This window comes from Akkermansia sp. 54_46 (genome assembly GCF_001917295.1).
Taxonomy (GTDB): Bacteria; Verrucomicrobiota; Verrucomicrobiia; order Verrucomicrobiales; family Akkermansiaceae; genus Akkermansia; species Akkermansia muciniphila.
Genome location: NZ_MNUD01000029.1, coordinates 57,672 through 113,917, shown reverse-complemented (window position 1 = coordinate 113,917; position 56,246 = coordinate 57,672). Strand labels below are relative to the sequence as shown.

Annotated in this window: 42 protein-coding genes, 2 tRNA genes and 1 pseudogene (1 of these 45 only partly in view); 12 read left to right on the top strand and 33 right to left on the bottom strand. The window is 56.9% G+C overall.

Features of this window, described 5'->3' with window-relative positions:
- Positions 1 to 144: 144 nt before the first annotated feature.
- Positions 145 to 1,383, top strand: coding sequence for a glycoside hydrolase family 97 catalytic domain-containing protein (locus BHW66_RS05665; protein WP_102758971.1), 1,239 nt, complete (start codon positions 145 to 147; stop codon positions 1,381 to 1,383).
- Between the two features lie 149 nt (positions 1,384 to 1,532).
- Here BHW66_RS05665 and BHW66_RS05660 read toward each other — a convergent pair whose 3' ends face one another.
- The 10 genes from BHW66_RS05660 to BHW66_RS05615 all read right to left on the bottom strand — a co-directional run bounded on the left by BHW66_RS05660 (position 1,533) and on the right by BHW66_RS05615 (position 12,080).
- Positions 1,533 to 2,501 (bottom strand): hypothetical protein, encoded by a 969-nt coding sequence (locus tag BHW66_RS05660; RefSeq protein ID WP_128484592.1) that lies wholly within the window; start codon positions 2,499 to 2,501, stop codon positions 1,533 to 1,535.
- Between the two features lie 241 nt (positions 2,502 to 2,742).
- On the bottom strand, positions 2,743 to 3,954 hold the full coding sequence (locus BHW66_RS05655) for a phosphoglycerate kinase (RefSeq protein WP_102733577.1): 1,212 nt from the start codon (positions 3,952 to 3,954) through the stop codon (positions 2,743 to 2,745).
- Between the two features lie 166 nt (positions 3,955 to 4,120).
- Positions 4,121 to 5,146 (bottom strand): type I glyceraldehyde-3-phosphate dehydrogenase, encoded by a 1,026-nt coding sequence (gene gap / locus BHW66_RS05650; RefSeq protein WP_012420455.1) that lies wholly within the window; start codon positions 5,144 to 5,146, stop codon positions 4,121 to 4,123.
- A 227-nt stretch (positions 5,147 to 5,373) separates the two neighbouring features.
- On the bottom strand, positions 5,374 to 5,967 hold the full coding sequence (gene ruvA / locus BHW66_RS05645; RefSeq protein WP_042449043.1) for a Holliday junction branch migration protein RuvA: 594 nt from the start codon (positions 5,965 to 5,967) through the stop codon (positions 5,374 to 5,376).
- A gap of 65 nt (positions 5,968 to 6,032) precedes the next feature.
- Complete coding sequence (locus tag BHW66_RS05640; RefSeq protein ID WP_012420453.1) at positions 6,033 to 6,566, bottom strand: hypothetical protein; 534 nt, start codon at positions 6,564 to 6,566, stop codon at positions 6,033 to 6,035.
- A gap of 585 nt (positions 6,567 to 7,151) precedes the next feature.
- Positions 7,152 to 7,757 carry a hypothetical protein gene (locus BHW66_RS05635; RefSeq protein ID WP_102732270.1) on the bottom strand — a complete coding sequence of 202 codons (606 nt, stop codon included), beginning with the start codon at positions 7,755 to 7,757 and terminating at the stop codon, positions 7,152 to 7,154.
- 11 nt (positions 7,758 to 7,768) lie between these two features.
- The gene (locus BHW66_RS05630) at positions 7,769 to 9,976 is read right to left on the bottom strand and encodes a polysaccharide biosynthesis tyrosine autokinase (protein WP_102738745.1); all 2,208 of its coding nucleotides are present in this window, start codon (positions 9,974 to 9,976) and stop codon (positions 7,769 to 7,771) included.
- A gap of 92 nt (positions 9,977 to 10,068) precedes the next feature.
- Positions 10,069 to 11,283, bottom strand: a complete 1,215-nt coding sequence (locus BHW66_RS05625; RefSeq protein WP_102737824.1) for a hypothetical protein — start codon at positions 11,281 to 11,283, stop codon at positions 10,069 to 10,071.
- Positions 11,284 to 11,307: 24 nt separating this feature from the next.
- Positions 11,308 to 11,970 (bottom strand): hypothetical protein, encoded by a 663-nt coding sequence (locus BHW66_RS05620; protein WP_046436996.1) that lies wholly within the window; start codon positions 11,968 to 11,970, stop codon positions 11,308 to 11,310.
- 36 nt (positions 11,971 to 12,006) lie between these two features.
- Positions 12,007 to 12,080, bottom strand: a tRNA-Gly gene (locus BHW66_RS05615).
- A 142-nt stretch (positions 12,081 to 12,222) separates the two neighbouring features.
- Between BHW66_RS05615 and BHW66_RS05610 the strand changes: the two genes are divergently transcribed.
- Positions 12,223 to 12,296, top strand: a tRNA-Gly gene (locus tag BHW66_RS05610).
- Between the two features lie 255 nt (positions 12,297 to 12,551).
- On the opposite strand, the gene BHW66_RS05605 is transcribed toward BHW66_RS05610, so the two are convergent.
- From BHW66_RS05605 to BHW66_RS05580, 6 genes are all read right to left on the bottom strand, one after another.
- Positions 12,552 to 14,783, bottom strand: coding sequence for an inorganic phosphate transporter (locus BHW66_RS05605; RefSeq protein ID WP_286688944.1), 2,232 nt, complete (start codon positions 14,781 to 14,783; stop codon positions 12,552 to 12,554).
- 171 nt (positions 14,784 to 14,954) lie between these two features.
- The gene (locus BHW66_RS05600) at positions 14,955 to 15,407 is read right to left on the bottom strand and encodes a PepSY-like domain-containing protein (protein WP_022198272.1); all 453 of its coding nucleotides are present in this window, start codon (positions 15,405 to 15,407) and stop codon (positions 14,955 to 14,957) included.
- 175 nt (positions 15,408 to 15,582) lie between these two features.
- Positions 15,583 to 17,238 (bottom strand): chaperonin GroEL, encoded by a 1,656-nt coding sequence (groL, locus tag BHW66_RS05595; RefSeq protein WP_035196530.1) that lies wholly within the window; start codon positions 17,236 to 17,238, stop codon positions 15,583 to 15,585.
- A 42-nt stretch (positions 17,239 to 17,280) separates the two neighbouring features.
- The gene (gene groES, locus BHW66_RS05590; protein WP_012420445.1) at positions 17,281 to 17,571 is read right to left on the bottom strand and encodes a co-chaperone GroES; all 291 of its coding nucleotides are present in this window, start codon (positions 17,569 to 17,571) and stop codon (positions 17,281 to 17,283) included.
- Between the two features lie 95 nt (positions 17,572 to 17,666).
- On the bottom strand, positions 17,667 to 19,595 hold the full coding sequence (gene dnaK / locus BHW66_RS05585; protein WP_094139853.1) for a molecular chaperone DnaK: 1,929 nt from the start codon (positions 19,593 to 19,595) through the stop codon (positions 17,667 to 17,669).
- Between the two features lie 304 nt (positions 19,596 to 19,899).
- Positions 19,900 to 21,867, bottom strand: coding sequence for a glycosyltransferase (locus BHW66_RS05580; RefSeq protein ID WP_218823129.1), 1,968 nt, complete (start codon positions 21,865 to 21,867; stop codon positions 19,900 to 19,902).
- Between the two features lie 38 nt (positions 21,868 to 21,905).
- Between BHW66_RS05580 and BHW66_RS05575 the strand changes: the two genes are divergently transcribed.
- A complete protein-coding gene (locus BHW66_RS05575; RefSeq protein ID WP_286688943.1) occupies positions 21,906 to 22,256 on the top strand; it encodes a hypothetical protein in 351 nt (116 codons plus the stop codon).
- Between the two features lie 510 nt (positions 22,257 to 22,766).
- A pseudogene (locus tag BHW66_RS12795) lies at positions 22,767 to 23,810 on the top strand (tetratricopeptide repeat protein); the annotation flags it as partial.
- A 197-nt stretch (positions 23,811 to 24,007) separates the two neighbouring features.
- Here the strand turns inward: BHW66_RS12795 and hypE are convergent.
- From hypE to hypB, 5 genes are read right to left on the bottom strand one after another with little or no spacing between them, the layout of a single operon-like run.
- Entirely contained in the window at positions 24,008 to 25,042 is a 1,035-nt protein-coding gene (gene hypE / locus BHW66_RS05565; RefSeq protein WP_022198277.1) for a hydrogenase expression/formation protein HypE, read from the bottom strand.
- Between the two features lie 4 nt (positions 25,043 to 25,046).
- Positions 25,047 to 26,114: a hydrogenase formation protein HypD gene (gene hypD, locus BHW66_RS05560; protein WP_215834140.1), complete on the bottom strand. Its 1,068-nt coding sequence runs from the start codon at positions 26,112 to 26,114 to the stop codon at positions 25,047 to 25,049.
- Between the two features lie 30 nt (positions 26,115 to 26,144).
- Positions 26,145 to 26,387: a HypC/HybG/HupF family hydrogenase formation chaperone gene (locus tag BHW66_RS05555; protein ID WP_102738740.1), complete on the bottom strand. Its 243-nt coding sequence runs from the start codon at positions 26,385 to 26,387 to the stop codon at positions 26,145 to 26,147.
- Between the two features lie 3 nt (positions 26,388 to 26,390).
- Positions 26,391 to 28,718, bottom strand: coding sequence for a carbamoyltransferase HypF (gene hypF / locus BHW66_RS05550; protein WP_286688942.1), 2,328 nt, complete (start codon positions 28,716 to 28,718; stop codon positions 26,391 to 26,393).
- The gene (gene hypB / locus BHW66_RS05545; protein ID WP_232051397.1) at positions 28,699 to 29,382 is read right to left on the bottom strand and encodes a hydrogenase nickel incorporation protein HypB; all 684 of its coding nucleotides are present in this window, start codon (positions 29,380 to 29,382) and stop codon (positions 28,699 to 28,701) included. Before hypB ends, hypF begins: the two co-directional genes overlap by 20 nt.
- Positions 29,383 to 29,926: 544 nt before the next feature.
- Here hypB and hisS point away from each other — a divergent pair.
- Positions 29,927 to 31,201 carry a histidine--tRNA ligase gene (gene hisS, locus BHW66_RS05540; RefSeq protein ID WP_102734486.1) on the top strand — a complete coding sequence of 425 codons (1,275 nt, stop codon included), beginning with the start codon at positions 29,927 to 29,929 and terminating at the stop codon, positions 31,199 to 31,201.
- Positions 31,202 to 31,236: 35 nt separating this feature from the next.
- Positions 31,237 to 33,030, top strand: a complete 1,794-nt coding sequence (gene aspS, locus BHW66_RS05535) for an aspartate--tRNA ligase (protein WP_022198282.1) — start codon at positions 31,237 to 31,239, stop codon at positions 33,028 to 33,030.
- A 280-nt stretch (positions 33,031 to 33,310) separates the two neighbouring features.
- On the opposite strand, the gene BHW66_RS05530 is transcribed toward aspS, so the two are convergent.
- The 5 genes from BHW66_RS05530 to BHW66_RS05510 all read right to left on the bottom strand — a co-directional run bounded on the left by BHW66_RS05530 (position 33,311) and on the right by BHW66_RS05510 (position 37,889).
- Positions 33,311 to 33,862: a hypothetical protein gene (locus BHW66_RS05530; protein ID WP_143247052.1), complete on the bottom strand. Its 552-nt coding sequence runs from the start codon at positions 33,860 to 33,862 to the stop codon at positions 33,311 to 33,313.
- A 511-nt stretch (positions 33,863 to 34,373) separates the two neighbouring features.
- Positions 34,374 to 34,706 carry a DUF2752 domain-containing protein gene (locus tag BHW66_RS05525; protein ID WP_179219218.1) on the bottom strand — a complete coding sequence of 111 codons (333 nt, stop codon included), beginning with the start codon at positions 34,704 to 34,706 and terminating at the stop codon, positions 34,374 to 34,376.
- 73 nt (positions 34,707 to 34,779) lie between these two features.
- A complete protein-coding gene (locus tag BHW66_RS05520; RefSeq protein WP_046436968.1) occupies positions 34,780 to 35,235 on the bottom strand; it encodes a hypothetical protein in 456 nt (151 codons plus the stop codon).
- 252 nt (positions 35,236 to 35,487) lie between these two features.
- Entirely contained in the window at positions 35,488 to 36,651 is a 1,164-nt protein-coding gene (locus BHW66_RS05515; RefSeq protein WP_046436966.1) for an 8-amino-7-oxononanoate synthase, read from the bottom strand.
- A 23-nt stretch (positions 36,652 to 36,674) separates the two neighbouring features.
- Entirely contained in the window at positions 36,675 to 37,889 is a 1,215-nt protein-coding gene (locus BHW66_RS05510; RefSeq protein WP_046436964.1) for a beta-ketoacyl synthase N-terminal-like domain-containing protein, read from the bottom strand.
- A gap of 82 nt (positions 37,890 to 37,971) precedes the next feature.
- On the opposite strand from BHW66_RS05510, the gene BHW66_RS05505 reads away from it, so the two are divergent.
- On the top strand, positions 37,972 to 39,255 hold the full coding sequence (locus BHW66_RS05505) for an alpha/beta hydrolase family protein (RefSeq protein ID WP_046437201.1): 1,284 nt from the start codon (positions 37,972 to 37,974) through the stop codon (positions 39,253 to 39,255).
- Between the two features lie 55 nt (positions 39,256 to 39,310).
- On the opposite strand, the gene BHW66_RS05500 is transcribed toward BHW66_RS05505, so the two are convergent.
- From BHW66_RS05500 to folP, 5 genes are all read right to left on the bottom strand, one after another.
- Positions 39,311 to 40,498, bottom strand: a complete 1,188-nt coding sequence (locus BHW66_RS05500; protein ID WP_046436962.1) for an acyltransferase — start codon at positions 40,496 to 40,498, stop codon at positions 39,311 to 39,313.
- A 300-nt stretch (positions 40,499 to 40,798) separates the two neighbouring features.
- The gene (locus tag BHW66_RS05495; RefSeq protein WP_022198291.1) at positions 40,799 to 41,449 is read right to left on the bottom strand and encodes an SDR family oxidoreductase; all 651 of its coding nucleotides are present in this window, start codon (positions 41,447 to 41,449) and stop codon (positions 40,799 to 40,801) included.
- A 27-nt stretch (positions 41,450 to 41,476) separates the two neighbouring features.
- Complete coding sequence (gene ispG / locus BHW66_RS05490) at positions 41,477 to 43,234, bottom strand: (E)-4-hydroxy-3-methylbut-2-enyl-diphosphate synthase (RefSeq protein WP_046436957.1); 1,758 nt, start codon at positions 43,232 to 43,234, stop codon at positions 41,477 to 41,479.
- Between the two features lie 176 nt (positions 43,235 to 43,410).
- Positions 43,411 to 46,002: a YfhO family protein gene (locus BHW66_RS05485; protein ID WP_046436955.1), complete on the bottom strand. Its 2,592-nt coding sequence runs from the start codon at positions 46,000 to 46,002 to the stop codon at positions 43,411 to 43,413.
- 7 nt (positions 46,003 to 46,009) lie between these two features.
- Entirely contained in the window at positions 46,010 to 46,849 is an 840-nt protein-coding gene (gene folP, locus BHW66_RS05480; protein ID WP_046436953.1) for a dihydropteroate synthase, read from the bottom strand.
- Between the two features lie 64 nt (positions 46,850 to 46,913).
- Here folP and BHW66_RS05475 point away from each other — a divergent pair, with 64 nt between their 5' ends.
- Positions 46,914 to 47,429: a hypothetical protein gene (locus tag BHW66_RS05475; RefSeq protein ID WP_012420424.1), complete on the top strand. Its 516-nt coding sequence runs from the start codon at positions 46,914 to 46,916 to the stop codon at positions 47,427 to 47,429.
- Positions 47,430 to 47,586: 157 nt separating this feature from the next.
- On the opposite strand, the gene pssA is transcribed toward BHW66_RS05475, so the two are convergent.
- Together pssA and alaS are read right to left on the bottom strand one after the other, a co-directional pair.
- The gene (gene pssA / locus BHW66_RS05470) at positions 47,587 to 48,411 is read right to left on the bottom strand and encodes a CDP-diacylglycerol--serine O-phosphatidyltransferase (protein WP_022198296.1); all 825 of its coding nucleotides are present in this window, start codon (positions 48,409 to 48,411) and stop codon (positions 47,587 to 47,589) included.
- Positions 48,412 to 48,443: 32 nt separating this feature from the next.
- Positions 48,444 to 51,272: an alanine--tRNA ligase gene (gene alaS, locus BHW66_RS05465; protein WP_046436951.1), complete on the bottom strand. Its 2,829-nt coding sequence runs from the start codon at positions 51,270 to 51,272 to the stop codon at positions 48,444 to 48,446.
- Positions 51,273 to 51,405: 133 nt separating this feature from the next.
- On the opposite strand from alaS, the gene BHW66_RS05460 reads away from it, so the two are divergent.
- The 4 genes in view from BHW66_RS05460 to BHW66_RS05445 are tightly spaced (at most 4 nt apart) and all read left to right on the top strand, a layout consistent with a single transcriptional unit that may run on beyond the window.
- Entirely contained in the window at positions 51,406 to 52,428 is a 1,023-nt protein-coding gene (locus BHW66_RS05460) for an efflux RND transporter periplasmic adaptor subunit (protein WP_022198298.1), read from the top strand.
- Positions 52,425 to 54,185, top strand: coding sequence for an ATP-binding cassette domain-containing protein (locus tag BHW66_RS05455; RefSeq protein ID WP_094139863.1), 1,761 nt, complete (start codon positions 52,425 to 52,427; stop codon positions 54,183 to 54,185). Before BHW66_RS05460 ends, BHW66_RS05455 begins: the two co-directional genes overlap by 4 nt.
- Positions 54,182 to 55,288, top strand: coding sequence for an ABC transporter permease (locus tag BHW66_RS05450; RefSeq protein ID WP_102758950.1), 1,107 nt, complete (start codon positions 54,182 to 54,184; stop codon positions 55,286 to 55,288). Before BHW66_RS05455 ends, BHW66_RS05450 begins: the two co-directional genes overlap by 4 nt.
- 4 nt (positions 55,289 to 55,292) lie before the next feature.
- Positions 55,293 to 56,246 carry the 5' portion of an ABC transporter permease gene (locus BHW66_RS05445; protein WP_102735278.1) on the top strand. Its footprint extends 159 nt past the window's final position, so the window shows 954 of its 1,113 coding nt (coding positions 1-954); the start codon lies at positions 55,293 to 55,295; its stop codon lies beyond the right edge, outside the window.

Genomic DNA, 56,246 nt, shown 5'->3' with positions numbered 1-56,246 from the left:
ATTCTTTTTCAATCTCTTTGACGGTACCCAGCTGGACAGGTTCCCCCATCCTTAGGGCGTACGTCCGTTCGTCGATTTTGATTTTCCGGACGGGAGCATACCAGCGTCCGCTGTCCGGGTAGGAAATAGGAAGGATGAGTTGCTTTGCTTTGGTCATGGTTAATAGACGCGGTCGAGAATTCCGGGGCATACAGGTTCAAAGTAAAACCCGGTCATAAAGAGGGGTTCCCCCGTTTCCTGGTCCGGGACGACGTCATCCCTTCCCTGGCTCCGGAACCGGACAGGAATCTTTTTCCGGAAGGTTCCAAAGCCCCCTGGATCAAGCCGGGCCGTTCCACCTGGACCTGGTGGGACCGCGGGAATGTCCTGGAAAACGACCAATATGCCTTTGTCGATATGACTGCCGAATTCGGATGGGAATATCACCTCGTTGACGAAGGGTGGAAAAAATGGGGCCGATCACTTCCGGAAAGCATGGACAAGCTGGCCAAACTGGCCAGCTACGCCGCCGGCAAAAACGTAGGCATCTGGGTATGGGTGCGATGGTCAGACGTCAACAACCCCGCCAATGACTGGGAAAATATGCGCCGCTTTTTCAGCTCACTCTCCAAAACGGGAATCAGGGGAATCAAGATAGACTTCATGGACTCCGCCTCTCAGGAACGCCTGGACTTCTACGACGCCGTAGCGGAAAACCTGGCGAAAAACAAGCTTATGGTCAACTTCCACGGAGCCAATACCCCCACGGGGGAGGAACGTTCCTGGCCGCACGAAATGAGCCGGGAAGGCATTTACGGCGGAGAACAGAACATCTGGGCCGCCATTGGCGGGCAGCACTACTGCGCGCTGCCCTTTACCCGCCTAGTCTCCGGCCACGCCGATTTCACGGGAGGCTACTTTGGCCACGGCCCCAAGCTGCGCGGTTCTTCCTGGACCCTCCAAATGGCGGCCAATATCATTTACACGTCCCCCATGCTTCACTGGGTCTCCAACCCCGCGGACATGGAAGCTGCTTTCCCGAAGGATTCCCCTGAACGGGAAGTTGTCCGGAACATCCCTTCCGTATGGGAGGAAACCATCGTCCTTCCGCCGTCTGCCATTGGGGAATGCGCTGCCTTCGCCCGGCGGTCAGGAAACCAGTGGTACATTGCTCTGATGAACGGAGACGGCAGGGAACGCACCGTTTCCATTCCTTTGAATTTCCTGGACAAAAACACGGCATACCAGGCCTCCATTCTCCGGGATCTGGCGGAAAAAAATGACGGATGGAGCGTGGAAACCCGGAAAGTCACTTCCGGAAATACCCTTTCCTTCACCATGCGTATCAAAGGCGGAGGTATCGTCCGCATGGTTCCCTCCGGAACGCGGCATCCTGCCCCCTAAAGAACGGCATCCTGCCCCAGGCAGGGAAAAAGCCCCCCCTCTTCTTCCCTCTTCAAAGGCGGAGCGGCGGAAAACCATGTTCATCCGCCGCTACACCGCCCGTCCTGGAAAAACCGGGGAAAAAGTAACAAAACTCAACCCTCCCCGCGCTACCCGTCCGCACCCTGCTCCCTGGTGCTCCACGCCGGAAGCCAGCGCACCTCCCGAAGACGGTAGCCGCGTTCCAAAAGAGCGCCGTGCAGGCCGGGAAGATGCGCCGCTCCGTAAAAGACGCCTATCCTGCGCACGCCCTTGCCGCTCCAACGGTCAAACACTTCCATGCACTTGGCGTTCCGGCCTTCCAGAATCACGGTATTCTCCAAACCATTAGGAGCATTGGCCATCATGCCCATCAGCTTATTCTTCAACCCCGTTTTATTGCCGGCCAGGAAATCCGCCATCAATCCAAATTCACCGGCCCGGTTCGTCCCGGTTTTCTCAACCAGGGAGGACAAGACGGATTTAAGCATCAGGCCGGCAATGCTTTCACCCTTTCTGGCCTGCGCCTCGCGGAATTCATCCAGCGTCATGTCCGCATGGACGAAATGGGCTGCGGAATAATCAATGCCCTGATGCTGGGTCTGGAGTCCCAGCATATTGCTCAACTCCTTGTAGGCGCCCCCCAGCAGCCCCATTAAAAAAGACTTTTCCTCCTGCCCGCATTTCTTCCTCCATTCCACTATCCGGTTCCATTCCCGCGCCTCTTCCAGAGTCAGCCCCCCCAGCGGCTTGCTGCGGTCTATCTTGCGGCGCAATTCCTCTTCCCGCCGGAGGCCCTCTCCGCCAATCATTTCAAAAAGCAGTACATCGTACCTGCGGAACAGCTTATTCAGCCGGTCGTAATATTCCGGTTCCGCCACATGAATAGCACCAATGAGAGCTACTTCCATCCCATTGTCATGGACATAGGCAGCTACGGGAGTGGACAGGCTCTGCCGGTCGGGTTGAGGAGAATCAAGAAGGATGTACCGTCCGGGATACCCGCCATATTCCGCCTTCTCCGCATCGGGAATATCCGCAGCCGGTACAGGAGAACACCACCAAAGGACAGCCAGAAAACAATGCAGCAGTTTCATCATGCTCAGACTACCGGGGAGCATATTAAGAGCAAGCCCAAAAAAAAGACTGCCTTCCTTTCCGGAATGGAAAGACGGCATGAGCATGAATTCCCACCTTATTCAAAAAGCCGGAATCGCAAAACTCCCGCGCTTTTTCAACGGAAGCCGGAAAATCAAAAATCCCGCACCCGAAAACGGATGCGGGGAATGAAAAAGCCCATTCTAAACGCCAGGCGAAAACAATCCGCCCGGCCATGAACGGTTACTTGCCGCAGCAGCACTTGTCGGTCAAGGCCCCTACACCGGGAAGAACCTTGCCTTCCAGCAGTTCCAGGGAAGCGCCGCCGCCCGTGGAACAGAAGGAAAGCTTATCCTGCACCTTGAATTTCTTGGCTGCCGTCACGGAATCGCCGCCGCCTACAATGGAAATGGCGGAGGAATCCGCCAAGGCTTCCGCGACTTCCTTGGTTCCCTTGGCGAAGCAGTCCATTTCAAATACGCCCATCGGGCCGTTCCACAGAACGGTCTTGGCATCCTTGATGATGGCGGAGAACTCTTCAATGGCTTTGTCGCCGATGTCGATGGCCATGCCGCCTTCCGGCACCTTGCCGCCTTCAGCGAAAGGAGCCGTGCAGAAGGTTTCGGCACCGTCTTCAAATTTCATGGCTACGCGCACATCTGCAGGAAGCAGGAATTTCACGCCCTTGGCCTTGGCCGCCGCCAGAATTTCCCGGGCCAGATCCAGCTTGTCCCCTTCAATCTTGGAAGCGCCCAGGTCATACCCTTCAGCCGCCAGAAACGTATTGGCCATGGCGCCGCCAATCAGGAACGTATCAGCCTTCTCCATCAGTTTGGAAAGCACTTCAATCTTGTCGGACACCTTGGCGCCGCCCATAATCACCACAAAGGGTTTTTCCGGGTTTTCCAGCTTGCCTTCCAGGTATTCCAGTTCACGTTCAATCAGGAAGCCCATGGCGCTCTTTTCCGCAAAATGCGTCACGCCTTCCGTGGAAGCGTGAGCACGGTGGGCCGTGCCGAATGCGTCGTTCACGAACAGCGTGGCATTGCCCAGCAGGGACTTGGCGAACTCCGGCTCGTTCTTCTTTTCACCAGGATAAAAACGGACATTTTCCAGCAGAACCACATCACCGTCCTTCATGGCGGCGCGGGCGGCTTCCGCTTCCGGGCCAATGGCGGCGGAAACGAATTTCACGTCCTTGCCGAGCAATTCGGAAAGGCGGGCGGCAACGGGTTTCAGGGAAAAAGCGGGATCGGGTTCGTTTTTGGGACGGCCCAAATGAGAGGTAAGGACAAGGCGTGCGCCCTGGTCCAGCAGGAACTTGATGGTGGGGAGAGCAGCCACAATGCGGGCGTCATTGGTAATTTCCCCATCCTTGAGAGGGACGTTGAAATCCACGCGCATGAGGACTTCCTTTCCCTTGGCGTCAAGGTCGCGAACAGTAAGTTTAGCCATATCGGTTTATATTGTTTGGTTCAATGAATAAAAAGGGAGGGCATTTCTGCCCTCCCGGATAAATCCCCGCCCGCCCGGCAAAACCGGCCAGGAAAGCCGGAAAATTGAAACAGGCGGACGGCAAGACTTGTCGTGCAACTGAAGAGCAAGCGTTGTCCGAAAGAACTTACTTGCCGCAGGAGCATCCGCAGCCCAGGCTGTCGCCCAGCTTCTTCATGGCCTGGGCGGCGCGGTTGGAGTAACCCCATTCGTTGTCGTACCAGCCGCAGACCTTCACCAGGTTGCCGCCGACCACATACGTGAAGCCGGAGTCAAAGATGCAGGAGTGGGGGTCGGAAACGATGTCCTGAAGAACGAGCGCTTCTTCGGAGTAAGCCAGAATGCCCTTCAGCGGGCCTTCAGCGGCTTCCTTCATGGCGGCGTTTACTTCTTCCACGGTCACATCCTTCTTGAGCACGGCCACAAAGTCGGTTAGGGAACCGGTCGGAGTCGGAACGCGGAAGGAAGCGCCGTTCAGGGAACCCTTCAGGTTCGGCATTACTTCACCAATGGCCTTGGCGGCGCCGGTGGTCGTCGGAATGATGTTGATCGCGGCGGCGCGGGCACGGCGGGGATCCTTGTGCGGAAGGTCCAGAATGCGCTGATCGTTCGTGTAGGAGTGAATCGTGCTCATCATGCCCTTTTCAACGCCGAACTTGTCGTCCAGCACCTTCACCATCGGAGCAAGGCAGTTGGTGGTGCAGGAAGCGTTGGAAACGATATCGTGCTTGGCAGGATCGTATTCGCTGTCGTTGATGCCCAGAACGAAAGTCAGGTCCGGATCCGGGGAGGGAGCGGAAATAAGAACCTTCTTGGCGCCGGCGTCAAGGTGCTTCTTGGCGGCGTCGCGCTTGGTGAACAGGCCGGTGGATTCCAGAACGACGTCCACGCCCAGATCCTTCCAGGGAAGGTTGGCGGGATCACGTTCCACGGTGATGAGGATCTTGTGACCGTCAACGACCAGATAATCACCCTCGATGGAAATTTCACCGTCAAACTTGCCCTGCGTGGAGTCATACTTGAGCAGGTGGGCGATCGTTTCGATAGGAGTCAGGTCATTGATGGCAACAACCTTGTTGCGTTCTTCCTTGGACATGGCGCGCAGTACGTTGCGACCAATGCGTCCAAAACCGTTAATAGCGTATTTGGCCATAAGATTGAGGGCTTCAGATTTGATTAATTACTAGTCCCGGACTTATTCAAGTACCATGGACGCTGCAAGTTTAAAAACGTTTCAACCAGCCGTCAACACTATTGTTCCCCCATCATGGCAGTATGTTCCCCCAGCTTCCGCAAACAGGGAACACTCCGCCAAGCGGACATGTTCCCTCATGAAAATCAAAAACTTGCAAAAACACCTTCCTTCCTCCGGAAGCTCCTTCAATTCATGGAACGCAAAGCGGCGCGTATCAGCTCGTCCACGTCTGCATCCGGATGGTCCTTCAGATGGGCGGCTATCGCCTTGCGGGATTCCACCTGCTTGAACCCGAGCGCAATCAGCGCCAATTCCGCGTCCCCGGCGGCCTGGGAAGTAGCGCCCTGGGCCTGGGCTTCCCACGTGGCGGCCAGGCCCACTTTATCCTTCAGTTCCAGGACGATGCGTTCCGCCGTCTTCTTGCCCACCCCCTTGGCCCGAGCAATGCCGGAAACATCTCCGCCCACAACCGCCTGCTTGAACTGCTCCACGGACAGGGAACCCAAAATGGCAATCGCCGTTGCCGGGCCGATTCCGGAAACACGTTCAATCAGCAGCAGGAAAATATCCCTTTCCGCATCCGTGGCAAAACCGTACAGCACCTGCATGTTCTCCCGGACATGCAGGTAGGTTTTCAGCGTCAGCTCTCTGCCGGGAAGGGGATTCAGCCTGTCAAACGTGGACAGGGGCACAATCACTTCATACCCCACCCCATGAACATCCAGGATCAACCGCTGGGGATATGATTCCGCCACCGTGCCGCGCAGAAAAGCTATCATACCCTTAACGTGACACAATCCGGCCCGCGCGCAAGCCAAAAACGCATCCTCCGGAACCGCTTCCGTCATCTTTTCTGGAGCACGTGCAGCCTGACATGTTCCAGATCCTCCCGGTGGTAAAAGCAGCGCACGCGCAGTCCACGGGCTGTTTTCATCCTGCACCTGTATTCACGCAGCAGCCCTTTTTTCACCAGCCTGTAAACATAGCTGCGCACTACTCCCAGCATGCTGACAGCCCCGGCCATATCCATATAACACGGAGGCACGCGGCGGCGCACGGGCTCCCTTCCAGCAAGAACCCGCTCCACATCCAGCCGCCGCCAGTACAGGGCCAGGGGGCCCGTACCCTTGCGGACCACCCGGAAACGGACACCGTGGCGGTGCAGATACTGGCGCGCGGCGGAAGCACTGCAGCAGAGCCGTGCCGCGACGGCGGATGTCTCCACAAATGCGCTACCCGCCTCCGTGTAAGGCTGGCCGGACCTGGGATTCGTTCCGCGGCGGCGGATTTTGACATGTTCAGGGAAACTCAATTTGGGGTTGCTGATATATTCACGCCCTCCCACGCCGATGAATGTTTTCTTAAAACGGTATATCATGATTAACGGGTTTTCACATTGGATTTACGAAGCCTCATGCAGCCGTTCCGCACGAAACTCTAACATATTTTGGAGATTCCAAAAATGCATTGAGTTTAAGAATGTTCAACATTTTTCTTTGTTTTTCTGTTTTTTACATTCATACTAAACTCATTTCTCCGCAATATATGCCCGGAGACCATGCCGGCCAATCATGTGAAAAGGGCCTACGCGCCCATCGGGAAACTTATCCCCCTTAATCTTTTCCGGATCTCAAGCCTTCCATTCCCATAAACAAGAGGGGCTGGAAACAAATTTCCCCCCTTTTTCCAGGCGTTCCTTTCCGATGCCGCAAACTTTCAAAAGACAACTTCTTTCCCTGCGCGATTCCACCATACGGCTTCCCCGAAAACATTCATTTCCGGCAAGAAGCCTGAAGAAGGGATCATGAGAAGCCCCCCGGTTTCACCAACCGCTGACGACACGCCCCTTCACTCCGCCCCCCGTTTCCCCATCCGCGTTTTTTCCGATATTTCCCCCATCATGAAAACCGGCCCAATAAAAAACCCGGCTTCCTTGCGGAAAGCCGGGTATGGGAAAAATGCCTCAGGGAAGAAGTTTTGGCGGGCGCCCTTCAAAAATCCCGCGCTGAGGAACGAAAATGCGGTCATTGGGCTGGATGGGAATCGCCCTGTCTTTAATGGAAAAATAATCATACGTCACGGTTTTTCCACCGCGCGTCACCTGCACGTAGCGGGATCCCCAGTCCGTGATGTCGCCGGCGCCCACAATCGCCTCCAGAAGCGTCATGCCGCGCCGCCACAAAACATTCTTCTTCATAGCTACACCGCCGCTTACCAGAACGATGTGTTCCGTCAGCCGCGCATCCGAACTCTGCACCTTCACCAGAAACGTAGGGGCCGTGTACAGCTCCGCCTTCTTGTAGGCGGCCATCAGCATGTCTTCAATCTGGCGGGCCGTTTTGCCTACCACGCGCAGTACATCCTGCCCCGGAGGGAGCTGGGGCATGCGTATCGTACCGTTCCCGTCCAACAGATACTGCCCGGAAATAGCGGTAGCGTCGTCGGAGGGAATGCCGCGCACCTGGATTTCAATGGTGCCCTGGGGCGGCACGGCATCCGGAGACTGGGCGGAGCCCAGCCCCGCCGGGCCCAGCATAAGACAAAGGATGGAACAAATATATTTTTTCATGGAGCCATGGGTTAATACAAATCTTCACTATCATGGGACTGGGTGGCTGCCAGCTCCTTGGCCTTTCCAGAACGTTCCACCTTCTTCATGGAGGAGGCATCCGCATTCTCGCCGGAGGAAGAGCCATCCGCAGAATAGTAGGAATAGTAAGTTGTGTAATACTGATACTGGTGATCGGACGTAATGTCCACATTATTCATCACCACACCGGCCAGATTACCGCCCACGGACTCAATTACCTGCTTCTGCCTCAACAGGGCTTTCAGCGGCAGCTTGCGGGGCTGGACAACCATAAGAGTCATATCCACCTCGCTTACAATGACGGCGGAGTCACTGACCCCCAGAATGGGCGGGGAATCCACCAGCACAATGTCAAAACGTTGCTTCACTTCCTGCAGCAATTCATTAAACTTGCGGGAATTCAAGGCGCCTGAAGGGTCAAAGGGAGTAGGCCCCGCGGGCATGACGTACAGGTTTTCAATGGGCGTCTGAAAAATGACTTCCTCCAGAGGATAATCTTCCAGCAGGTAGGAAGTCAGCCCTACCTCATTATCCAGCTCATAATACCGGTGAAGCCTGGAACGGCGCAGGTCGGCGTCAATCATCAGGGTGGCATACCCCCCCTGGGCGCAAATATAGGCCAGGTTGCACAGAGTGGTGGTCTTCCCTTCCCCGGCGCTGCCGGAAACAAAGGTCAGCGAAATTTCCTCCAGGCCTTTCTTGTTGAATTCTATGTTCGTCCGCAAAATGCGGTAGGCTTCCGCATCCGGCCCCATGGCATCGGATGAATGCAGAATCGGCACATTCTTGGGAATAATGCCCAGTACGGGAACCTGAAGAGCCCGTTCCACGTCTTCCATGGTTTTCACGGAGGTATCCATGAATTCCAGAAGCAGGGCCAACCCGATGCCCAGCAACAGACCGGCGCCCGCTCCCACCGCCAGGTTAATAGTCACATTCGGCTTGTAGGGCGCAACAGGGTAGGTCGGCAGCTGATACATTTCAATCGCCTCACGGGGCACGCGCAAACGGGCAATCTCATCCTTGTATCGGGAGTCCAGTTCCTTAAGCTGGTCCAGCGCAGCGTCATAATCACGGCTGGCCTGTTCATACATGGGAACCTGCAGGACGTGCTTCTGAAGATCTTCCTCTTTTTGGGCGACGGTAGCCTCCCAGTGCTTCCGGCTCGCGGCAACCATTTCCAGCTTGCTCTTCAGGGAAGAACGCAGGCCTATCAATTCCTTGTTCAGCTTATCCCCCAGAATTCTTTCCGTTTCCAGCAATGCCAGCATTTTGGGATGCCTGGCGCCGATGTTCTGGGATTTCAGATTTTCCTTTTCCTTGAGCTTGTCGGAAAATTCAGCATAGGTCTTACGGAGAGCGTCCGCACCCACAGTCTCCGCATTCAGCAGGTCGGAACTGATCACGTAATCCAGCAACTTGTCGTCGGGCAGACGCTGCAATTCCTGCACATAGGAAGCCAGTTCCTTTTCCCTCCTTTCAAAATCCATGGCCTGCGCCTTGGCATTCCGGAATTCCTCTTCTTCCATACCGGCCGTCAGGGTGCTGCGGTGTTCACCGTTCCTCCAGGACGTGGGCAGGTAGGAACTCTCCGCAATCAGCTTTTTGAGAGCCATCATTTTTTCATTGACGGCATCCTCCTGTTCCCGAAGGACATCCTTCAGGCTCTTGATGGCGGTTTCCACCAGACGGTTTTCGCGCATTTCACGGTCCTGCTTGTACGCCTCAGGCACCGCCTTGGCGATATTCTGCACCAGTTTGGGGTCCGGACCGGAAACAATGACGTCCACAAGGTCCGTGGCGCGCACGGGGGCCACCTTGATCATGTCGGCCAGATTAGTCGCCGCCATTTCATCCGTCATCCCCCATTCCGCGGCAAGGTTCAGTTTTCTGGATACCACTTTAAGCACTTCGGCGGAAGTCAGCACGGAATACTGCATGGGAATGTAGTTGGCCGTCACGTTGGAAGTGGCAACCACGTCCCCTCCCCTGCCGATATCCATCACAGGCTTGGGCAGTTTAATCTGAAACTGGCTGGTCGCCCGGTAGGAGGGCGGCATCAGGAAAGTCACTACCACGGAAATGACCAGCACCAGAAGGAAAACAAGAAAGACTTCCTTCCAGCGATTTTTTAAAACCTGCAAATAGTCAATATTGCGTACGATGCGATCACTGTTCTGCTGATCCTGGGCATTCATGAAATATAGTAAGGCAGTAAGATAAAAACTCCTCTAATTGTGAATGAAAATTCGCAATTAGAGGAGTAAAGGCATTAATGGTCAGTCAAGACTTAGAAGCTGTAATTCACGCCGAAGGAGAACACGTTGCGGTTGTAGGAGGGCATCGGGTAGTTATAGCCGCTGTAGGAACCGTTCGTGTAAGAATATTGGGCCGTAAGGGCCAGGGCATTCGTCAGCAGAAGCTTGATACCGGCGGTAGCATTGAAAGTCAGGTTGGACGTGTCACTGTTGCTGATGGAACTCGGACGCGTATAATCGCTGGCAACCAGGTTTACTCCGCAATTCAGACTGACGCGGTGCGTCAGCTTCAGCGTGCTGTGTACCCCGAAACGCCATGTTTCATTGGAATAATAGCTGGCGCCGTTGTAAGGAATGTAGGTATTCACCGCTTCGTTGGAATAACGGACGAACGTTCCGAGCATGAACCGGTCGCTCAAGCGGTGGTTTAAGCCGAATTCCGCGGAAGGATAGGTTTTTGTTCCGTAATTCTCGACATACTTGAACTGCGGACCTACGCGCAGCGTGGCGGAGGTATTTTCGCTCACCGCGTATTCAGCGCCGGCCATGACGAAGTTGGAAAATTCGTTATTGCCGTATTCGCGATTACAGTAGGATCCCGTCCAGCCCAGGGAAACAGCCAGACGTTCCGTCCATTTGTACCGGTTGGTGAAATTCATGCCAACATAATCGCGGTTATCCGTCTTGGCGGAATCCTCCTGATAGTCGATCATGGAGAAATTGGCGCCCAGCGTCGTGGAATAGCGGGAAGTCCACGCCTTGCTCACGGAACTGGAAACATACACGTAAATGTAGTCGCCGTCCCGGCGGGCATTGGCAATACCGTTGGAATAGTTGGGTTCCGGCTGCCATGCGAAGGAGACGCTGCCGTTATAACGCAACGTCTGGTCAAAACTATGGGAAAGTTTGGCGGACAGCGTGGAATTGGAAAGGGCTTCATTCGTTCCGCCATCAAGGTCTTTCAGGTAAAAAATACCCCCCAGCTTGGCGGAGAAAGAATACTGGGTCACGGCATCGTAGTTGGCCAGGGAGCACCCTATGTCCGTACTGATGAACGCGGATTCCTGCTTGTTATAATTGGAGGCGTTGACATTGTCGTCATACCCTCCCGCCAGGTTGAAGAACCACTTGAGAGGAAGGGACTCTTCCAGACCCACCGGACCCGCCAGCGTGTACAGAGACTGCCCGTTGGCATGGACGGCAAACATGCCGGCGGCCACCAGGGAGAGATAAAAAAGACTCTTCATGCTATTTATTAAATAAGAATCAGGTTAATTGCCAGCAGGATTGGACACGGGAGCAGGGCTGGTGGGCGTGCCGCCCACAGGAAGACCGCCCGGCAGAACCAAACTCCCCTCAGAAATACCTTCGTCAGGACTTGCCAGACCAGAACCTTGAACAGTTTCCCCGGAGAGAGGATTGTCAGGGGTCTGAGCTGCCACATCCACAGCAATGGAAGAAACAGCAGCGGCTACCGGAGAATTACCCAGAACCTTTTCAACCGCTTCCGAAATGGGAGCCACGGACGCATACGGGTTAGACTGGGAAGAAACAGCGGAAGCGATCACATTGCGCACATGCCCCTCCCTTATATTGGATCCGTAACTCCGAACAGCGGCGGAAGCAACGGCAGGAGCGCTGGAAGGGAAAGCCCCCGCAGCCATGGACACCATCGCCCCCATCACACGGTCAGAAACGTCAGCCTTAACCGCCTCATTCAAAACTCCGGACACTGCTTTCACATCCAGAGCACCGGCCTTCAATCCGGCCTGAACAATATCCGCCATTTTCACAATAAAAACCTTTTCAACAGCGGAGGCTTTAACCGAATCAACAGCCGGAGCAGCAGTTTGCTGAGCCACACCGGGAAGGGTACCCGCAAACGCAAGTGCCAGCGCACTAAGCGCCGCCTTTGTCACGAACCTGGCTTTCATAAAGGAAGTATTTAGCAAGTGAATTTAATAAAAAAATGGAGCGGGTAACGGGAATCGAACCCGTATAATCAGCTTGGAAGGCTGGAGCTTTACCATTAAGCTATACCCGCGCAACGAACGCATTATGTTCAAATCACGGAATAAGACAAGTTTTTTTTCATTACTGCGTCAAAATAACAAAAAAGAGGATACGTTTTTTCTGTGGTCTTGACATCCGGGTCTTCTGCCGCTAAATAGGCATCCGCATTTCATGCGGGCGTCGTTCAATGGTAGGACGCGAGCTTCCCAAGCTTGAGACGTGGGTTCGATTCCCATCGCCCGTACCAGTTTGTTCCGCAAGTTATTGTTTATCAAAGCTTGCGTTTTTTGTTTTCTTGAGACGGCAACATACATGGCAACGCCTGGAAACGGCCTTTCAAGACATTGTCCCACAGGCAGCAGACATGGTTTATCCGCAAAGAAGCCTTGTTCCGTGTGAATAAAAAAGACCTGGCAGCCTCTCCCAATACGGGAACAGTCCGGGCAATACGTCCGTGCCGGCGGCGAATGCTTCCGGCACGGACGTGAATTACAGGGAGAGGCTACCAGCCAAGAACAAATTTCCTCTGGATTTTAGCAAGAAGAAGCACTTTGCGGATCATCGCCCGGGTTTCATTAAGGAGGTTGAGATAGAGAAGCGCCCGTCGCATATCGGAGGCGTCTTCCGGACGCAGAATAATCTGCTGTTTGACGGCTTCCGCAAATTCCTCATCCAGGGCGTCCATGCCTGCCAGGCATTCGTCCAGCCCGGTATAGTCATTGCTTTCCATCATTTCCCGGAAACGGGGGTAGAGGGAGGAAACACGGCTGTTCATTCCCCGCAGAAGCTCTATCCTTTCCAAATCCAGCCCTTCATGGTTGTTGTCTATATAGGCATGGCTGGCCGTAGTAATGTTGGAGAGGGATTCAAAGACGGAGGTAGCGTATTCCACCATCTGCACATAGCGCTTGCCTCGGTCGGCCTCTTTGTCCGGGAGTTCACGGACGACGGGCATGACTTCCATCGCCATTTTATCGCTCAGGGAACGGCGGATGCCGCGCGCTTCTTTCCGGAGTTTTTTCAGACGCTTCCGGTCCTCCACGTTCAGGGCTTCCAGATTCATTTCATAGATTTCCGCCATGCGCTTCATCAGTTCAATAATTTCCTCATTGTAGCGTGCGGCGGCAGCCGGGTCCCGGTAATTGGCGGCCTGCGCCTGAGCTGCAGCCTGGGTTCTTTTGCGATGGAGCCTGGAACTTTTCAGAAGCAGGAAAGCCGCCAGAGAACACATGGAGATGATGCCGAAGAGACCGCCATAAAGGATGCAGGCCGCCACAATGAAGCACATGGAAAACGCGGCAAAGGCCGTAAAGAACCACCCTGAAATCACCGTAATCACTCCGGTGATGCGATACACGGCGCTGTCCCGCCCCCAGGCCTTGTCCGCCAGGGAGGAACCCATCGCCACCATGAACGTCACATACGTGGTGGAAAGGGGAAGCCGAAGGGACGTGGCCAAAGAAATCAGCAGGGCAGCCACCGTCAAATTCACGGAAGCGCGAATGAGGTCGAAAGATGCACCGTTATCCGGCCCTTCCGGCACAGGCCGGAAGCGTTTTTCAATAAATCTCCCGACGCAGGAGGGCATGATTTTTTCCACTGCGCGGGAAGCATTCAGGGCATAGCGCACCGCCATGCGGGCCGGGGGGACGGAGCCGAACCGCTCTACTCCCCCGCCCTGCCTCGCCAGATTGACTTCCGTATCCGTAACGGTTTGCGCCTTTTTGGAGAACATGAGGGCCAGCACCATGATGACGCCCGCCCCCAGCAGGTAACGCCAATCCGCCGTGACGGGGGCCATCAGACCGCCCATGGACAGAGTGGTAAGGTCCGCCCCCTGCGCTGCTGCGGCGGCCGCAATTTCCATAGAAGACTGCCCCGCCATGAAAACGCCGATGAAGTTGACCAGGTCATTCCCGGCAAAGGAAAGGGCCAGGGCCATGGTGCCCGCGAGAACGGATACTTTCAGGATATTGACTTTGCAAAGATTCTGGAGCACGGCCATCAGAACGGTCCAGAATGCCAGGCTGCAGCAAACGTACAGCCAGATATGGTCGTCCAGATGGCGGATCATATCCTTGGTGACCAGCGTGCTTCCCTTCAGCCCCTTGAAAATGGCGAAGTAGGTGATAGCCGTCAGGGCCACGCCGCACCAGACGGCTCCCAGATAGTTGAAGGATTTTTGATAGTTGAAGGAGAAGATGAGGCGGGAAATCCACATAACCGTTATCCCGCAAATGAAAGCGATAAAAACGGAGGAAAAAATGCCGGAGATGATCGCCAGAGCTTTGGAGGAATTGATGTAGCTGGACAATTCCTGGGCGACTCCCGGTTCCCCGGACCAAATTTTAAAGAGAGCTGCGGCCACGGCTCCGCCCAGCAGTTCAAAAACAATGGAAACCGTGGTGGAAGTGGGAAGGCCGAACGTGTTGAAAACGTCCAGCAGTATAACATCCGTCAACATGACCGCCAGAAAGATCAACATGATGTCATGGAAGGAAAACCGGGCCGGCATGAATACGCCGCTTCTGGCGATTTCCATCATGCCGCTGGAGAACAGCGAGCCGATGATGATACCCAAAGCGGCCACCAGCACAATCGTCCTGCGCGGAGCGGCCTTGGAACCGACGGCGGAGTTCAAAAAGTTGGCGGCGTCATTGGAAACTCCGACAACGAGGTCGAAGCAGGATAACACCAGTATCAGTCCTATGATAAAGTAATAGATCGGGTCCATATGCGTAATAAACGGCCCTCTATTACAGGAGACCGCTCCTGCACGCCCGTTTTAAAACGTGAACATTCCGTCACATTTTCCCATACGCCCCTGCTTCCGGTCCTCAAAAAAGGAGGAGAGCGGATTCATCCGCCCTCCTCCCGCTTTCATTAAATGTAAAAAACAAAAAGCCTAACGGTCCACATGAAGGATATTTCCGTCAGGGGCAATCAGCACATCATAATCGTCACGGCTGTCCGCAACTTCCACCTTGTAACGGACAAGTTCTCCTTCAGTAATTTTTTCCGCTTCCTTAATCCGGCATCCCGGATAACGCTTCAAAACGGACGCACGGACGGCTTCCGGAAGAGAGGAAGCAGCTATTTCTTCCTTAATCCTCACAATTTTCCCATCAGGAGCAATCTTCACGTCAAACTGGAATCCGTTAATTCTAAATTCAGCTTCGTAGATCCTTTCCATGCCATGCATTTCAGAGTCCCATTCAATGGGACCGGCGTTCGGATAAGCACCCTTGACACTGGAAACGGCGGCAGCCGGAACGGAAGACTCCGGGATATCGGCCAGGGCAGAAGGCATGACCAGTACTGCCGCCGCAAACAATATGTTCTTATGCAGCTTTTTCATGTTATGATTAGACAAATATGTTCTATAATCATTCAATATTTTTCTAAATTCTGAACATCCTGTGCAGCTTTTTTTCCCGAAACCGGCTCTTGATGAAGCATATTAAAAAAGGCTCCCCGGAAAAACCGGGGAGCCTTGAAGCCGATTGCCTTGGTCTCGAAGAAACGGACGGGGCTTACATCATGCCCATGCCGCCCATTCCTCCCATGCCGCCCATGTCGGAAGCTCCGGAGCCGCAGCTGCAGCTCTTCTTCTCGGGCTTGTCGGCAATGACGCATTCCGTGGTAAGCAGCAGACCGGCGATGGAGGCCGCATTCTGCAGAGCGGAACGGGTCACCTTGGTCGGATCCACCACGCCGGCGGAAAGCAGGTCTTCATACTTGTCCGTGGCCACATTGTAACCTTCGGCAGTATTCTTCATGCCTTTCACGTTGGCGACGATGAGGGCCCCTTCGCGGCCGGCATTGCAGGCCAGCTGGCGGAGCGGGGCTTCCACAGCGCGATAAACGATCTGGGCGCCAGTTGCTTCATCACCTTCCAGTTTGAGGGTGTCAATGGCTTTCTGGGCGCGAATCAGCGCCACGCCGCCGCCGGGAACGATGCCTTCTTCCACCGCAGCGCGGGTAGCGTGCAGGGCGTCGTCCACACGGGCCTTCTTTTCCTTCATTTCCGTTTCCGTAGCGGCACCCACGTGGATGACGGCCACGCCGCCGGCCAGCTTGGCCAGGCGTTCCTGGAGTTTTTCGCGGTCGTAATCGGACGTGGTGTCCTTGATCTGGCGGCGAATCTGGGAAATGCGGGCTTCAATATCGGAAGATTTGCCGGAACCCTCCACGATAACGGTTTCATCCTTGGAAACAACCACGCGCTTGGCCTGGCCGAGGTCTTCAATGCCCACGTTTTCCAGCTTGATGCCCAGGTCTTCCGTGATGCACTTGCCGCCGGTAAGGATGGCGATGTCTTCCATCATGGCCTTGCGGCGGTCGCCGAAGCCGGGAGCCTTGACCGCGCAGATGTTCAGCACGCCGCGCAGACGGTTGACTACCAGGGTGGCGAGGGCTTCGCCTTCAATGTCTTCCGCGATTACCAGGAAGGGACGGCCGCTCTTGGCCACTTTTTCAAGCAGCGGAAGGAAGTCCTTCAGGTTGTTGATTTTCTTTTCGTGGATGAGGATGTAGGGGTTTTCCAGCACCGCTTCCATCGTTTCCGCGTTCGTCACGAAGTAGGGGGACAGGTATCCCTTGTCAAACTGCATGCCTTCCACCACGTCCAGCGTAGTTTCAATGCCCTTGGCTTCTTCCACGGTGATGGTGCCGTCCTTGCCCACCTTGTCCATGGCTTCCGCGATGATGTTGCCGATTTCAGCGTCCCAGTTGGCGGAGACGGTAGCGACCTGGGCCACTTCCTTGCTGGAGTCGACAGGCTTGCTGATCTTCTTGAGTTCTTCCACAACGGAATCCGCAGCCTTCATGATGCCCCTCTGGAGGGAGATGGGGTTGGCCCCGGCAGTAACGTTGCGCAGGCCTTCGCGGTAAATGCTTTCAGCCAGCACGGTAGCGGTAGTGGTGCCGTCGCCGGCCACGTCATTGGTTTTGGAAGATACTTCCCGGACAAGCTGGGCGCCCATGTTTTCAAACGGGTCTTCCAGTTCAATTTCTTTGGCCACGGTTACGCCGTCCTTGGTGATGAGGGGGGAACCGAATTTTTTGTCAATCACTACGTTGCGGCCGGCAGGGCCCAGCGTGCTCTTGACAGCCTTGGCAATCTGTTCCACGCCGCGGAGCAGAGCCTGGCGGGCGGTTTCGTCAAATTGGATTTGTTTAGCCATAATGTTAAATATTTAAAATGATGTTGAATGTGTGTGTAGTGCCATTTAGCCGATGATGGCCAGAATATCGTTTTCAGACAGGATAAGGTAGTCTTCCCCGTCCAGTTTGATTTCCGTGCCGCCGTACTTGGAAATAAGCACGCGGTCTCCGGGCTTCACGGTAAATTCAATCAGGGCGCCTTTTTCATCGCGTCCGCCGGTGCCTACGGAGATCACTTCGGCTTCCTGGGGTTTTTCCTTGGCGGTGTCCGGCAGGAACAGGCCGCCGGCCGTCTTGGTTTCAGCTTCAATGCGCTTGACCAGCACACGTTGTCCTAGGGGTTTGATGTTTGCCATAGTATGTTTTTTGATGTTGTTGTAGATGAGTAATACGGGATGTAATGTTCCGCCGGAGGGGGAATTGCTTCCCCCTCCGGCGGGAAGGGGGTTGCTTATTTATCGTCGTCCACGATTTCAGCGTCCACCACGCGGCCTTTCGCCTTGCGGGGACCGTCGGAAGGCTCTTCTTCGGCAGGGGCGCCCGGCATGGGGCCGGCTGCCCCGGCGGACTGCTGGGCGGCTTCCGCCGCCTTGTACAGGGCTTCCAGACGGGATTCCAGGTCTTCCTTGCCAGCCTTGATTGCCTTGACGTCCTTCTTGGAGACGGCTTCCTTGAGACGCGTTACCTTGTCTTCTATTTCACGCTTGAGGTCTGCGGGCAGCTTGTCCCCCATATCCTTAAGCTGGCGCTCCACGGAGAAGCAGAGGGAGTCAGCCTGGTTAATGATGTCAATTTCCTCAGCGCGTTTCTTGTCTTCTTCCGCGTGGGCTTCCGCATCGCGCTTGGCACGCTCAATTTCATCCTTGGAAAGGCCGCTGGAGCCCTGGATGGAAATTTTCTGCTCCTTGCCGGTGCCCTTGTCCTTAGCGGATACATGCAGAATGCCGTTGGCGTCAATGTCAAAGGTCACTTCAATCTGCGGCACGCCGCGCGGAGCGGGGGAAATGCCGTCCAGCTTGAAGTTGCCGAGGAGCTTGTTATCCTCAAACATCTTGCGTTCGCCCTGGCAAATGCGGATATCCACGGCGGGCTGGTTATCAGCGGCGGTGGAGAACACCTGGCTCTTGCGCACCGGAATGGTCGTGTTGCGTTCGATCATCGGAGTGGCGATGCCGCCCATCGTTTCAATGGACAAGGTCAGAGGAGTCACGTCCAGCAGAAGCACGTCATTCACGTCCCCCTGAAGCACGCCGCCCTGAATAGCGGCGCCCAGGGCCACCACTTCATCCGGGTTCACGCCCTTGTGGGGTTCCTTGCCGGCCAGCGTATGGGCCATTTCCTGCACGGCGGGCATGCGGGTCATGCCACCCACCAGCACCAGCTCGTCAATGTCCCCGGTTTTCAACCCGGACGCAGCAATGCAGTCCAGCACAGGCTTGCGGGTGCGGTCCAGAAGGTCTTCCGTGAGCTGTTCCAGCTTGGGGCGGCTCAGCGTCAGTTGGATATGCTTGGGACCGGAAGCGTCCGCCGTGATGAACGGCAGGCTGATGTCATAGCTCTGGGTGGAGGAAAGGGCGATCTTGGCCTTTTCCGCTTCTTCCTTGATGCGCTGAATGGCATCAGGCTGGTTGGAAAGATCCATGCCGGAGTCTTTCTTGAACTCGCCTATAATCCAGTTGATGATTGCGTTGTCCCAGTCATCGCCGCCTAAGTGGGTGTCACCGTCGGAAGCCTTCACCTCAAACACTCCGTCGCCGATTTCCAGCACGGAAATATCAAAGGTGCCGCCGCCGAGGTCATATACGGCAATGTTTTCATTGGACTTTTTGTCCAAGCCGTAGGCCAGGGCCGCCGCCGTCGGTTCATTGATAATGCGGCGCACTTTAAGGCCTGCGATTTCACCGGCGGCCTTGGTCGCGTTGCGCTGGGCGTCATTGAAATAGGCGGGGACGGTAATCACGGCCTCCGTAATCGTTTCGCCAAGTTTGGATTCCGCATCGGCTTTCAGCTTGGCCAGCACCATGGAAGCGATTTCCTGGGGGGAAAAGGTCTTCTTTTCACCGCCCACATCCACGCGGATGTAGGCATCTCCGTTGGGAGCTTCCACAATTTCGTACGGCACCTTTTTATCTTCTTCCGTCAGTTCACTGTACTTACGGCCGATGAGGCGCTTGGAGGAAAACACGGTGTTTTTCGGGTTGGTTACCGCCTGACGTTTGGCGGCCTGCCCCACGAGGCGTTCACCGCTTTTGGTGAAAGCAACAATGGAGGGAGTGGTGCGCGCACCTTCGCTGTTTTCAAGTACGGTACCCTGACCGCCTTCCATCACAGCCATGCACGAGTTGGTCGTGCCAAGGTCGATTCCTAATATTTTAGCCATATCGTTATTTTAGATTGTTTTGAATGGATTTCGTTGAGATTTGATTTCCTCATGACCTGAAGCATCATGCAGGCAAACTCATATTCTTGCCTCTTTTGTTGCAAATGGCATGCCAATCTGGCAAGGCATACTGAAAAATAAACGCAAATGTCATATTATAATCATATTACGCTGTTTTTCCTTTCATTCCTCTATTTTCCCGACAAAGGAAAACGGGACATAATGTCACACCAGAAAAGAGACAAAATGTCACACAAAGTCATTTTGTCCCACTTCCGGGGGAAACCGGATAAAGGCCGTTCCGTCATGAATCCCCCGTGCCGGGAGAAGTTTCCGCGTCCTCCATGGTTCCGCATTTGCCATATGCCAGGCGCTTCATAAAATCCTTGTAAAGCACCGTTTCCATACGGCCGTCGCCGTATTCCAGCACTGCGCTCATGGTTTCCACCCAGTCCCCGCAATTCAGATATCTCACCTTTCCCACCATGGTATCCGCCGGATGATGCACATGCCCGGCGATGATGCCGTCACACTGCCTCTTTACCGCCAGGCGTTGAAGCTGTTCCTCATATTTTCCGATAAAATTGACGGCGGATTTCACGCGGCCCTTGATGGCGCGGGAAACGGAATAATATTCCCTGCCCCGCCAGGCGCGGTATTTGTTGTAAAACCTGTTGACCATCAGCAAAACGTCATAACCCAGAGAGCCGAGCATCGCCAGCCACCGGTGATTGGTGGAAATGGCGTCAAAACCGTCTCCATGCACGCACAGGTAGCGTCTTCCATCCACAGCCTGGTGCACGTACTCCCTGGCAATTTTCAAACCGCCCAGATGAAAAGGCAGGAATTTTTCCAGAATATCATCGTGGTTTCCGCGCAGGTACAGGACTTCCACATCCTCCTGTTCCATCTTTTTCAACAAGGTGCGGACAAAGCGCGTATGCCTCCGCCGCCAGCGGCTGCCGCGGGACAAAGCCCAGGCATCCACAATATCCCCCACCAGCACAATTTTTCCAGCCCGGACATGTTTCAGAAACTTCCGGCATTCGTCCGCCTTGCAGTCTTTCGTTCCCAGATGAAGGTCCGACAAAAAAACCGTGCGGCATTCCAGCACGGCATCCCGCGGGGGGCGGGCGCAGCCGGTCCCGTTTTCCTCCCGGGCCACGGAAGCCAGCAGTTCTTCAAACCTGTCATGGATGGAATCCCAAGTTCTGGAATTCACCGTCCTGCGGGCCTGTTTCCCAAGCCTCCGGATCATCTCCCCGTCTTCCAGCAGACGGCGCATGGCGGAATAAAACCCCTCTTCATCCCCTTTCTCCGCCTGAAGGCCGTTGATGCCGTCCAGCACCACATCCGCGGAAGCGGCATACCGGTAGCTGACCGTAGCCAAACCACTGGCCATGCCTTCCAGCAAAACGTTCCCGAAAGTTTCCGTCTCACTGGCGAACAGCAAAACGTCCATGGCGGCATAATGGCGCGCCAGGTCTTCCCCACGGCGCATTCCGCAAAAAACGGCATCAGGAAACTCACTGCGCAGGCTGTTCATCATGGGGCCGTCCCCTACCACCACCATTTTCATGCCGCAATCCGGAAACTCCCTCTGCAAGCGCGTGTACAGCCCCAGGGCCGCCACCAGGTTCTTTTCCCGCGCCAGACGCCCCACGACGCCAAATACCACTTCATCCCGCCAGACGCCCCATGACTGGCGCAGGGAAGCATCCCTCCTGGCGGGATCAAACAGGACGGCATCCACTCCGCGCCCCATGACGGAAAGGCGTTCAAACCCCAGCCCTTCCAGCGTACGGCGCATTTCCTCCGTGGGAACCACTGTCATCCCTGCCCTGTTGTGGAGTTTGCGCAGGTAATTCACGGCGGCTGTTTCCAGTCTGGAGAAATGGTAATCCTTCATATACTGGTGGAAATTGGTATGGAATCCCATCACCACGGGAACCTCCAGCGTACGGGCGGCCTTCACGGCAGACGCTCCCATGGGGCTTTCCGTAGCCACGTATACCACATCCGGCCTTTTTTTCATCCATCTGGCGCGGAACCTGTCTGCAGAAGGCAGCCCTATCTTCACCTCATGGTACATGGGGAGGGGAAGGGACGGCATAGCCGTCTCCCCAGGGTTGAAAGAGCCGTTCCGTTCAGAAGCCCTCATCACATGCACCAGATGCCCGCGCATCCGGAGGCCGCCGACCAGACGCCCCAGCGTCAGGGCCACTCCATTTACATCAGGTTCATACGTGTCCGTTACCACATCAATTCTCATGTACCGGTACCATGAGCGGAATGGCTTCCTCAAACAAGATGCAGCCGGAAACGAAACCGTCACAAACATCCGGTTATGCCCGCAGCCCCGGCAGAATCAACAGCCGCTCCGGAGCAATTCCGCCACGGCCTTCCCGTTTTTCCCGTACGGGTACGTATCATGAGCCCTCTTTTTTCTATCAGGCCATCTTCCAAAACTGCGTATTGCTGCAAAAAAGAAACAGCCCGTTGAATATCAAACGCTCTCAATCCATGCGCGTTCATCTGCGCATTTCAAATCCGCAGTCAATCAAATTTTTTGAGAAAAAAGGACTCTCATCGTATAGAGAAAGAAAAAAATCACAACGCATCCTGAAAGAAACAATCCCCAATATTGATTTTATCCATTGATAATAAAATCAATAAGGAAGCACCAATTCCTTTTTTCGCTGACATGCGGATTTGAAATCCGCCACAATGCATGCATATGGGATACACAAAACGGAAATGAATGAATATTCAGAAAGACTTTTAATAAAAATAATAACGATTCCCATGTAAAAAAAACGGAAGAATGAGGCGGGACAACAGACGCGCCTTTCCGCCTTTTTCACTTCAGAAAAACAGGATGCATATTTTTAATATGCTGATAACAAAAAGATTAACCAACATTTTTCAACCTATTTTAAACACTGCGGATTAGGAATCCGAATGAAGTGTTCAAAGATGTTTCTGTGAAAAGCAAGTATATTACAATCAATAATTTATATTTTGTTCTAACAAATTTATTCTGTTGAGGGTTGTATCCGGGGAAATGATGGATGATTTTGGAGAAATGCATTTGGTATGAAAAACTGATATTGACGTCGGATTCCTAATCCGCTATTGAAGCACCACTTCCATCCCTGCCCTATCTATCCCATGAAATTGACCAATTGCTATCGCTACATGGCTGTGCTTTATACAGCTTCCTGCGGCGCCGCCTCGCCTCTTTACGGACCCTTGGAAACAGGTTTGCAGGAATCCCAGCTTCTGAATTCCCTGAAAACCTGCAAATCCCTGGAAGGGCCGGAAACAGACGCCTACCTGAGCCGTACAGGGCTGAACGGAGCCTACAAGACGAAAAAACCTATTGGAGGCCTTTTCTTCTCCCTGCATTTCGAGTACGGAAAGGATGGAGGTCTGAAAGCCGTTTCCTTTTACTCCACCACCAAAGCGGGTAAAGAGGAATACGATACGCGCCTGAAATCCCTGTACAAGCGCATGCTGAACGGCCTGACGGGACTTTACGGCCCCCCCATGAACCTGCCGGACTGGATTGAGAAGGAATCTCTGCCAGCAGAGCGCGTTTTGTACATGCACATGTGGCGCCTCCAGCCGGGCTGCTTTCTGATGGCCGGGCTGGCCAATATGGGCGCTTCCGGCTACATTCCCGTTTTCCGAATATCCCCTCCTTCCGGCATGCCTCCCAAATCCAGGAAAGACAGGAACAAACTTAAATCCGAATGGGCGGCGATTCCCGAATTTTACGAATTCATCAAAGCGGAACGCTTCCTGGCCAATGCGGTATTCGCCATGTCCCATAAAAAATACCCGGACGCGCTGCAGCTCTTCCAAAAAGCGGCGGATCTGGGCAGCCCCAACGGATACTGGGGACTGGCCCACCTGTACAGGCTGGGACCCGACGGAGTGGAAAAAAACATGCGCCTGGCGGATGAATACACCAGAAAATCCGCCCTGTCGGGATTTGCGAGGGCTGCCATGAAATTCGGAAAAACGTGGGACCAATTCTGCAAGAGCCAGGACTTCACGGAAGCGGAAGCCAGGGAATGGCAAAACAGGAATCTTCGCGCCGCCAGAGCCGGCTACGCCTCCGAGCAATACAACATGGGAATCATCTGCCTGTACGGATTCGGCGTGGAAAAAAACCTGGAAACTGCCCGGGAATGGCTGGAAAAGGCAGCCTCCCAGGACCATGCACAGGCCAAAGCGGCATTAAAAGCGTTGCCCGATGCCGGGACAGGTAAAGACACTCCCTCCTGGAACCATCCCCCCGGAGCCCCACGGCCCCGCCCCGGCACCCCCTATGAACCCCCGGCCGGGCGGGGAGGCGGGTCCCCCCGCTCCCCTGCCACAAAACGCCAATCATGCAGCACCAGGAATCAGCAGATGCGGGGAAGCTGCATTCCTGAAGGCATCGTCAACACCCGCTCCACTCCAAGAAGTCCCGTCATCAGCAGGGGCGCCGTCCCCAATTCCTCCACCCGGCCTATGACGCAGGCTCCGGCAGATACGCCGCAGCCGCGCATCAGGGTCAGGGCCTCTTCCTCATGCTCCCGTGGGAGAACAGCCAGATAACGTCCCTCACAGGCCACTTGAAGAGGGTCCAGCCCCAACAGCCCGCACGCCGCCCTGACATCCTCACGCACGGGAATGGACATTTCATTCAGCTTCACTGTCAGGCCGGCAGATTCCGCAATCTCCGAAAGAGTGGCGGTCAATCCGCCGCGGGTCACGTCACGCAGGCAATGCACGGGAATGCCGGCACGAATGACGGCGGCCACGGATTCATGCAACGGAGCGGAATCACTTTCCAGGCCGTCTCCGAAAGACAGCCCAGCGCGCAGGCTCATAATCGTCATGCCGTGCCTCCCCAAATCCCCGCTGAGCAGCACGGAATCCCCCGGACGAACGGAAGAAGGGCTGATCTCCAACCCATGGCGCACGATGCCAACCCCGGCAGTATTAATGTAAATGCCGTCCCCCTTTCCGCGCTCCACCACTTTTGTATCCCCCGTCACAATACGGACGCCCGCCGCACGGGCCGCGGCAGCCATATCTTGTGCCACGCGGGCCAGAACTTCCAGCGGAAGCCCTTCTTCCAGAATAAAGCCCGCCGTCAAATACAACGGCTCCGCGCCGCTCATGGCGAGATCATTCACCGTTCCGTGCACCGCCAGTGAACCGATGGAACCGCCGGGAAACTCCAAAGGCTGCACCACAAAGCTGTCCGTCGTCATCGCCAGCCTCCCCGGAGGAATCTCCAATACGGCGGCGTCATTCTGCACGCCTCCGGAAGGGCACCCGAAGGCGCTCAGAAACACGGAACGGATCAGCTCATTCATCAAACGGCCTCCGCCGCCATGAGCCATCTGGATACGGTCGGAAACAGGCTCCGGAACAGGACACTCAAACATGGCATCAACTTCTTTTATAATGATAATAAGCGGCGCAAGCCCCTTCCCCGGACACCATGGGAGCCCCCAGCGGGGCCAGCGGCGTACAGGACGATCCGAAAAAAGGGCACTCTCCAGGACGAATCAGCCCCCTCAGCACCTGCCCGGCCAGGCATCCGGAAGCTTCATCTGCTCCCTGCCTCCCCTTTCCGCATTCAAAACGCAGAACGGCATCCATGTCATTCCACTCACGGCGCAGCCTCATGCCGCCGCCGGGAATCAGCCCCAGACCGCGCCAATGGCGGTCTTCCGGCTCAAAAACTTCATTCATTCTTTCCTGTGCCGCCCTGTTCCCACCGGGCTTCACATAACGTCCGTACGCATTCCGCACTGCATATTCCCCGGCTTCCAGCTGACGGACGCACATCAGAATGCCGCGGAGCAGGTCCGGAGCCTCAAACCCCGTCACCACCATGGGCGTCCGGTAACGGGTGGCCAAACGCCCGTAATCCATTTCCCCCGTGACGGCGCAGACATGGCCAGGGGCCAGGAAGGCGTCCGGCCTGCCCTCATCCTGCTCCATCAGCCATTCCAGAGCCGGGGGAACCTGCACATGGGCGCAGAGAACGGAAAAATTGGCATACCCCAGCGCGCGGGCCTGCTGCAGGGCAAGCGCCGTAGCCGGGGCCGTCGTCTCAAACCCTACGGCAAAAAACACCACTTCCGTATCAGGATGGGTTCCGGCATAAGCGACCGCTTCCAGCGGAGAATACATCAAAAGCACGTCTCCCCCCCTGGCCTTGGCGGAAAACAAATCCCCGCGGGATCCCGGCACCCGCATCATATCCCCGTAGCTGCACAAAACCACGCCGGGCCTCAGGCTCAATTCCACGGCCTGGTCAATCAACTCCACCGCCGTCACGCAGACCGGACAGCCGGGGCCGTGAATCAGGCGCAGGCCGGGAGGCAACAGCTCCTCCAGCCCCAGAGAGGCAATCGCATGCGTCTGGCCTCCGCATACCTCCATGACCGCCCACGGACGCGTCACAGCATGGCGCAATTCTTCAATCAGCTGCCGGACTTCCTCCTGCATAAATATTCATTAAATTCGGGAAACGCCCCCTTACAGCGGATCCGTTTTTTCCACAATTTCCCTCATTTCCCTGCGGGTTTGAAGAGCGGTTTCCTCGTCCAGCACGCTCAGGGCCATGCCCACGTGAACGATGACGTAATCCCCCGGCACGGCTTCCGGCACACAGGCCAGATTCACTTCACGGGTCACGCCGCCAAAATCCACCACCCCCAATCTGAACAAAGGGTCCGTCTCATTGACGCTCACAATCTTTCCGGGAACGGCCAAACACATATCCTATCCTTTCCATTGGCGTACGACCGCCGCAACCTGCCCCAGGGAAATTCCCCCGTCATTGCACGGCACCCGCTGGGGCAGAGCCAACTGGCACCTTCTAGACTGGGCCATTCCCGCCAGTCCTTCAAGCAAAAAGGCATTCTGAAAACATCCGCCGCCCAGCACCAGCCTATCCAGGCAGAAACGCTCCGCCACGTCAAAGACCAGATTCACCAGGCTCTCATGAAACTTGCGGGCGATGCAGCCGCGGGAAACGCCTTCCAACAAATCTTCATCCACAGACTTCATCAGCGGCCGCCAATCCAGTTCCAGCAATCCCTCTTCTTCATGCATGACCCATTCATACGCGTCCCCCGGCATTTTTTCCCCGGAAGCTTCCGCGGCCCATGATTCCAGCATCATGGCGGCATGGCCCTCACACCCCGCCGCACCGTCAAAACCGCACCAGAAAGCCACGGCATCAAACAACCGCCCCATGGACGAGGAGGACGGACAATGGATATTCCGGGCCATCATCGCCTCCAGAACCTCGCGTTTCCGCACAGGCATCCCCCTCTCCAGACGCTTATCAAGCCCGTCCGTACGCCACGGCCCCATCTGACGGGCCAGGGAACAGGCGCACCGGGAAGGTTCCCGAACCGCTTCGCCCCCACCGGGAAGAAGAAACGGCCTGAGGCGGGCCACCCTGCGCGGCTCACCCTCTTCCTCCAACACAAAAAATTCCCCTCCCCATACCGTTCCGTCCGTACCGAACCCCGTCCCGTCCCAAGCTATGCCCAAAGCGGGAAACGGCGTTTCATTTTCCACGGCGCAGGCCAGCACATGAGCCTGATGATGCTGCACAGGGACAACCGTTGCATTCCACTTCCGCGCCAGACGCCGGCCAAGGGCAAAAGTGGGGCCGTCCGGATGGGCGTCCACGGCAATTACCTGCGGAACGGCATCCAGGGTTCTGCCCAGCGCCTCCACCGTCCGCTCAAAAGCGTTCAGAGAAGCCGCACTGCTCAGGTCACCGAGATGCTGGCTCATGACAGCCACGCCCCTTTTCAGCCAGCAGATGGTATTCTTCAGTCCGGCCCCCAGGGCGAGCACGTCGGGAGCCGCCGCAGATGTGCGCCACACAGGCCGCGGGGCATATCCGCGAGCGCGGCGAACCATCATGGCCCTGCCGTCCGTAACGCGGACCACGGAATCGTCCACGGGCCGCACTACCGGACGGTCATGCACCAAAAACACATCCGCCACATGGCCCAGTTTCTCCAGCCCCTCCTCCACGGAGATGCACAGGGGCTCGCCGCTCAGGTTCCCGCTGGTCACCACCAGAGGCCTTCCCCACACATCCATCAGCAGCGCATGAAGAGGGGAAGACGGAAGCATTATCCCCACAAAACGGCTGAACATGCACACGGAAGGAGCCAGATCCACATCCTTCCTCCCCCGGGCCAGCACAATGGGGGCGGCCGGAGAAGCCAGCAGGCGCCTTTCCTCCTCCGACAGGCGGCACAGCCTCTCCGCCGCAGCCACATCCGGCACCATCACGGCAAAAGGCTTGGCGTCACGCTCCTTCAACCGCCGGAGACGCCTGACGGCAGCTTCCGAAGAAGCATCCGCCAGCAATTGAAAACCTCCTACGCCCAGCAGGGCCACGATCAAACCGTCCGCCAGCACCCATGCCGCCTGTGCCGCGGGGGTATCAAACCCATGGCCGAACCCCAGTCCTGAACCATCTGAAAACAGCACCTTCACGGAAGGGCCGCAGGACGGGCAGCCGATAGGCTGTGCGTGAAAACGCCTGTCCTCCACATCCTGGTATTCCCTCCGGCACTCCGGACACATTCGGAACCCCTTCATGCTGGTGCCCGCTCGGTCATACGGCATTGTCTCAATAATAGAATAGCGGGGACCGCAGTGCGTGCAGTTGGTAAACGGATAATGATACCGGCGGGAAAACGGGTCGCGCATTTCTTCCAGGCACTCCGGGCACGGAGCCAGATCCGGCAGCATCACCGGAACGCCTCCGGGGGTGGAATCGCTTTCCTCAATGCGGAATTCCTCAAAACCGGCAGGCTCGCATACGGTACGCTCCACTCCATAAACCCGGGCATGCTCCGGCAGGCCGTCCATCAGCGCGGTCCAGAAACGCTCCGGAGCGCCGGACTCCCCTTCCACATGAATCTCCACACCGGACTCCGTATTGCGCACAAACCCCTTCAATCCGTGCCGTACCGCCAAACGGTACACATGGGGACGGAAGCCGACCCCCTGAACCATGCCGGCTATCTCAAATTTCAATGCCGCGGCGGCCTGTTCAATGGTGGTGATGGCCATGATGCTGAATCGTGCCTTCCCGGGCGCGGCGCGCACGTTCCACAATCTCCTCGCACCAGGCCTCCATTCCTTCGCCGGTCTTGGAAGACACCTCCATCACGTGCGCATGATGAGCCACCTTGTTCAGGGCGGCCAGGGCGGCGTCACGGTTAAAATCCACGGCATCCGCCAGATCGGACTTGGTCACCAGGGCAACATCCGCAGAATGGAACATGGGAGGATATTTCAACGGCTTGTCCTCACCCTCCGTCACGGAAAGCAGCACCACGCGCACGCCTTCCCCCAGGTCATAGGAAGCCGGGCAAACCAGATTGCCCACATTTTCAATAATCAAAACGTCGAGATCATCCAGAGGCATTTTCTTCATGGCCTCCGCAATCATGCGGGCGTCCAGATGGCACATGGTGCCCGTTGTAATCTGCACTACGGGGATATCCGCTCGGCTCAGGCGTTCCGCATCATTATCCGTCGCCAAATCCCCTACGATAACCCCCATGCGCACACGGCCGCGGAGCATCTCCGCCGTCTTCTGCAACAGGGAAGTCTTTCCTGACCCCGGAGAAGAAAAAACATTGATAACCAAAAGGTTTTTTGCAGCAAAAAAACCTCTGTTGCGCTCTGCCAGCCGGTCATTGGCATCCAACACCGGAACATGGACGTCCATGCCGTGGCCGTGACTTTCATGGGAGAGCTCCCCCCCGCATCCACATTCTTTACACATAATCAATACTGATATTAGATTCCCAAAGAGAAAAAAAACTCATCCGTTTCACGTCATACTCCTATGAAATCAAACAAAACTGCCCCGGTTTTCTTTTTAGCGCGGGAGGAAAACATTTTTCTATAAAGGGAAAGATGCAATGCTCCATACGCAGAAAAACTTTTGGGAACACCTTCTTATCATTTCCCCTTGCTGTTCAATATTGTTGTTTGACATCCGTTTACAAATCCGCAGGCACTTAAACCCGCATGCCCCACAGCCCGCGCAAAAAATCCGGATCATTTAAAAAACACTAAAATCGCCAATAATTAATCCTTTTCCCATTTCCCTCACTTCATGTAAAACCGGAATAACCGTCCCCATCCTCCTACATAGGGTCATTCATCTGGTTTCCACCGAAATTCCTCATCATAAGCATGTGGACTTGCCAAGGCATAGGAATTCTGTAAACTGTTTCGTCCTCAGACAACATCCTTTTTTCCAGGTTATGCCAGACGCTCGCTTTCAACCACTTCCCGGATTCCGCGATTTTGCACCGGCGGACTGCGCCGTGCGCAACTATCTTTTCAACGCATGGAAGAAGGTGGCGCATCGTTACGGATTCCTGGAATGGGAGGGCCCGACTGTGGAAGCCACGGAGCTTTATCTTAAAAAGAGCGGAGGCGAGCTGCCCACCCAGCTCTTCCGCTTCACGGACCAGGGGGACCGGGACATCACCATCCGCCCGGAACTCACCGCCTCCCTGGGACGCATCGCAGCCGCCTACCAGCGCGAATACACCAAACCGCTCAAGTGGTTTGAAATCGGCTCATGCTTCCGTTATGAAAAACCCCAGAAAGGGCGTCTGCGCGAATTTTATCAATTCAATGCGGACATTCTGGGAGAAGCCTCCGCGTGGACGGATTCCGAACTGATAGCCCTGGCCATCGACTGCATGAGGGAACTGGGCTTTACGCAAAACGACTTCATTGTGCGCGTCTCTGACCGGGAAGCCTGGATCAGGTTTGCTTCGGAACACGGCGTGCAGGAACAGGATATTCCCGCTTTCCTCGGCATTGTGGACAAATTTGAACGTGACCGCCCGGAAGAATGCCAGCGCAAGCTGGACGCCTTTCATATCAACCGCGGCGATCTGGTGGCCTTCATTGAAAACCCGCCCGCCGGAGCGTCCGAACGCTATGACATCCTGATGAAAGACCTGACGGCCCGCGGGCTGGACGGCTATGTCAAGCTGGACTTATCCGTAGTGCGCGGACTGGCATACTACACCGGTCTGGTTTTTGAAATCTTTGACACACAGCGCAGCCTGCGCGCCGTAGCCGGCGGAGGACGTTACGACACGCTGGTAGGCGCCCTTTCCAACAACGCAGTGGACATGCCGGCAACCGGCTTTGCCATGGGGGATGCCGTCATCACCCACCTTATTGAACAGACGCCCCATGCCAGGGCGCTGAAAGATGCGGCGCTGGCCTCCGCAGGCTGCGACATCTTCATGGTTCAGGCATCTGAAAGCCGCCGCGCGGAAGTTCTTGCCATCGCCTCCGCCCTCCGGGACCAGGGATACAGTGTGGACCTTCCCCTCACGCTCACCAAAGTCAACGGACAGCTCCAGAAGGCCGTCAAATCCGGCGCCCGCGCGGCCTTGATCGTGGGAGATGAATTCCCGGTCATGGAACTTCGCGACCTGGGCGCGCGCACCTCATCCCCCGTCGCCATGGACGACCTGTTTGACGCCGTGGCTTCACTCACCGGAAGCAATTGACACCGTTCTTTCCTCTTCTTCCATTTTCAATAAAGATGAACTCATACCGCACTCATACCTGCAGCGAATTGCGCGCTGCGAACATCGGCAAGCCGACCACCCTCATCGGCTGGGTAGATTCCGTCCGGGACCATGGCGGCGTCATATTTATCGACTTGCGCGACCGCTCCGGCATCACGCAGGTAGTCTTTCACCCGGAAGTCAATCAGGATGTGGCGAAAGCCTCCCAGCAGCTCCGCTCCGAAGACATGATCCAGATTTCCGGCACCGTGGCCGCCCGCCTGAAAACGGATACGGTGGACACGACCAATGCGGACCTCCCCACCGGGGAAATCGAAGTCTCCGCAGACACCCTGAACGTCATCAACAAGGCTGACGTGCTCCCCTTCCAGCTGGATCGGGCCCTCTCCAACGAAGACCTGCGCCTCAAATACCGCTTTCTGGACCTGCGCCGCCCGGCCATGGCCCGCAACATGCAGATCCGCCACCGCGTCACCAAAGCCACGCGCGACTATCTGGACGAGCACGGCTTTCTGGAAATTGAAACGCCCATCCTCTCCAAATCCACGCCGGAAGGCGCACGGGACTTCCTGGTGCCCTCCCGCCTGGCGCCCGGCAAATTCTACGCGCTGCCCCAGGCCCCGCAGCAATACAAGCAGCTGCTCATGGTAGCCGGCATGGAACGCTATTTCCAAATTGCCCGCTGCTTCCGTGACGAAGACCTGCGCGCGGACCGCCAGCCGGAATTCACCCAGGTGGACATTGAAGCTTCCTTCATCACGCCGGAAGACATCTACAACCTGGTGGAAGGCCTGCTCAAACGCGTGTACAAGGAATCCCTGGGCGTGGACATTCCCACCCCCTTCCCCCGCATGACCTGGAAGGAAGCAATGGATCAGTACGGTTCCGACAAGCCGGAACGCCGCTTCGGCATGAAGCTGACGGACGTCTCCTCCATCTTTGAAAACAGCGGCTTCAAGGTATTCGCCTCCGCCGTAAGCAACGGCGGCGTGGTCAAGGCCATCAACGCCAAGGGATTCGGTTCCGCCTCCGTTGGCCAGATTGACGCCCTGACGAAAACTGCCGTGGAAGCCGGAGCCAAAGGCCTGGCCTACATCAAGGTGCGCGAGGAAGACTGGAGAAGCCCCATCTCCAAATTCCTTTCCGACGAAGAAAAGCAAAAACTCACGGAAGCCCTGGACATCGAAACAGGAGACCTCGTTCTCTTTGCCGCCGGCCCGTGGGAACCCTCCTGCGATATCCTGGGCCGCGTGCGCCTGCAATGCGCCGAATTCATGGAACTGCTCAAGGACAACAAGGAACGCGACTTTCTGTGGGTTATTGAATTCCCGCTGGTAGGCTGGGATGAGGAAGAGCAGCGCTGGGTCGCCATCCACCACCCCTTTACCCGCCCCGTCAAGGAAGACGAACAAAAACTGCTCAGCGGGGAACTCTCCGCAGACCTTCGCGCGCAGGCCTACGACGTGGTGCTCAACGGCACGGAGCTGGGAGGCGGCTCCATCCGCATCCATGAACGCGACCTGCAGTCCGCCATGTTCAAAGCGCTCGGCATCACGGAAGAACAGGCCCGCGAACAATTCGGCCACATTCTGGACGCTTTCAGCTTCGGCGCTCCGCCCCACGGCGGCCTTGCGCTGGGACTGGACCGCCTGGTCATGATGATTTGCAACGCGGAATCCATTCGCGAAGTCATCGCATTCCCGAAAAACAACCGGGGAGCGGATCTGATGAGCGACTCCCCCGCCGCCGCGGAAGACCGGCAACTGCGCGACATTCACATTCAGGTGAAACTGCCCGCTAAAAAATAGCCGGAATCTTCAAACAAAACCCCGGATGGCAATCATTCCATCCGGGGTTTTTTCATGCAGAAAAAACAGGGCTCCCTTTCCCAGCAGGCAGCACACCATTCCTCCCGGCCTTCTTCCCGCGCCTTCAACTCGCCCGGGATACGGCAACCTTCCCGTCGTCCATAACGGCCAAATAAACTCCGGACCGGGCATGCCGGATATTCGGCCCAATTTCCCAACCGGAATGTGGCGGCCTCCGAATAAAACCAGAATAAACCGGTATCTGAAACAATCCGTTTTCCTACCCTTTCAGCACACATTCATCCCGGGGCGCCGTGAAAGAGCCGGCACCGATTTCAATATTCAAAATCCGGCAGGGATGCTGGCGCTGTTCCGAGGCGCAATGCCGCATCCCCTGAATCAACACCCTCAAATCACCTGCCCGGTCATCTTTCCTCCACCCGGAAATGAGCAAACGAAGGCATTGAACCCTCCCATCTCCATTCGTCTGAAACCAGATAGCCATGGTTTCATCCGCAGCCATGCGGCAGCCCCTTCCGGCAAGCTTGAACATTCCGGAGTCCTCCGAACACTCCATGCTGTCCCAAACCACATCCTTGATACCGCATTCGGCTGAATTCCTGACGGCAATCTTTCCGCCGGGAAACCATCCCATATGAAACAGCAGGCATCGCATCAGATAGGCACGTCTTAAGGCGCAATCCTCCCGATGGGTGCCGAGACCAAGAGATTTTCTGGCGCCGCAGAACTTGCTTCCCCGGTCGATAGTCAGCCGGACCTTATAACTTCCGGATGTATTCTTCCGCAATTCGATTGATCTATAGATGGACATGCAAATATTCATACAATATCCAAAAACTATATATATAAAATCAAACGGGCCTAGAATAAAAATGTTAGAAAATTACACAACTTAATATAAAACAACATCATCAACAAAATACCTAAATAAAGAAAAATCAAAATATTTCACACCCAGGATACTCCTTCCATGAACGGCAATACCGGCCGTTCCCAGAAAAGCTATTCCCCTTTCTGACAAAAAATAATCCTAAGGCATGAAACACCGGCGCCGCATTCCCCTCTCCTTTTCAGGAACAACGCAGCTCCCTCCGGCAAAACGCTCAACCTGGGCAGTGGAACTTCATCTTCGGCACTACGAGGAATTTGGCATGGAATTCATTCAATAAAAACTCAACATCATTCCGTCCCCCCACCACCAAGCGCCAGCCCCGTTACAGGGAATAAACAGGAGGCAGAAAAACTTCCCAGGCCCCGCTTCAAAACTTCCGCTGTGTCATTTACCAGGGACAAGGGGAGCCGGTTCCTCCCCTTGCGGCATGCTACGCGAGAGAACTGTTTTCCTTTTCCCGGCTTCCCGCCCTTCTCCGCCAGCACCATACCAAATAAACCGCGGCAGCCCCTCCATTGAGCAGTCCTGCCATAAACAAGACCGGAGCGCCGCGGTTCCATTCCCAGGCAGCTCGTATATCCCCGCGGGCCATTTCCGCATACCCTCGCGTCATGCCGCACAACGGGCATTCACGATGCGGCACGGCAACAGAAGCCGCCAGAGAATTCATCCTGTCAGGGCTAATTGCCAGCGCCATGAGGGAGGGCGCCAGCAACAGGCAGGACAGAACAGCCCATACAGGCAGCCATACTTTCCTGACCACCCAGCTATCACGGCATGAACGCCATGAAGAGCGCCCGCCATTCATCGCCGATCTTCCTAAAAAGGTTCAGGAACTACAAATCCTGGGAGCCTGTTCCATCCGTGGGGGACATTCCATCCGCCTCCCCGGACTGCCTCAATGGCTCCCTGTTTTCCAGCTCCATCTGCCGAAGCTCCTTTTGAATTTCCAGAGCCTTCTTTTCCACATAATCCTGGTGCTGTTCCATGTAAGTCACGGTAGCGCTGGCCATCCATGCCTGGACAATTCCCGCAACGGCGGACAGGACCAACGCGATAATGGCAACAACAAGAGCCCCTTTGGGTGAACCTTTACTGACAGCCACAATGCTCATGATCAGAGCAATAATGGCAAGCAGCCCCGCAGGAATCAGAGTAATCCAGCCCAGGCACGGGAAAAAACCGATCAATGCCAATACCAGGGCGATAATGCCGAGAACAAGAGCGGCCGTGCAGGAAGGAGAACCGCTGCAGCAGGACGAAGGAGAAGAAGAATCAGAAGTATTCATCATAACGTTATTTTATAGGGTTCAGTGAAAATTCCTTTGGGAACCTTCATTCTTTCCCCTTACTGGAAGAAAACTTTCCTGTCAAGATGCAAGCTCTGCCATTCAGGACATCCGGATGTCATTCCGTTCCGCCAGGCATCAGATATCCTTCTTCCCCTTTTATGGCAGCATCAATGAGGATAACCCCATTTCCGGCAGACCCCGCATAAAAACAGGAACCGGCTCTAATGCGGAGAACCAAAAACAACTCCTGCGTTATTTCCCATGCAGCAGCTCCTTCAACGCCGTTCCCAGCCGCGTGACCTGTCCGGATTCATGCGCAGCCGTTACCGTAATGCGCAACCGGGCCGTTCCGCGGGGGACCGTAGGATAACGGATGGCAGGAGCCAGAAAGCCCTGTTCCAGCAGGGCATCCGCCGCAGCCAGGGCAGCATCGTTCTCTCCCACCACAACAGGGAAGATGGAAGAAACAGGCCTTCCCGGCATCCCCAGTGCGGCGGACAAACTATTTGCCAGCACGGAAACACGGCGGCGCAATTCCTTTCCCTCCCCGCTGCGGATCACTTCCACCGCGGCCAGGGCGGCAGCGGCCAAAGCGGGAGGAGGAGCCGTGGAATAAATCAGGGACCGGGCGGAATTAACCATGACATCCGCCCAGGCGCGGGAACAGGCCACATATCCACCACTTACCCCGGCAGCCTTGCTCAAAGTCCCCATTTGAAAATCTATCCGGGAGGAAACGCCCAGTTCTTCCGCCAGTCCGGCCCCGTGTTCTCCCAGCACGCCGAATCCGTGAGCTTCATCCACCAGCAGCAACGCGCCGAATTCATCCTTCAGACGCACAATTTCCCGAAGGGGGGCACGGTCTCCATCCATGCTGAAAACGGATTCGGTCACTACCAGAATCCCGCCGGAAGGATTCGCGTTCCGCAAATGCTGCAGTTTTTTTCTTAATGACTCCATATCGTTATGCAGAAACGTAGACAAACGCGCCCCGGACAAACGCGCCCCGTCAATCAGGCTGGCATGGGACAACTTATCCATCAGCACCGTATCCTCCCGGTCCGCAATAGAAGCAATCACTCCCAGGGAGGTAGCATAACCGGAGGAAAAACTGACCGCCGCTTCAGTCCCCTTCAAAGCGGCCAGGGCCTCTTCCAGACAGGAATGTTCCCGCCGCGTCCCCGTCACCAGGCGGGATGCCATGGCTCCGGCCCCTTCATCCCGCACCGCACGGGAAAAAGCCTCCGCCAGGGACGGATGGTGGGCCAGCCCCAGATAATCGTTGCTTGCCAGATTGACCACTTTCCGGCCATCCGCCAGACGGGCCATTCCTCCGGGCAGGCATTCCACATCCCGCAGGACGCGCAGCAGCCCCGCAGACTTCAACTCTGACAAAAACTGTTCAGGATTCTTCATAAGCGTTCACTATTCAACAATATTCAACCGTCCACAGCCAGACTCAGCACCACATTATGGCCGCCCATGGAAGCGGCGGATTTGACCAGCATCCGCCCCCCGGCCAACGGCAGCTCCTCCGCAGAACAGGCGCCGCCTTCCGGGAAGGTGGCCCAGGGAGGATTGGGAGGCAATACCCCCTCCCTGGCAAAGACCAGCATCAGGGCCAGTTCCAAAATTCCGCTGCCTCCAATGGCATGCCCCGTCCACGGCTTCATCATCCTCAAATCCGGCAGTCCGTCTTTAAAAACCCTTTTCAAAGCAGCCCGTTCGGACACGCTATTCCCCGCCGTGCCGCTGGCATGGGGACAAACGGTCAGAGGAACCGCTCCATCCCGACTTTTCAAAGCAGCCTCCAGCAGGGCGGCTATGCTCTTTCCGTCCTCCGGCATGCCCAGCGGGCTATAGGCATCGGAATTCACCAGATAATCCTTCACATAAATACCTGGAGCAGAAGACAATTCCAGGGCTATGGCCGCCCCTCCCTCGGAAATGCACATGCCGTCGGCCAGAGGGCCGTAGGGATCATTCAAACCATTGCGGGAAAGCATGCCGGAGGCCCAGTACGTCCCCAGCAGCTCCCGGCACAAAGGCAAATCCAGACCGATAGCCAGCGCTCTCTTAACAACTCCCTGCCGCATCAGCATGGCGGCCATGCCTACGGCATCCAGGCCGGCGGCACAGCCGCTCGCCAGCACGTGATAAGGCCCGCAAATTCCCAATTCGATGCTGACGCAGGAAGCAAGTTCGCTATGCAGGGAATTGGGAACGGCCAAAATTTTCATGGGCCGCCGTCCCGGCCACGGGCTCAGCCATCCGGAAGCATTCCCGCGGGAACTGCCCACAATCAGGGCGGCATCCCTCAATTCCTTCCTTCCCCATCCGGCGTCCTCCACGGCCTGGCGCGCCAACAGCAGCGCCAGCTGGGAAGCAGGGCCGTTCCTGCGGCTGCATAACAATTCCCTGTCTGGAATCCATCCGCTCAATACATCGCCCCAGGGATTACCTTCGCCCCACAATTCGCTCAACGGCTTCAACACTCTGCGCCCTTCCCTTACCCCGGCAAGATGGACTGCCGCCCCCATGCCGAAGCCGGAAGCCAGGCCCAGGCCGCATACCCGCGGTTCCGGGCTTCCAAGACTCTTACCCCCCGCCATCATGACGGCGGCCAGACTACCGCCCTGCCCGGAAAAACTCAAGCTTCCGATGCGTCAGGAACAACCTGAAAAGACCACCGCTGCAACCTTGCAATGGAAGCTTCTTTTATGGCAATCTGGCTTCATGACTATTCAGCCCGCCGTTTTTTTCTCTCTTCTATTGGCATCCCTTTCTCTTCCCTCCTTCTCCCTTACCCCGCCCAGTGAAAAATTCCGGGCGGCAGACTGGGCGGTGCTTCATTCATCCCGGAGCGACCAGCGGCATGTTTCCTCCCGGGGCATCGTCCAGACCATGCTGGAAAAACTGCGTCCGGCATGCGAATTTTCCCCGGATATGGCTCCGAAGGATTTCCCCGCCTGGCGGGAAAAAGTCCGGAAAGCCATGCAACAACTGATGAAATTCCCCCCCCAGGCGGATATCCCCGCCCCCGTTCTGGTAAAAACCGTGCCAAGAGAACACTACCGGGTGGAAAAATGGGAAGCCTATCCCTTCCCGGGAGCCGCCGTACCGTTCCTGGTGCTCCTGCCGAACAACGCTTCAGACAAAAATCCGGTTCCCGTGCTATTCTGCATTCCCGGGTCAGACCAGACCAAGGAAGAGCTGGCGGGGGAAACATCACCGGATCTGGACCAGCCTTCCGTACAGCAGCCGGGCAACAACGCCATGGCTTTCCATTATGTCAGGCAGGGATGGGCGGCCATTGTGGTAGACAATGCCGGAACGGGTGAAGAAGGAGACGCGGAACGCGCCGCAGGCCGTTCTTCACACGATTATGAAAACCTGGCCCGCTTCCTGCTGGAAATGGACTGGAGCTGGCTGGGCTACACCTCCTACGCGGACCAATGTATTCTGGATTGGGTGAAAACACGCCCCTGGGCGCAAAAAAACCATATTATCCTCAGCGGCTTCTCCCTGGGAACGGAACCCATGATGGTTCTGGGCAGCCTGAACCCGGATATCTTTGCCTTCGTGTATAACGACTTTCTGTGCCGCACGCTGGAACGCGCCAAAACCATGACCATGCCCAACGGCAGGGGCGTGCGTTCCGCTCCCAACTCCATCCGCCACCTCATTCCGGGCTTCTGGAAACAATTCGACTTCCCGGACATCGTGGCGGCTCTCGCTCCGCGCCCTGTCATTTGCACGGAAGGCGGCCTGGACAGGGACTTCCAGCTCATCTCCGCAGCCTACCGTATGGCCGGGGCGCCGGATCATTTCCAGTACCATCACCAGCCCCGGTTTGCGGACCCTGCCCAACGCTGGCACGGCAGCCAATTGCCCGCAGGTCTGGACAGGGACGCCTTTTTCCGTTTCGCCAATGTGGACCCGCGCAACCATTTCTTCAAAAAAGACCTGGTCATTCCCTGGCTTAAAACCCTCCTGGATAAAAGCGATAATAAAAACTAGCCTAGCTCCAGACAAAAACCGCCCGGAACCGCCGGAACAGGACATTCCCTCATCCTTAGGGATGCGAATCTATCCGGCGGCACATCTTCCGGAATGCATGCCCCAGCTTTCCGCAAAAGCCCGTCACCGCCCGGGCGCCCCTTTCCACGTTCATGAGCTTAAATAAATAACGCCGCACGGAGTCCACCAAGGCGCATCCGGCATAAACCACGGCGGCTATTGCCAACACGTTCACAACCATCAGGGCTGAGGAAGAAGACGCTGCCCACTCAAAGACATCCCACAAAAACCATTTTCCTATCAAAGCATTACAATGCAGCACATAAACGCTGAACGACGCTGCCGCCAGCCATGAAATACAGGAGACAGCCCTTCGGGATGAAAAATGCATCCGGGAAAAAATCAGCAACAGGGCAACCGCCGTCCCTACAATAAAAGGAGAATTATAGCGAATAAACATTCCACCGCCCTTGATCTGCCCAATCAGGTATGGAGACACCACGTTAAGAACCATCTTGAAAACCCAGGCAAAACATACGAATCCGGCATAAAACATCCATAACGGACGCGTTTTCATTTCCGTCAGCAAGCCATGCTTTTTAACATACATCCCCAGCATGTAAAGGATGCCCAGCCACCAGATGCTATACCCTTCTTCCACCGGGAACACATCCGTGTGAAGCAGGGTGGGAATAACGGAAAACAGCACGAAAACGGTAACCAGAAGATACTGGAACTGTAATTTGGTCAGCCTGTTCCCCAGGGCGTTAAGAAACGGAATGAAGAAAAACAGCCCCACATACGCCGTTACATACCAATACTGGCCGGATAAAACGGGAAAAAGGGAATGCAGAATATTGCTCAACTGAACCTCCTGGGGGAAAAACAACAGAGCCAGCAGCAAACTGCCCCATGTATAAAAAACAACCTGAAACCATAAGGAAACCACACGTTCATACCTGAACGTTCCGTCGCAGCACACATATCCTGTAATTAACGCATAACAATTCACACCGCAATAAGCGGCAATCTCCAGCAGCCACCCGACATTATAGGAAGCGGACCCATGGTTCTCCAAAGACAAAACATCAATGGAGGCCAAAAGATGAAGAATTAAAACCATCATCATGGCGACAATGCGCAAGGCATCTATTCCATAATTCCGGGACGGAGAAATATATTCCGGACAACCACAGGAAAAACGCTTTCCTTTCTCTTCATCATCAGCCAGCGGCAAACTCATGGAGAAACATTTCTACGGATTTATTATCCGCGTTCTCCCCTGCTGATGATATATTTCCAAGAAAATCATTTTTTTAATAAAAAAGATAGCCTGCTATGATTTTGAAAACAGGAAATCTTGAAAAACAAGGTTTTTCCGGTCTTTTGGAAAGTGTGTAAACATGGATAGATTCCTCTTTCCGTGTTTGGAATTCCATGTTTTCAACGGGAACCGGATGTCCCTGGTGTATCAAATTTTTTCTTAAATTATTCTTCTTCAATATTAAGGCTTGAACGCGGATAATAAATCCGCTGTCCATTATTAAACAATCCTGCTGTCCAGATCGAACACCTGGCCGGAAGCCGCCGTAAGAACATCCTGTAAAAACAGGATAAACGCCGCAGCCTGTTCCGGCGTATTCAACCGGTTCAAAACATGCCGGGACAAAGCCGCCTCTTTCACGCTATCCCGCAGCACGGCCGTCATCTCCGTCAGCATGAACCCCGGCAACACCAGATTCACGCGAATCCCATCCTTTCCCCATTCCCGCGCCAGGCTTTTCACCAGGCCCGCCAGAGCAGCTTTGGAAGCGGCATAAGCCGCCTGGGACGGAGCCGGACGGAGCGCCGCATAAGAACCGATCATCACCACCTGACCCTCCCTCTTCTCCCGCACCATGGCGGCGGCGGCGCATCGGCCGCACCAGGCGGCTCCCGTCACATTCACATTCATTACCTCGTCCCACTCCTCCTCCGTCTGCTTCAGGAACGGCCTGTCCCTAGTAATTCCGGCGGCGCAAACCGCCAAATCATACGCGGCATGGCAATCAAACCAGCGGCGTACGGCGGAACGGTCTCCCACATCCAGTGCGGCATGGCTGGGGGCATCCGTCTCCCATCCCGCAGCGGAAAAACATTCCACGATGGCCCGCGCCAAACCGCCGTGACCGCCGCTGATGAACACTCTCCGCATCAAAAAAGTTCCCTCAACGTTAAAACCTCACTTGGGGTCCACCCACCGCCCATACTCCTTGATCAGATCCACCAGCCGTTCCACAGCCTCCTCCTGGGGAATATTGAACTTCACAGGCGTGTGCTTCACATACAGGTTGATCTTGTTCGGCGCGCCGCCCACATAACCGAAATCCGCATCCGCCATCTCGCCGGGGCCATTCACAATACATCCCATCACGGCAATCTTCACCCCTTTCAGATGTTCCGTGGCTTTCCGGATGCGGGCCGTCGCCTCCTGGATATTGTACAGGGTACGCCCGCAGGACGGGCAGGAAACGTAATCCGCCCGCGTCAGCCTCGTTCCCGTAGCCTGCAAAATATTGAATCCCAGGAAAGAAGCCAAACGGGGGTCCGACTCGCCCTGAATCAGCACGGCGTCTCCAATCCCGTCGCACAGCAGGGAGCCGATATTGCGGGCAGCCGTCAGCGGCACGTCTTCCCCGGAAACGGAACCGGGCACCAGCGTATCCTTCAGCAGGATCAGGTGCCTGTCCTCAATACGGGCAGCCAGAAGGCGGAACGCATATACAGGCTCCATAGCCAGCCCGTTCTTCACAGTGACAATAGACGGTTCCGCCAGCTCCTTCAACGGCTCCAGATCGGCATCGCACCGGGGATCCACCTCAATGGCATCCAGCTGCCCCAGGGATAATTCAGGCATCATGTCCCCCATCGCCTCCCGTTCCGTCTGCAGGGCGTAAAACCCGGCATCAGGAACCGCCACGCGCACAGGCTGTTCCCAGCCCAGGCGCACGCCATAACACATCGCCAGCCCACCCTGCCTTTTGGAAAACTTCAGGGGATCATAGCTCAACTCCGGTTCAGGGAAGGAAACCGGGTCATCGGAACGCTCCGACGGCTGGAAAGGATTGGACAGGCGGTAAGCCACGGGCACCTCCCTCACAGCGTCCTCCGTCAGGGAAACGCGCAGGGTATCACCAATGCCGTCCGTCAGCAGGGAGCCGATGCCCACGGCGCTCTTGATGCGGCCGTCCTCTCCGCCCCCGGCTTCCGTCACCCCCAGATGAATGGGATAATTCCAATCCGGCCCCAGGGCGTTCATGCGCTCCACCAGCAATCGGTAAGCGGCCACCATCACCTTGACGTTGGAAGCCTTCATGGAAAACACCAGGGAATGGTAATCCAGGTCGCGGGCAATCTGGGCAAACTCAATCGCGCTCTCCACCATCCCCTCCGGCGTATCGCCAAAGCGGTTCAGAATGCGGTCGGACAGGGAGCCATGGTTGGAACCGATGCGCATCGCGCGGCCATGCTCTCGGCAAAACAGAACCAGGGGCGTAAATTCTTCCCTCAGGCGGTCCAGCTCCTCGCGGTATTCGGCGTCGGAATACTCCCGCACTTCAAACTTCTTCTTATCAACGAAATTGCCCGGATTAATACGAATCTTCTCCACCCATTTGGCAGCCTCCATCGCGGCATCCGGCTTGAAGTGGATATCGGCCACCAGAGGCACATGGCAGCCGGCAGCGCACAATTCCCGGGCAATATTCTCCAAATTGGCGGCATACGCCTTGGTCTGGGCGGTCAGGCGGATAATCTCGCACCCTGCCTCCGCCAGCTCCAAAGCCTCCTTCACGCAGGCATCCGTATCCCGCGTATCGGACGTCAGCATGGACTGGATCCGGATGGGATTGGAACCGCCCACCCCCACATTCCCCACCATGACTTCACGGGTTACGCGGCGCGTATATCGATAAGGACTCGGACAATAGGAAGACTGCATGAAACCACTCTACCGCGCCAGATTCCCCTGTCAACCATCCTTCAAAACGGAAAGCCTTTTCCCGCCAATCCGGCCACCGGCAAAAAGGAAACGGCTACGCCCCGCGGATATTGTTCCACGCCAGCATCCCCCCGCACTCAGTCCCTGGCCTATTTCCCTGCCTTCCGGGGATTCCTTCACAGCACGGACTGCACGATAAACAACACGATTGACCCCATATAAACAGCCGCCAGCACCACGGCGGCGCAGCACTGAAACAGCCTGTATCCGCAGGCCAGAACAATCCTCCTGAGCGAGGATTCCGGATGCCGCCGCGCCCACCATGCATACAGCAGGAAGACGGCGGCCGCGCCGGAGGAAAACAGCAGGGAACCTTTCAATAAAGGCGGATAATAATCAAACACCACCCGGTTTTGCCCTTTCAGAAGGCGCACCGCCATCAATTCCCCCACCTTTTCCACAGGCGCCTCCATCCCGTTCCGCCGGACTCTCCATCCCCGGTCATACACGACCGGCACCATGAGAGCCTCCCCTTCCCCGGCATTCAGCGCCACCTCCACATGGCCACCGCTTCCTTTCGCCTCCATTCCGTACTTATCCTGCTCTTTCCCCAGAACCGGAACATCCTGCTCCGGCGTACGCGCCGCAGCCGCCAGAAGGGGCGTCTCCACGGTCCGCAGCATCCTCCCCTCCACCACGGTTTCCCCGGCAACGGCCGCACGCTTCAATTCCAAAACCCCGTTATAGGTGCGGCTCGTTCCTCCGGATGTCTTCTGCGCCTCCGCCATGACGGGCACCGCACATCCATTGACACGGAGTTCCGCCGTATCCGTCTGCGGGAACCCGTACACCGCGCCGGGATATTCCGGAATGTCCGCGCGGTAAAAGGGGCCGCTCATCTCCGTCCTCACTGTTACGGCCTCATAAAGGGGGCCTTCCGCCGATGGGCAGAGCGCGGCGTGCAGGGCATTAAGATTGCTGAACACATCAGCGTTCCCATCCAGACGCAACCCCAGCGCGCCCTGGGGAACTACCAGCCCCCAGCGGGCACCCGGAAGCCTGTATAAATACAGGCCTTCCCGGGAAAGCACGCACTCCATTCCCTCCATGGACCGGGACGCCAGCACAAAACCATGGCCCAGCAGCAAATCGGAAAACAGAGTGCCTCCCTGGCCGTACGTGCGCGTGAATTCATCCCGGTACCCCAGGTTTTTCAGAAAACGGAAATGCCCGATGCTCGTCGTATGCCGGAAATTGCCAATGCCCGGGACAGGCCCCAGGCAATCCGCGTTTTCCACCATCAGGCGATCCCTGTCCTTCACGCGCAGCAAGCCTGAATACCCCTTCATGCCGCGCGCCAGCCATTCCGCATTGAGCGCCTGGACGGAGGCTTTCTCCTCCTCCCCCTGCTTCCAGAACGCGGCAGCCCCTATGGGCAGCCCCAGCATCATCACGGAAGCGATGGACCACGCCAGCCTTTTGCCCTCCACATGCCTCCAGCACAGCCATGCGCATGCAAAAAACAGCAAAGGCAGAAGACGCACCGCAAGATCCGCAGCCGTCATCTTCAGGACAAACAGGGAAAAGAAAAAAGCCGCTATGGGAAGCCCCAGGCTCCATCCCCACCCCCATGGCCGTCCTGCCGGCCCCGGAAGCCTGCCGCCGGACAAAATCCAGGCGCAGAACGACATTACCGCCAGATTGGGAATAAAACCGAACCGGACGGGAAAATCCACGTAGCTCCATAAATGGGCGGCGCGGTGGATGGGCTCGACAAACGCGGGCAAAACGGACGCCGTCAGAAGAAGGATAAACAAACGCCTCCCTCTGTCCGGCGCCGGGGACGCCTGCTTCCCGCAAGCCAAATAAACCGCCGCCAGAGCGGCAAATGACATCCCCGGCAGGCAGGCGTAAAGGCGTTCCAGGAATTTGGGAGGGTCAAACGGCCATGACAACTCAAAAAACGTGGGCGGCGTCATAAACAGGGAGCGCATGGAATCCCGGCTCATTTCCGCCATCGGCAGCCAGTAATAACAAGTGGCCAGCGTCACCGCCGCCGTGTACCAGAACACGCGGGCCAGGCGCACGCGGCGTTCCCGCGTCCCCTTCAGGGGCAGCGTAAAGGCCCACGCGAACAGCCAGCCGGTGACGACGGCCATGAACGCGCTGTACAGGGAGGTAGCCAGCAGGAAGAGGCCGGCGGCATACAGCCAGCCCCTTCCCCCGTTCACCAGCCGGTAAAGGCCCAGGGCAAACAGGGGGAACATGGCGGCATGGTCCAGGAACTGCATGAACCCGTACTTGGTCTGGAAAAAGCCCCCCACGGCATAACCCGCCGTCAGCAGCACGGTCCAGCATACGGGCAGGGAGGGAAACACGCGTCTCAGGAACCAGGAAGCCGTCACGCAGATGCAAGCCACATCCGCCAGCATCACCCAGACCATGTCCTTCAACAGGAAGGAATCCCCCATCGCCACGGCAATCCAGGTGGAGGGGATCAGCAGCTGATGCGGCAGCGTAGGGCTCACCCGGATTCCCGCGCCGCCATTGACATCATAAAAAAAAGCTCCGTCAAACGCTCCGGACATCAGGGCGGAGGCATAATACTTCAAGGTAGGATAAACCAGCTGCCCGTTATCCATATACTCCAGGAAGCGGCCTCCGAAAGGCCAGATCCCCCGTACCGCCAGAAAAAGGAACACCACCGCCAGGGAAAATGCAATGGACGCCAGGGACGTCAATACCGGACGGGAAGAAGCGGATTCCATGGCTCAATCAGCGGACAAACGGTTCAGCGGCCCGGATCAGCCGGAGGGCGCGGGCGCATTCCGCCACGTCATGGACACGGTGAATCTGCGCGCCGTGCAAATGCCCCCACACCGTCATCACGGCGGTGCTCAGCGGCGCGCGGCCCTGCTCCGCATCCCCCAGGACGGCGCCCAGCATGCGCTTGCGGGAAAGGCCCAGCAGCACCGGGCGTCCTGCCACCTGAAGCTTGTCCATGTTGGACAGCAGGGCCAGATTGTGTTCCGCCGTTTTGCCAAAGCCGATGCCGGGATCCCAGCATATCTGCTCCGGTTCCAGTCCCCGCCCCAGCAGAAAATCATAACGTTCCTCAAAATAACCGCGCACTTCCCGCACCACATCCCCATAAGAAGGAGCGTCCTGCATGGTTTCAGGCCGTCCCTGCATATGCATCGCCACCACGCCGCAGCGCGCCGCAGCACACAATTCCGCCATCCCCTCCTCCCGCAATCCGGAAATATCATTAATGACGTCCGCACCCGCTTCCAGCACAGCCGCCGCTACGGCGGCATGGCGCGTGTCCACGGAAATCACGGCATCCGTGCATGAACGGAGTTCCCGCACCACGGGCAGCACCCTGTCCAACTCCTCCTCCGCGGCAACCTCCGCGGCCCCCGGCCTGGTGGACTCCCCCCCTATGTCCAGAATAAGGGCTCCCTGCCGTTCAAGCTCTTTTGCATGGGAGACAGCGCGTTCCGTCGCATAAAAACGCCCTCCGTCGGAAAAGGAATCCGGAGTAACGTTCACAATTCCCATCAGCACGCCTCCGCGCGCCACATCCAATACGTCTCTCCTTACAAGCCAGTTCATCTAATTACGTTCTTGTCAAAGCCACTATACATCACTTTAATAAGTCAGAAACTCTTTTTTCACCATGAAAACAACGCCCCTGCTTCTCTTCATCCCCCTGCTCATGACGTCCGGAGCCCTGGCCGCCGGCCAGGACGATTTCAATGTTCAGACCGCTTCTTCCCGCATGGTCAAACATGAAGACGGTTCCCGCAGCTACTTTGAAAAAACAGGGGACGGCAAAGGGATGAAAAAAACCACTTACAACATCCGCAATGTCCTCGTTTCCGTAACCCTGTACAAAAGAGGGCCTTTTGGAGAGCTGCGCTCCTGCCTGATCTTTGACGGGCAGAAGAACGAACTCTTTTTCGTGCGTTACGGCTACGACGGCAACGCCAACCTGAGAGAAGAGCAAATGTTCGATTCCCGCACCAAGGAACTCGTGCGCCGCTTCCTTTACACTTATGACGCCATGGGCAACCGCAGCAAGCCCGTATGCATCACGCTGGTCAAGAGCACCAAGGACATTGAAACGCACGCCGTGCCCACCGCCCCGGAAAAAGACCCCTTTGCGGACGACTTTAAAAAGAAAAACAAGTAAGCTCCGGTCCTTAGGGGCTATTCCGATCCTCCCTTAAAAAACGGCCCCAGGGACATTCCCGGAACCGGGCCGCGGAAACATCGCCGCCGCCCGGCACCAATCCGGCGCAGCGTGTTCTGTTCAAAGAAGAGGCAGGAACAGTTTTCTAAAAGTCTTCCTATTCTCCATCGCGGGCTTCCAGCCTGTTCCGCCAGCGGCGGGCCACCCAGGGCCGCACCAGCCCGTAAAGCAGATAAATGGAAAAAATGACTGCGGGCATCACCCACGGGAATTTGAAAATGCAGATGACCGCCAGCACGATGAACACAATCGCGTACATCGTCCCCCGCGTGCGCATGTTGATATGCTTGAAGCTGGGATAGACCACCCGGCTCATCATCAGAATGGAGACTCCCGCCATTGCCAGCGCAATCACGTACTTGAAAACGCCCAGGTCCATGGCTCCGTCCGGCGCCCTGCCGGCCAGATACATCACCAGATACATGGTGGAGACCACGGCTCCCGCCGCCATCGGAACGGGCAGCCCCACAAAATCGCTGCTCTGGCCTTCCTTCCGGGGAGCGGCCGCCATGCAGTTAAACCGCGCCAGGCGCAACGCGGCGCACAGCAGGTACAAGATGCCGATGCCCCAGCCCACCTCCGGCGGGGACAGCTGGAACAGAACGGCCTTGGCCACCAGCAGCGCCGGAGCGATGCCGAAGGAGACAATATCCGCCAGTGAATCGAATTCCCGCCCGAAAGGGCCGTCCTGCCCACGCATGCGGGCAATGCGGCCGTCAAACAAGTCAAACAAACACGCCGCGAAGATTAAAAAAGTGGCATTCTGATAATAGGAAAAAGCAGCCACAGCGTCGCTGTCCGCCTGGTTGATTCCCTCAAAAATCGTCAGAATGGCGAAAAAACCGCACACCAGGTTCCCTGCCGTAAACAAATTAGGCAAAATGGGAATCTCAGGTTCGTCCGGGAAAATCTTCTTGTCCATGATTGGTGTCCGATAGGGCCCAGGTAAGGGGTTTATCCGTTAATAATATTGCGGGCGGCGGCAGCCAGGGCCTGAGGATCGGCATCCTGCGGAGCGGAACCGCGGGCCTGGTCCGCACGACCGCCTCCCTTGCCTCCGGCAAGAGCGGCAACCTCGCGGATCATATCTCCGGCGGACAATCCGTCCGCAATGGCATCTTTGCCACAATAAGCGCCCAGGAGCAAGGAAGAACTGTCCACGCACAACAGGAAGGCGGCGCCCGCATACTGGCGCTTTTTCAACCCGTTCAGCAGCTCCTGAAGCAATTCCCCGGCGCCCTCCGCCACCTGGATCAGGGAAGAGGGGGCATCGGAAAGCCACTCATTCAGCAGGGCGTCTGCCTTGGCGGCGGACTGCCCGGCGCGGGCTTTTTTAAGCTTCTTCTCCGCATCCAGAGCCGTCTGTTTGAAATGCTCCACGGAGGCGTCGAAACGCGCCAGGGAATCATTTACCGTCCGGATATCGGAAGCCCCCAGGGCCGTCAGCCCCGGCTTGCCTTCAATCGTGGGGACAGGCACCTGTTCCAGCCCCATGTCCGCCAACTCGTAATTGACTTCCTTGATCTTCTCCACCGCCTTGGCGATTTCCAGGCTCTTGGCAACAACATGCTGCCGTATCATTTCCAGAGCAGCGTCCCCAGTCATCGCCTCAATGCGGCGCACGCCGGAAGCGATGGCACCCTCGCTCTTAATCTTGAACAGGCCGATATTCTTCGTATTGGCAATATGAGTTCCGCCGCAGAATTCCATGGAAACCCCGTCCAGCCCATCCCTGCATCCGCCCACCTGGACCACGCGCACCACATCCCCGTACTTGTCGCCGAAGAACTGGGCAATCGCGGCATTGCCCTTCACGTCCGCATAGGCGCGTTCCGTGCAGTGCACGGGAAGAGACTCCTCAATCCAGCCGTTCACTTTCTCTTCAATCAGGCGGAGCTGATCCGGAGAAACGGCGCTGCTGTTAAAGTCAAAGCGCAGCCGGTCTTCCGAAACAAAGGACCCCTGCTGGGCCGCATCCGGGCTGACCACCTGATGCAGGGCGCAGTGAAGAAGATGCGTGGCGGTGTGATGCGCCTCAATGCGGCGGCGGCGTTCCGCGTCAATGCTCAAATGCACGCGGTCGCCGGGCCTCACCTCCAGCCCGGGACGGGCCTCCACCACATGGGCTCGGGCATTCCCTATCTGCTGGACGGCCATCACATGGTAGCTTTCCCCGCCGATTTCAATCAAACCGGCATCGGATACCTGCCCGCCCATTTCCGCGTAAAACGGAGTCTTGTCCGTGATGATGAACAGGGAATCCCCCTGGCGGCTCACTTCCAGCACCGTAGCGGCGCATTCGTCCACATCGTATCCCGTAAATTCCGTCACGGCGTCCGTCTTCAAATCCAGGGCGCGCACCACCTCGCTCTTGCGGGCGGCCCGGGCGCGTTCCCGCTGTTCCTCCATCAGCCTGTTGAACCGCTCCATATCAATATCCAGGCCGCGTTCCTCCGCCAGCAGGGCGGTCAGGTCAATGGGGAACCCGTACGTATCATACAGCTTGAAGGCGAACTCGCCGCTCACCTTTCCGGCGGAAGCCGTTTCCGCGTCAAACAATTCCAGGCCGCGGTCCAGCGTCTCATTAAAACTGGCCTCTTCACGGTTTAAAACCTCCTTCACGGTAGCGGCGCGGGCGGCCAGTTCCGGGAACACCTGTCCGAAGGACTCCACCAGCGTATCCACCAGTTCCGCCAAAAACGGCTGGGTAAAGCCCAGGCGGCGCCCATAGCGCACGGCACGGCGCAGAATGCGGCGCAGCACGTAATTACGGCCATTGTTGCCCGGCAGAATGCCGTCCGCAATGGAAAAACTGAGCGTGCGCAGATGATCGGCAATCACGCGGAAGGCAATCGCCTCCTGAAGGGTCCCGTCCTCCGCATCCACCCTTTTGGAACCGGGCGCCGGATACACGTCCGCGTACTTCCGTCCGCTCAAAACTTCCAGGCGGTCAAACAGGGGGCGGAATACATCCGTGGCGTAATTGGACGGTTTGCGGGAAAAATCCTTGAATCCGTTCGTGCACTGCATGATGGAGCACGCGCGCTCAAACCCCATCCCGGTATCCACATGACATGCCGGAAGATTGCGCATGGAGCCGTCGCTCTCCGCATTGTATTGGATAAACACCAGGTTCCATATCTCTATGCACTGGTCGGAATCCTTGTTTACCAGGCTTCCCTTCGTATTCCCCTCCGGGGTCAGGTCCACGTGCAGCTCGGAACAGGGGCCGCAGGGGCCGGTTTCCCCCATCATCCAGAAATTATCCTTCACATTCCCGTGCACGATATGCACGTCCGGGTCCAGCCCTCGGGAACGGAACAGCTCAGCCCAGAAATCCCAGGCTTCCCGGTCAAACTCTCCGGGGTCGCCCTTGCTCTTGTCCGGCGCGTACACGGTGGCGTACAGGCGTTCCGCCGGAAATCCCCACCGCTCCACGACCAGCTCCCAGGCCCAGCGGATAGCTTCCTTCTTGAAATAATCCCCGAAGGACCAGTTCCCCAGCATTTCAAAAAACGTGTGGTGGTAGGAGTCATACCCCACATCCTCCAGGTCATTGTGCTTGCCGCCTGCGCGGATGCACTTCTGGGTATCCGTAGCGCGGGCGGGCGTCCACGGGGGAGTCCATACGCCCAGGAAATACGGGACAAACTGATTCATGCCGGCATTTGTAAACAACAAACCGGGGCTCTGGGGCATCAAAGAAGCGGAAGGCACGACCGTGTGCTGTTTTTCGCGGAAAAAGTCCAGAAAGCTTTGGCGTATCTCGGTGGCGGTCATCATAACAGATAATGGGAAAAGTAAAAGACGCCGGATTATGCCTGTTCTCCCTCCGTTAGTAAATCGCTAATTCCTTCTCCGTCATGCGGGCTCCATTTTTACTTGCAATAAATTATACACACGTATAAATAAAACTATGAAAAAGCTGGTTATCCTCCTGGTTCTCCTTGCGGCGGCAGGAACGGCCGCCTGGCTCATCTACCGGAAAACTCCGTCCGGGCCCGAGGACAAAGCCGTTCTTTACGGCAATGTGGACCTGCGCCAGGTGGATCTGGCTTTCCTCATCTCCGAACGTATTGACTCCGTGCTGGTGGACGAAGGGGACACGGTTGTTCCCGGCCAGAAGCTCGCCACGCTGGAAACGGTGCGGCTCCGGCAGGCCGCGGACGAAGCCCGGCAGATAGCGGAAGCCGCCCGCCAAAACTACCTGCGCGTTAAAAACGGCCCGCGCGCGGAAGAAATAGCCCAGGCGAGGGCAAACGTTCAGGCCGCGGAAGCTACGCTGAACAACGCCGGAATGCGCAGCAAAAGGCTGGAGGCGCTGGCTGAAACAAAATCCATCTCCCGCCAGGAGGCGGACGACGCCGTCGCCTCCCGGCAAGTGGCCGCCGCCAATCTGGATGTAGCCAGAAAACAGCTGGAACTGCTGCTGGCCGGTTCCCGTGAGGAAGACGTAGCCCAGGCGCTGGCCCAGTACAACCAGGCCAAAGCCAGCCTGACCATCAGGGAGCAGAACCTGAAAGACGCCGTGCTCTATGCCCCCGGCAACGGCGTGGTGCGCAACCGCATTCTGGAAAAGGGGGACATGGCCTCCCCGCAGAAACCCGTTTACAACATCTCCCTGAACCATACCAAATGGGTGCGGGCCTACCTCACGGAATCCCAGCTCGGCAAAGTAAAGCCCGGCTTTTCCGCCACCGTGCGCAATGACAGCTTCCCGGACACCGGCTTCAAAGGGACGGTGGGGTTTATCTCCTCCGTAGCGGAATTCACCCCTAAAAACGTGGAAACGCCAGATCTCAGAACGGCACTGGTCTATGAAGTGCGCATCATTGTGGACGATCCGGACAACCGGCTGCGCCTGGGAGCCCCCGCCACCGTCACCATCCCCCTGGACCAGAACGCCGGAACACAGACCCCGGAACAGCCCAGGCCATGACCACGGAATCCCAGCCCCTGATTGACTGCCGGAACGTCCGGAAAATATTTCCGGACTCCGCCGGAGTCCCCTTTGCGGCGGTGGACGACGTCTCCTTCCGCCTGTCCGCGGGGGAAATCGTAGGGCTGCTGGGGCCGGACGGAGCGGGAAAAACCACTCTGATCCGCCTCATCACGGGATTGATGAAACCGCATGGCGGGTCTATCTCCGTCCTGAATCTGGACTCCGTGAAAAAAAGCCGGTCCATCCAGGCCTCCATAGGCTACATGCCGCAGAAATTCGGGCTTTATGAAGACCTTACCGTCCGGGAAAATATGGAGCTTTACGCCCGCATGCACGGCGTTTACGGCCAGGACAGGGAAAAGCGCTTCCGCAGCCTGCTCGCCATGACCAGCCTGGAACGCTTCACCACGCGGCTTGCGGGAAAGCTCTCCGGCGGCATGAAGCAGAAGCTGGGCCTGTGCTGTTCCCTGGTCTCCTCCCCGCCCCTCATCCTGCTGGATGAACCCACCGTGGGCGTGGACCCGCTCTCCCGGCGGGAACTGTGGAGCATCCTGAAACAATTCTCCGGAGAGGAAGGCGTGGGGGTGCTGGTCAGCACCTCCTACATGGACGAATCGGCCTACTGCAACAGAACCCTCATCATGTATGAAGGGCGCCTGCTTATGGACGCCCCTCCCGCCGACGTCATCGCCCGGGCGGAAGGCATGTGCGTGACGGTGCGCACGCCGGAGGGGCTGCATGCGCGCCAATTCCAGAGCAGGCTGGCCGCCGTGCCCGGCATCATCAACGCCACCCCGCAGGGGAACACCGTCCGCATCATCGTTCCCCACGGCCACCCCGCACGGAAAAAGCTGGAGGAATACCACCCCGCCCCCGCGCAGCCGGACTTCTCTGACGGCTTCATGACCCTGCTTGCCGACCAAGTGGACCTCGCCCCGCAGGACATCCCCGCCCCTGCCGGAACGCCGGAACCGGAGCGGACGGAAAACGGCGGCACCGTCATCCGGGTAACGGACCTCGTCAGGAAATTCGGCAGTTTCATTGCCGTCAACCACGTCAGCTTCTCCGTCCGCAAAGGGCAGGTCTTCGGCCTTCTGGGCCCCAACGGAGCGGGGAAAAGCACCACTTTCCGCATGCTCTGCGGGCTGCTGCCCGCCAGCGGCGGCACGCTCAATGTGGCCGGGGCGGATCTGCGGACCGCCGCCGCCAGAGCGCGCAGGAAAGTTGGATACGTGGCCCAGAAATTTTCCATGTACGGCATGCTGACCACGCGTCAAAACCTGGAATTCTTCGCCGGAGCCTACGGCATGTCCGGAAAGGAGCGGCAGGAAGCCATCCGCTCCATGGAAGAAGAATTCCACCTGACTCCGTACATGAACGCCCCCGCCGCGCACCTGCCCGGCGGCTATAAGCAGCGCCTCAGCATGGCGTGCGCCCTGCTCCACTCCCCGGACATCCTTTTTCTGGACGAACCCACTTCCGGAGCGGACCCCCTGGCCCGGCGCGACTTCTGGCTGCGCATCAACGCCCTGGCGGAAAAAGGCGTCACCATCATCATCACGACGCACTTCCTGGGAGAAGCGGAATTTTGCGATAACATGCTCATCATGATGGATGGAACCACGCTGGCGGAAGGTTCCCCGGACGATATCCGCAAACACGCTCCCCCGCGTGAAGACGGAGCCCCCGCTTCTCTGGAAGACGCCTTCCTGGCCATCACGGAAGAACACATGAAAAAAGGAGGAGAAACATGACCGCCTCCCTCAAAAGAATAGGAGCCCTCATCGTCAAGGAACTCCACCAGGTGGTCCGGGACCCCGGCAATGTGGGCATTGCGGTCATCCTTCCGGCCGTGCTCCTGCTCCTCTTTGGCTACGGCATGAGCATGGACATCAAAAACGTGCGCATCGCGTACCTGGCCGTCCCCGCCTCCAGCCAGTCCACGGACCTGGAAACAAGGCTTACCCTTTCCAGATATTTCCAGACCACGCGCGTCTTCTCTACCCGGGAGGCTGAAGAAAAACTGCGCACCCATGAAGCGGACGCCTTCATCGCCCTGCAAAGCAACGCGCCGGACACGCTCCACAATGGAACCACGAAAGTCCAGATTGTCGTCAACGGAGTCAACGCCAACCAGGCCACCCTCATCCGCAACTACCTTCAGGCCGTCGTCGGCTCCTGGGCGTCTTCCCTGGGCGGGCGGACAGCCCCCGTGCTGGACGTGCAGACGCGCACCCGCTTCAATGAAGCCAACGACAGCCACTACTACCTGGTTCCCGGCGTCATCGTCACCATCATGACCATGATCGGGGCGCTCCTCACCTCCCTGGTCATGGCGCGGGAATATGAACGCGGCACGCTGGAAAGCCTCTTCGTCACGCCCGTGGGCAGCGGAGAAATCCTGACGGCCAAGGCAGCCACCAACTTCCTGCTGGGCATGGTCAGCCTGGCCATCTCCATGATTTTCGCCGCCTTCGTCTTCGGCATCCCCATCCGCGGCTCCCTCACGCTGCTGCTGGCGGTCTCCGCCTTGTTCCTGATTGTGGCTCTTGGGCTGGGGCTGGTCATCTCCACCGCCGCCAAAAACCAGTTCCTGGCCTGCCAGTTCGCCATCATGGGCACCTTCATGCCGGCGCTCATGCTCTCCGGCTTCCTGTATGACATCCTCAACATGCCCCCCGCCGTCCGGGCCATCACCTGCATCATCCCGGCCCGCTATTACGTCACCCTGCTCCAGACCCTCTTCCTGGCCGGGGATATCCCTTCCGTCATCATCCCCTGCTGCATCACGCTGGGCGTCTTTGCCGTGGCGCTCATGGGCATCGCCCGGCTGAAAGCCCCCAAATCCCTCGAATAACGCCATGGACTTTCTCGTCAGAATAGCCTCCCTCGTCAGAAAAGAACTGCTGGCCGTGCTCAGGGACAAAAAAAGCCGGCTGGCCCTCATCATCCCGCCCATCATCCAGATAGCCATCTTCGGTTATGCCGCCACCATGAACGTCACCCGCGTGCCGTACGCCGTGCTGGACAAGGACGGCGGAGAAGCGGCCTCTCAGTACATCGCGGACCTGGAAGGCACGGGCATCTTCCAGAGGCAGGCCACGGCGGCCACGGAAAAGGATATTGACCGCATGATCGACAACCGGGAAATCGTCGTGGGGCTCACCATCCCCCCGGACTTCTCCCGCAACATTCAGACGGGGAGGCCCGCCTCCCTCCAGCTCATTGCGGACGGGCGCAACACGAACACGGCGGCCATCGCCCTCAGCTACGGCCAGCAAATCGCCTCCGCCTACGGGGCGGCTCTGCTCTCCCAAAACGGCGTATCCTCCCCGGTGGAAATAGAATCCCGCGCATGGTTCAACCCCAACCTCATCACCCGCTGGTTCATCGTTCCCGGCCTCATTGCCGTGCTCGTGCTCATCAACTCCATCCTCTCCGGAGCTCTCTCCATCGCCCGCGAACGGGAGGAAGGCACCTTCGACCAGCTTCTCGTCGCCCCGTACACCCCCGGAGAAATCCTGCTCGGTAAAGGGACAGCCTCCGTCATCACCGGAATCATACAGGCCGTCTTCGTAGTGCTGGTAGCCATGTTCTGGTTCCGCATCCCCTTCCAAGGCTCCATCTGGCTGCTCTCCGCCGCCCTTCTGCTCTTCATCGTCACGGCGGCGGCCATCGGGCTGTGCATCTCCTCCTTTGCTCAATCCCTCCAGCAGGCCATTGTGGGAACCTTCCTGCTGCTGGTGCCCATGGTCATGCTCTCCGGCTTCGCCACGCCCATCTCCAGCATGCCGGAAATCTTTCAGAGCCTCACG

Bases quoted from the DNA above. Each gene is read 5' to 3' on its own strand.
- BHW66_RS05660 (WP_128484592.1), bottom strand. From the start codon at position 2,501: ATGATGAAACTGCTGCATTGTTTTCTGGCTGTCCTTTGGTGGTGTTCT.
- BHW66_RS05655 (WP_102733577.1), bottom strand. From the start codon at position 3,954: ATGGCTAAACTTACTGTTCGCGACCTTGACGCCAAGGGAAAGGAAGTC.
- gap (WP_012420455.1), bottom strand. From the start codon at position 5,146: ATGGCCAAATACGCTATTAACGGTTTTGGACGCATTGGTCGCAACGTA.
- ruvA (WP_042449043.1), bottom strand. From the start codon at position 5,967: ATGATAGCTTTTCTGCGCGGCACGGTGGCGGAATCATATCCCCAGCGG.
- BHW66_RS05640 (WP_012420453.1), bottom strand. From the start codon at position 6,566: ATGATATACCGTTTTAAGAAAACATTCATCGGCGTGGGAGGGCGTGAA.
- BHW66_RS05635 (WP_102732270.1), bottom strand. From the start codon at position 7,757: ATGAAAAAATATATTTGTTCCATCCTTTGTCTTATGCTGGGCCCGGCG.
- BHW66_RS05630 (WP_102738745.1), bottom strand. From the start codon at position 9,976: ATGAATGCCCAGGATCAGCAGAACAGTGATCGCATCGTACGCAATATT.
- BHW66_RS05625 (WP_102737824.1), bottom strand. From the start codon at position 11,283: ATGAAGAGTCTTTTTTATCTCTCCCTGGTGGCCGCCGGCATGTTTGCC.
- BHW66_RS05620 (WP_046436996.1), bottom strand. From the start codon at position 11,970: ATGAAAGCCAGGTTCGTGACAAAGGCGGCGCTTAGTGCGCTGGCACTT.
- BHW66_RS05605 (WP_286688944.1), bottom strand. From the start codon at position 14,783: ATGGACCCGATCTATTACTTTATCATAGGACTGATACTGGTGTTATCC.
- BHW66_RS05600 (WP_022198272.1), bottom strand. From the start codon at position 15,407: ATGAAAAAGCTGCATAAGAACATATTGTTTGCGGCGGCAGTACTGGTC.
- groES (WP_012420445.1), bottom strand. From the start codon at position 17,571: ATGGCAAACATCAAACCCCTAGGACAACGTGTGCTGGTCAAGCGCATT.
- dnaK (WP_094139853.1), bottom strand. From the start codon at position 19,595: ATGGCTAAAATATTAGGAATCGACCTTGGCACGACCAACTCGTGCATG.
- BHW66_RS05580 (WP_218823129.1), bottom strand. From the start codon at position 21,867: ATGAGAATTGATGTGGTAACGGACACGTATGAACCTGATGTAAATGGA.
- BHW66_RS05575 (WP_286688943.1), top strand. From the start codon at position 21,906: ATGCAGCCGGAAACGAAACCGTCACAAACATCCGGTTATGCCCGCAGC.
- hypE (WP_022198277.1), bottom strand. From the start codon at position 25,042: ATGTTTGAGTGTCCTGTTCCGGAGCCTGTTTCCGACCGTATCCAGATG.
- hypD (WP_215834140.1), bottom strand. From the start codon at position 26,114: ATGCAGGAGGAAGTCCGGCAGCTGATTGAAGAATTGCGCCATGCTGTG.
- BHW66_RS05555 (WP_102738740.1), bottom strand. From the start codon at position 26,387: ATGTGTTTGGCCGTTCCCGGAAAGATTGTGAGCGTCAATGAGACGGAC.
- hypF (WP_286688942.1), bottom strand. From the start codon at position 28,718: ATGGCCATCACCACCATTGAACAGGCCGCCGCGGCATTGAAATTTGAG.
- hypB (WP_232051397.1), bottom strand. From the start codon at position 29,382: ATGGACGTCCATGTTCCGGTGTTGGATGCCAATGACCGGCTGGCAGAG.
- hisS (WP_102734486.1), top strand. From the start codon at position 29,927: ATGCCAGACGCTCGCTTTCAACCACTTCCCGGATTCCGCGATTTTGCA.
- aspS (WP_022198282.1), top strand. From the start codon at position 31,237: ATGAACTCATACCGCACTCATACCTGCAGCGAATTGCGCGCTGCGAAC.
- BHW66_RS05530 (WP_143247052.1), bottom strand. From the start codon at position 33,862: ATGTCCATCTATAGATCAATCGAATTGCGGAAGAATACATCCGGAAGT.
- BHW66_RS05520 (WP_046436968.1), bottom strand. From the start codon at position 35,235: ATGATGAATACTTCTGATTCTTCTTCTCCTTCGTCCTGCTGCAGCGGT.
- BHW66_RS05515 (WP_046436966.1), bottom strand. From the start codon at position 36,651: ATGAAGAATCCTGAACAGTTTTTGTCAGAGTTGAAGTCTGCGGGGCTG.
- BHW66_RS05505 (WP_046437201.1), top strand. From the start codon at position 37,972: ATGACTATTCAGCCCGCCGTTTTTTTCTCTCTTCTATTGGCATCCCTT.
- BHW66_RS05500 (WP_046436962.1), bottom strand. From the start codon at position 40,498: ATGAGTTTGCCGCTGGCTGATGATGAAGAGAAAGGAAAGCGTTTTTCC.
- BHW66_RS05495 (WP_022198291.1), bottom strand. From the start codon at position 41,449: ATGCGGAGAGTGTTCATCAGCGGCGGTCACGGCGGTTTGGCGCGGGCC.
- ispG (WP_046436957.1), bottom strand. From the start codon at position 43,234: ATGCAGTCTTCCTATTGTCCGAGTCCTTATCGATATACGCGCCGCGTA.
- BHW66_RS05485 (WP_046436955.1), bottom strand. From the start codon at position 46,002: ATGGAATCCGCTTCTTCCCGTCCGGTATTGACGTCCCTGGCGTCCATT.
- folP (WP_046436953.1), bottom strand. From the start codon at position 46,849: ATGAACTGGCTTGTAAGGAGAGACGTATTGGATGTGGCGCGCGGAGGC.
- BHW66_RS05475 (WP_012420424.1), top strand. From the start codon at position 46,914: ATGAAAACAACGCCCCTGCTTCTCTTCATCCCCCTGCTCATGACGTCC.
- pssA (WP_022198296.1), bottom strand. From the start codon at position 48,411: ATGGACAAGAAGATTTTCCCGGACGAACCTGAGATTCCCATTTTGCCT.
- alaS (WP_046436951.1), bottom strand. From the start codon at position 51,272: ATGATGACCGCCACCGAGATACGCCAAAGCTTTCTGGACTTTTTCCGC.
- BHW66_RS05460 (WP_022198298.1), top strand. From the start codon at position 51,406: ATGAAAAAGCTGGTTATCCTCCTGGTTCTCCTTGCGGCGGCAGGAACG.
- BHW66_RS05455 (WP_094139863.1), top strand. From the start codon at position 52,425: ATGACCACGGAATCCCAGCCCCTGATTGACTGCCGGAACGTCCGGAAA.
- BHW66_RS05450 (WP_102758950.1), top strand. From the start codon at position 54,182: ATGACCGCCTCCCTCAAAAGAATAGGAGCCCTCATCGTCAAGGAACTC.